At 68.8% G+C, this 56,203-nt stretch carries 59 protein-coding genes, 3 tRNA genes and 4 pseudogenes (2 of these 66 cut by a window edge); 39 read left to right on the top strand and 27 right to left on the bottom strand.

What is annotated here, in order from left to right:
* A protein-coding gene (locus AC07F0_RS04180) for an LLM class flavin-dependent oxidoreductase (RefSeq protein ID WP_478973941.1) crosses the window boundary here: on the top strand, window positions 1-1,169 show its 3' portion. Its footprint begins 31 nt before the window's first position; 1,169 of the gene's 1,200 nt are visible here — the last part of the coding sequence; the start codon falls outside the window, past its left edge; the stop codon is at window positions 1,167-1,169.
* A 2-nt stretch (window positions 1,170-1,171) separates the two neighbouring features.
* Window positions 1,172-1,354, top strand: coding sequence for a hypothetical protein (locus AC07F0_RS04175; protein ID WP_478973938.1), 183 nt, complete (start codon window positions 1,172-1,174; stop codon window positions 1,352-1,354).
* Here the strand turns inward: AC07F0_RS04175 and AC07F0_RS04170 are convergent.
* Window positions 1,341-1,817: pseudogene (locus AC07F0_RS04170) on the bottom strand (hypothetical protein); the annotation flags it as partial. The gene AC07F0_RS04175 and the pseudogene AC07F0_RS04170 sit on opposite strands and share 14 nt — an antisense overlap.
* Window positions 1,818-1,847: 30 nt before the next feature.
* Here AC07F0_RS04170 and AC07F0_RS04165 point away from each other — a divergent pair.
* Window positions 1,848-2,441, top strand: a complete 594-nt coding sequence (locus AC07F0_RS04165) for a TetR/AcrR family transcriptional regulator (protein ID WP_478973935.1) — start codon at window positions 1,848-1,850, stop codon at window positions 2,439-2,441.
* A 14-nt stretch (window positions 2,442-2,455) separates the two neighbouring features.
* Here the strand turns inward: AC07F0_RS04165 and AC07F0_RS04160 are convergent.
* Window positions 2,456-3,854, bottom strand: a pseudogene (locus AC07F0_RS04160) (2-isopropylmalate synthase); the annotation flags it as partial.
* A gap of 178 nt (window positions 3,855-4,032) precedes the next feature.
* Here AC07F0_RS04160 and AC07F0_RS04155 point away from each other — a divergent pair.
* The 4 genes from AC07F0_RS04155 to AC07F0_RS04140 are packed head-to-tail and all read left to right on the top strand — an operon-like array spanning window position 4,033 to window position 5,362.
* Window positions 4,033-4,665: a ScbR family autoregulator-binding transcription factor gene (locus tag AC07F0_RS04155; protein WP_478973932.1), complete on the top strand. Its 633-nt coding sequence runs from the start codon at window positions 4,033-4,035 to the stop codon at window positions 4,663-4,665.
* Window positions 4,662-4,847, top strand: coding sequence for an SDR family oxidoreductase (locus tag AC07F0_RS04150; protein ID WP_478973929.1), 186 nt, complete (start codon window positions 4,662-4,664; stop codon window positions 4,845-4,847). Before AC07F0_RS04155 ends, AC07F0_RS04150 begins: the two co-directional genes overlap by 4 nt.
* A gap of 12 nt (window positions 4,848-4,859) precedes the next feature.
* Window positions 4,860-5,168 carry an NAD-dependent epimerase/dehydratase family protein gene (locus AC07F0_RS04145; protein ID WP_478974945.1) on the top strand — a complete coding sequence of 103 codons (309 nt, stop codon included), beginning with the start codon at window positions 4,860-4,862 and terminating at the stop codon, window positions 5,166-5,168.
* Window positions 5,169-5,203: 35 nt separating this feature from the next.
* Window positions 5,204-5,362, top strand: coding sequence for a hypothetical protein (locus tag AC07F0_RS04140; RefSeq protein WP_478973926.1), 159 nt, complete (start codon window positions 5,204-5,206; stop codon window positions 5,360-5,362).
* 207 nt (window positions 5,363-5,569) lie between these two features.
* Here AC07F0_RS04140 and AC07F0_RS04135 read toward each other — a convergent pair.
* A tRNA-Leu gene (locus AC07F0_RS04135) sits at window positions 5,570-5,656 on the bottom strand.
* A gap of 474 nt (window positions 5,657-6,130) precedes the next feature.
* On the opposite strand from AC07F0_RS04135, the gene AC07F0_RS04130 reads away from it, so the two are divergent.
* From AC07F0_RS04130 to pknB, 6 genes are all read left to right on the top strand, one after another.
* On the top strand, window positions 6,131-6,991 hold the full coding sequence (locus AC07F0_RS04130; RefSeq protein WP_478973924.1) for an FhaA domain-containing protein: 861 nt from the start codon (window positions 6,131-6,133) through the stop codon (window positions 6,989-6,991).
* A 10-nt stretch (window positions 6,992-7,001) separates the two neighbouring features.
* Window positions 7,002-7,511, top strand: coding sequence for an FHA domain-containing protein FhaB/FipA (locus AC07F0_RS04125; RefSeq protein WP_020273104.1), 510 nt, complete (start codon window positions 7,002-7,004; stop codon window positions 7,509-7,511).
* Window positions 7,512-7,643: 132 nt separating this feature from the next.
* Window positions 7,644-9,194 (top strand): Stp1/IreP family PP2C-type Ser/Thr phosphatase, encoded by a 1,551-nt coding sequence (locus tag AC07F0_RS04120; protein ID WP_478973921.1) that lies wholly within the window; start codon window positions 7,644-7,646, stop codon window positions 9,192-9,194.
* A 27-nt stretch (window positions 9,195-9,221) separates the two neighbouring features.
* The gene (locus AC07F0_RS04115; RefSeq protein ID WP_478973918.1) at window positions 9,222-10,679 is read left to right on the top strand and encodes an FtsW/RodA/SpoVE family cell cycle protein; all 1,458 of its coding nucleotides are present in this window, start codon (window positions 9,222-9,224) and stop codon (window positions 10,677-10,679) included.
* Window positions 10,676-12,151: a peptidoglycan D,D-transpeptidase FtsI family protein gene (locus AC07F0_RS04110; RefSeq protein ID WP_478973916.1), complete on the top strand. Its 1,476-nt coding sequence runs from the start codon at window positions 10,676-10,678 to the stop codon at window positions 12,149-12,151. Before AC07F0_RS04115 ends, AC07F0_RS04110 begins: the two co-directional genes overlap by 4 nt.
* 168 nt (window positions 12,152-12,319) lie before the next feature.
* A complete protein-coding gene (gene pknB / locus AC07F0_RS04105; RefSeq protein ID WP_478973914.1) occupies window positions 12,320-14,347 on the top strand; it encodes a Stk1 family PASTA domain-containing Ser/Thr kinase in 2,028 nt (675 codons plus the stop codon).
* A 95-nt stretch (window positions 14,348-14,442) separates the two neighbouring features.
* Here pknB and AC07F0_RS04100 read toward each other — a convergent pair whose 3' ends face one another.
* Genes AC07F0_RS04100 through AC07F0_RS04075 form a run of 6 tightly spaced genes read right to left on the bottom strand, consistent with a single transcriptional unit; the run spans window position 14,443 to window position 18,710 of the window.
* On the bottom strand, window positions 14,443-15,198 hold the full coding sequence (locus AC07F0_RS04100; RefSeq protein WP_478973912.1) for a class E sortase: 756 nt from the start codon (window positions 15,196-15,198) through the stop codon (window positions 14,443-14,445).
* A gap of 13 nt (window positions 15,199-15,211) precedes the next feature.
* Window positions 15,212-16,363: a class E sortase gene (locus AC07F0_RS04095; protein ID WP_478973910.1), complete on the bottom strand. Its 1,152-nt coding sequence runs from the start codon at window positions 16,361-16,363 to the stop codon at window positions 15,212-15,214.
* The gene (locus AC07F0_RS04090; protein ID WP_010032593.1) at window positions 16,360-16,998 is read right to left on the bottom strand and encodes an aminodeoxychorismate/anthranilate synthase component II; all 639 of its coding nucleotides are present in this window, start codon (window positions 16,996-16,998) and stop codon (window positions 16,360-16,362) included. The genes AC07F0_RS04095 and AC07F0_RS04090 overlap by 4 nt, the downstream gene beginning before the upstream one ends.
* Entirely contained in the window at window positions 16,995-17,192 is a 198-nt protein-coding gene (locus AC07F0_RS04085; protein WP_307176295.1) for a hypothetical protein, read from the bottom strand. Before AC07F0_RS04085 ends, AC07F0_RS04090 begins: the two co-directional genes overlap by 4 nt.
* 17 nt (window positions 17,193-17,209) lie before the next feature.
* Window positions 17,210-17,905 (bottom strand): class E sortase, encoded by a 696-nt coding sequence (locus AC07F0_RS04080; RefSeq protein WP_478973907.1) that lies wholly within the window; start codon window positions 17,903-17,905, stop codon window positions 17,210-17,212.
* 22 nt (window positions 17,906-17,927) lie between these two features.
* Entirely contained in the window at window positions 17,928-18,710 is a 783-nt protein-coding gene (locus AC07F0_RS04075; protein WP_478973904.1) for a DUF881 domain-containing protein, read from the bottom strand.
* Window positions 18,711-18,849: 139 nt separating this feature from the next.
* Here AC07F0_RS04075 and crgA point away from each other — a divergent pair, with 139 nt between their 5' ends.
* Window positions 18,850-19,104, top strand: a complete 255-nt coding sequence (gene crgA, locus AC07F0_RS04070) for a cell division protein CrgA (protein ID WP_010032600.1) — start codon at window positions 18,850-18,852, stop codon at window positions 19,102-19,104.
* A 257-nt stretch (window positions 19,105-19,361) separates the two neighbouring features.
* On the opposite strand, the gene AC07F0_RS04065 is transcribed toward crgA, so the two are convergent.
* Both AC07F0_RS04065 and AC07F0_RS04060 read right to left on the bottom strand, forming a co-directional pair.
* The gene (locus tag AC07F0_RS04065; RefSeq protein WP_478973901.1) at window positions 19,362-20,252 is read right to left on the bottom strand and encodes a rhomboid family intramembrane serine protease; all 891 of its coding nucleotides are present in this window, start codon (window positions 20,250-20,252) and stop codon (window positions 19,362-19,364) included.
* Window positions 20,253-20,351: 99 nt separating this feature from the next.
* Window positions 20,352-20,879, bottom strand: a complete 528-nt coding sequence (locus AC07F0_RS04060; RefSeq protein ID WP_478973899.1) for a peptidylprolyl isomerase — start codon at window positions 20,877-20,879, stop codon at window positions 20,352-20,354.
* 385 nt (window positions 20,880-21,264) lie between these two features.
* Between AC07F0_RS04060 and AC07F0_RS04055 the strand changes: the two genes are divergently transcribed.
* Window positions 21,265-21,966: a DUF5324 family protein gene (locus AC07F0_RS04055; RefSeq protein WP_478973896.1), complete on the top strand. Its 702-nt coding sequence runs from the start codon at window positions 21,265-21,267 to the stop codon at window positions 21,964-21,966.
* Between the two features lie 144 nt (window positions 21,967-22,110).
* On the opposite strand, the gene AC07F0_RS04050 is transcribed toward AC07F0_RS04055, so the two are convergent.
* Window positions 22,111-22,183: transfer RNA gene (locus AC07F0_RS04050), tRNA-Ala, on the bottom strand.
* Window positions 22,184-22,366: 183 nt separating this feature from the next.
* Here AC07F0_RS04050 and AC07F0_RS04045 point away from each other — a divergent pair.
* Complete coding sequence (locus AC07F0_RS04045) at window positions 22,367-22,915, top strand: helix-turn-helix domain-containing protein (protein WP_243380052.1); 549 nt, start codon at window positions 22,367-22,369, stop codon at window positions 22,913-22,915.
* Between the two features lie 253 nt (window positions 22,916-23,168).
* Window positions 23,169-24,725, top strand: coding sequence for a serine/threonine-protein kinase (locus AC07F0_RS04040; RefSeq protein ID WP_478973893.1), 1,557 nt, complete (start codon window positions 23,169-23,171; stop codon window positions 24,723-24,725).
* 21 nt (window positions 24,726-24,746) lie between these two features.
* Here AC07F0_RS04040 and AC07F0_RS04035 read toward each other — a convergent pair whose 3' ends face one another.
* Both AC07F0_RS04035 and AC07F0_RS04030 read right to left on the bottom strand, forming a co-directional pair.
* The gene (locus AC07F0_RS04035; protein ID WP_478973891.1) at window positions 24,747-26,042 is read right to left on the bottom strand and encodes a hypothetical protein; all 1,296 of its coding nucleotides are present in this window, start codon (window positions 26,040-26,042) and stop codon (window positions 24,747-24,749) included.
* Between the two features lie 254 nt (window positions 26,043-26,296).
* Entirely contained in the window at window positions 26,297-26,425 is a 129-nt protein-coding gene (locus tag AC07F0_RS04030) for a DLW-39 family protein (protein WP_003999697.1), read from the bottom strand.
* Window positions 26,426-26,763: 338 nt separating this feature from the next.
* Between AC07F0_RS04030 and AC07F0_RS04025 the strand changes: the two genes are divergently transcribed.
* Window positions 26,764-27,141, top strand: a complete 378-nt coding sequence (locus tag AC07F0_RS04025; RefSeq protein ID WP_478973888.1) for a DUF6344 domain-containing protein — start codon at window positions 26,764-26,766, stop codon at window positions 27,139-27,141.
* 75 nt (window positions 27,142-27,216) lie between these two features.
* Here AC07F0_RS04025 and AC07F0_RS04020 read toward each other — a convergent pair whose 3' ends face one another.
* The 3 genes from AC07F0_RS04020 to AC07F0_RS04010 form a co-directional block, all read right to left on the bottom strand.
* Window positions 27,217-28,128, bottom strand: a complete 912-nt coding sequence (locus AC07F0_RS04020) for a hypothetical protein (RefSeq protein ID WP_478973885.1) — start codon at window positions 28,126-28,128, stop codon at window positions 27,217-27,219.
* A gap of 344 nt (window positions 28,129-28,472) precedes the next feature.
* Entirely contained in the window at window positions 28,473-29,141 is a 669-nt protein-coding gene (locus tag AC07F0_RS04015) for a hypothetical protein (RefSeq protein WP_478973882.1), read from the bottom strand.
* A 519-nt stretch (window positions 29,142-29,660) separates the two neighbouring features.
* Complete coding sequence (locus AC07F0_RS04010) at window positions 29,661-30,398, bottom strand: GntR family transcriptional regulator (RefSeq protein WP_478973880.1); 738 nt, start codon at window positions 30,396-30,398, stop codon at window positions 29,661-29,663.
* A 223-nt stretch (window positions 30,399-30,621) separates the two neighbouring features.
* On the opposite strand from AC07F0_RS04010, the gene AC07F0_RS04005 reads away from it, so the two are divergent.
* From AC07F0_RS04005 to AC07F0_RS03940, 14 genes are all read left to right on the top strand, one after another.
* Window positions 30,622-30,951, top strand: coding sequence for an SCO3933 family regulatory protein (locus AC07F0_RS04005; protein ID WP_193505173.1), 330 nt, complete (start codon window positions 30,622-30,624; stop codon window positions 30,949-30,951).
* Window positions 30,952-30,953: 2 nt separating this feature from the next.
* The gene (locus AC07F0_RS04000; RefSeq protein WP_478973877.1) at window positions 30,954-32,294 is read left to right on the top strand and encodes an FtsK/SpoIIIE domain-containing protein; all 1,341 of its coding nucleotides are present in this window, start codon (window positions 30,954-30,956) and stop codon (window positions 32,292-32,294) included.
* A gap of 79 nt (window positions 32,295-32,373) precedes the next feature.
* Complete coding sequence (locus tag AC07F0_RS03995) at window positions 32,374-32,592, top strand: hypothetical protein (RefSeq protein ID WP_478973875.1); 219 nt, start codon at window positions 32,374-32,376, stop codon at window positions 32,590-32,592.
* Between the two features lie 5 nt (window positions 32,593-32,597).
* Window positions 32,598-32,780: a hypothetical protein gene (locus AC07F0_RS03990; protein WP_478973872.1), complete on the top strand. Its 183-nt coding sequence runs from the start codon at window positions 32,598-32,600 to the stop codon at window positions 32,778-32,780.
* Between the two features lie 18 nt (window positions 32,781-32,798).
* Complete coding sequence (locus AC07F0_RS03985) at window positions 32,799-33,467, top strand: DUF2637 domain-containing protein (protein ID WP_478973870.1); 669 nt, start codon at window positions 32,799-32,801, stop codon at window positions 33,465-33,467.
* Window positions 33,468-33,487: 20 nt separating this feature from the next.
* On the top strand, window positions 33,488-33,676 hold the full coding sequence (locus AC07F0_RS03980) for a mobile element transfer protein (RefSeq protein ID WP_193505178.1): 189 nt from the start codon (window positions 33,488-33,490) through the stop codon (window positions 33,674-33,676).
* Between the two features lie 14 nt (window positions 33,677-33,690).
* Window positions 33,691-33,846: a hypothetical protein gene (locus AC07F0_RS03975; protein ID WP_086083352.1), complete on the top strand. Its 156-nt coding sequence runs from the start codon at window positions 33,691-33,693 to the stop codon at window positions 33,844-33,846.
* A 15-nt stretch (window positions 33,847-33,861) separates the two neighbouring features.
* Window positions 33,862-34,173, top strand: coding sequence for a SpdD protein (locus tag AC07F0_RS03970; protein WP_478973867.1), 312 nt, complete (start codon window positions 33,862-33,864; stop codon window positions 34,171-34,173).
* A gap of 94 nt (window positions 34,174-34,267) precedes the next feature.
* Window positions 34,268-34,447, top strand: coding sequence for a hypothetical protein (locus tag AC07F0_RS03965; protein WP_478973865.1), 180 nt, complete (start codon window positions 34,268-34,270; stop codon window positions 34,445-34,447).
* 5 nt (window positions 34,448-34,452) lie between these two features.
* Complete coding sequence (locus AC07F0_RS03960) at window positions 34,453-34,623, top strand: hypothetical protein (protein WP_478973863.1); 171 nt, start codon at window positions 34,453-34,455, stop codon at window positions 34,621-34,623.
* Entirely contained in the window at window positions 34,620-35,318 is a 699-nt protein-coding gene (locus AC07F0_RS03955; protein ID WP_478973860.1) for a DNA methylase, read from the top strand. The genes AC07F0_RS03960 and AC07F0_RS03955 overlap by 4 nt, the downstream gene beginning before the upstream one ends.
* The gene (repSA, locus tag AC07F0_RS03950) at window positions 35,315-36,706 is read left to right on the top strand and encodes a replication initiator protein RepSA (RefSeq protein WP_478973857.1); all 1,392 of its coding nucleotides are present in this window, start codon (window positions 35,315-35,317) and stop codon (window positions 36,704-36,706) included. Before AC07F0_RS03955 ends, repSA begins: the two co-directional genes overlap by 4 nt.
* Window positions 36,703-36,891, top strand: coding sequence for a helix-turn-helix domain-containing protein (locus AC07F0_RS03945; RefSeq protein WP_030898216.1), 189 nt, complete (start codon window positions 36,703-36,705; stop codon window positions 36,889-36,891). The genes repSA and AC07F0_RS03945 overlap by 4 nt, the downstream gene beginning before the upstream one ends.
* Window positions 36,891-38,048, top strand: a complete 1,158-nt coding sequence (locus tag AC07F0_RS03940; RefSeq protein ID WP_478973854.1) for a tyrosine-type recombinase/integrase — start codon at window positions 36,891-36,893, stop codon at window positions 38,046-38,048. Before AC07F0_RS03945 ends, AC07F0_RS03940 begins: the two co-directional genes overlap by 1 nt.
* A gap of 55 nt (window positions 38,049-38,103) precedes the next feature.
* Here AC07F0_RS03940 and AC07F0_RS03935 read toward each other — a convergent pair.
* The 10 genes and pseudogenes from AC07F0_RS03935 to dnaA (AC07F0_RS03890) form a co-directional block, all read right to left on the bottom strand.
* A tRNA-Ile gene (locus AC07F0_RS03935) sits at window positions 38,104-38,180 on the bottom strand.
* Between the two features lie 110 nt (window positions 38,181-38,290).
* A complete protein-coding gene (locus tag AC07F0_RS03930) occupies window positions 38,291-39,106 on the bottom strand; it encodes a DUF3566 domain-containing protein (protein WP_478973851.1) in 816 nt (271 codons plus the stop codon).
* 18 nt (window positions 39,107-39,124) lie between these two features.
* The gene (gene gyrA, locus AC07F0_RS03925) at window positions 39,125-41,719 is read right to left on the bottom strand and encodes a DNA gyrase subunit A (protein WP_478973848.1); all 2,595 of its coding nucleotides are present in this window, start codon (window positions 41,717-41,719) and stop codon (window positions 39,125-39,127) included.
* Window positions 41,720-41,761: 42 nt separating this feature from the next.
* Window positions 41,762-43,834 (bottom strand): DNA topoisomerase (ATP-hydrolyzing) subunit B, encoded by a 2,073-nt coding sequence (gyrB, locus tag AC07F0_RS03920; protein ID WP_436727371.1) that lies wholly within the window; start codon window positions 43,832-43,834, stop codon window positions 41,762-41,764.
* A 464-nt stretch (window positions 43,835-44,298) separates the two neighbouring features.
* Complete coding sequence (locus tag AC07F0_RS03915; protein ID WP_478973845.1) at window positions 44,299-44,889, bottom strand: DciA family protein; 591 nt, start codon at window positions 44,887-44,889, stop codon at window positions 44,299-44,301.
* On the bottom strand, window positions 44,886-46,007 hold the full coding sequence (recF, locus tag AC07F0_RS03910) for a DNA replication/repair protein RecF (RefSeq protein ID WP_478973842.1): 1,122 nt from the start codon (window positions 46,005-46,007) through the stop codon (window positions 44,886-44,888). The genes AC07F0_RS03915 and recF overlap by 4 nt, the downstream gene beginning before the upstream one ends.
* Window positions 46,008-46,038: 31 nt before the next feature.
* Window positions 46,039-46,914 (bottom strand): phosphogluconate dehydrogenase (NAD(+)-dependent, decarboxylating), encoded by an 876-nt coding sequence (gene gnd, locus AC07F0_RS03905; protein ID WP_478973839.1) that lies wholly within the window; start codon window positions 46,912-46,914, stop codon window positions 46,039-46,041.
* A gap of 163 nt (window positions 46,915-47,077) precedes the next feature.
* Window positions 47,078-48,208: a DNA polymerase III subunit beta gene (gene dnaN, locus AC07F0_RS03900; RefSeq protein ID WP_478973837.1), complete on the bottom strand. Its 1,131-nt coding sequence runs from the start codon at window positions 48,206-48,208 to the stop codon at window positions 47,078-47,080.
* 947 nt (window positions 48,209-49,155) lie between these two features.
* Window positions 49,156-50,502: pseudogene (dnaA, locus tag AC07F0_RS03895) on the bottom strand (chromosomal replication initiator protein DnaA); the annotation flags it as partial.
* Between the two features lie 140 nt (window positions 50,503-50,642).
* Window positions 50,643-51,249, bottom strand: a pseudogene (dnaA, locus tag AC07F0_RS03890) (chromosomal replication initiator protein DnaA); the annotation flags it as partial.
* 374 nt (window positions 51,250-51,623) lie between these two features.
* Between dnaA (AC07F0_RS03890) and rpmH the strand changes: the two are divergent.
* From rpmH to AC07F0_RS03855, 7 genes are all read left to right on the top strand, one after another.
* Window positions 51,624-51,761 carry a 50S ribosomal protein L34 gene (rpmH, locus tag AC07F0_RS03885; RefSeq protein WP_003956500.1) on the top strand — a complete coding sequence of 46 codons (138 nt, stop codon included), beginning with the start codon at window positions 51,624-51,626 and terminating at the stop codon, window positions 51,759-51,761.
* 21 nt (window positions 51,762-51,782) lie between these two features.
* Complete coding sequence (rnpA, locus tag AC07F0_RS03880) at window positions 51,783-52,154, top strand: ribonuclease P protein component (protein ID WP_436728670.1); 372 nt, start codon at window positions 51,783-51,785, stop codon at window positions 52,152-52,154.
* Window positions 52,151-52,525 (top strand): membrane protein insertion efficiency factor YidD, encoded by a 375-nt coding sequence (yidD, locus tag AC07F0_RS03875; protein WP_356928059.1) that lies wholly within the window; start codon window positions 52,151-52,153, stop codon window positions 52,523-52,525. The genes rnpA and yidD overlap by 4 nt, the downstream gene beginning before the upstream one ends.
* Window positions 52,526-52,528: 3 nt before the next feature.
* A complete protein-coding gene (gene yidC, locus AC07F0_RS03870) occupies window positions 52,529-53,803 on the top strand; it encodes a membrane protein insertase YidC (protein WP_436728669.1) in 1,275 nt (424 codons plus the stop codon).
* A gap of 15 nt (window positions 53,804-53,818) precedes the next feature.
* On the top strand, window positions 53,819-54,331 hold the full coding sequence (locus AC07F0_RS03865; protein ID WP_436728668.1) for a Jag family protein: 513 nt from the start codon (window positions 53,819-53,821) through the stop codon (window positions 54,329-54,331).
* A gap of 126 nt (window positions 54,332-54,457) precedes the next feature.
* Complete coding sequence (rsmG, locus tag AC07F0_RS03860) at window positions 54,458-55,174, top strand: 16S rRNA (guanine(527)-N(7))-methyltransferase RsmG (protein ID WP_059414784.1); 717 nt, start codon at window positions 54,458-54,460, stop codon at window positions 55,172-55,174.
* Between the two features lie 302 nt (window positions 55,175-55,476).
* Window positions 55,477-56,203, top strand: the 5' portion of a protein-coding gene (locus AC07F0_RS03855) for a ParA family protein (RefSeq protein WP_078945117.1). Its footprint extends 350 nt past the window's final position; only the first 727 of its 1,077 coding nucleotides appear in the window; it begins with the start codon at window positions 55,477-55,479; its stop codon lies off the right edge, out of view.

The raw sequence follows: 56,203 nt of genomic DNA, 5'->3' as shown, positions 1-56,203 counted from the left end.
GCGCGTTCATCTCGCCACTGCACCCGCCGGGCGAGGCCCCCGACCTGCAGATGTGGCGCGATCTCGACCTGATCTCCTGGCTCGACGACCTCGGCCTCGACGAGGTCTGGGTCGGGGAGCACCACTCCGGAGGGTGGGGCACCATCAGTTCGCCGGAGGTCTTCCTGGCTGCGGCGGCCGAACGCACGCGTCGCATACGGCTGTGGGGACCGGGGTGGTGCGCGGCCGTCGTCGTGGGGCACGGGCAAGCACGCGGCGCCGGCCTGCCATACCACCACCCGTTCCACGCGGCGTCCCGCATCGTGCAGCTCGACCACATGACCCGCGGACGGGTCATGTTCGGTGTCGGTTCGGGGTCGTCCCCCGCGGACGCCCACATGATCGGAGTCGAGGCGGTCGACACCCGCCGTATGACCGCCGAGGCGCTTGAGGTCATCCGGCACCTGCTGGCCGGGGAGACGGTGACCCGCTCCACCGACTGGTTCACGCTTCGCGACGCACGGCTGCACCTGATGCCGTACTCGCGGGATCTGGAAGTGGCCATATCCAGCGCCTCGTCGCCGGTCAGCATGCGCCTCGCCGGACGGTACGGGCTCAGCCCCCTGTCGTTCGGCGCGCCGGTGCCCGGTGCGCCCCCGATCGACCTGGCGGCCCAGTGGGCGCACGCCGAGACGTCCGCGGCGCAGGCCGGCAGCGCCATGCGCCGCAGCGACTGGCGGATCGTCCTGCCGGTGCATGTGGCCGAGACCACCAAGCAGGCGTACGCCGACGTCCGCGAGGGCTTCCAGCGTTTCGCCTACGGGTACTTCCGGGACACCTTGGGGCTGCCCGTCGACTTCCCCGGAGTCCCCGCCGGCGAGGAGATCGCGGCGATGGTCGAGTCCGGCGCCGCGATCGCCGGATCGGTCGACGACTGCGTCGAGGCCGTGGAGCGGCTGGTGGAGCGGACCGGCGGTTTCGGCAGGCTGCTCGTCGCCGTGAACGACCGGGCATCGCGCGAGCGGACCAGGCACCGTTTCGAGCTCCTCGCGCGCTATGTGGCCCCTCACTTCGACGAGCGGCTGGACGGTCCGCGGCGGTCCAGCCGGTGGGTTCAGGAGAACCGTTCCGCCTTCGTGGGCAAGGCCGTCGCGGCCTTCCAGCAGGCGACGTCCGGATCCGGGATATGAGCATGGGTGCGACACGTACGGCGTCCCCTGTCCCGTCCCCTCCGGCGGAGGTCCCGGCACCGGCCGCCACCGCCGCGGTGGAACAGGGGCCCAGGGGCACCACGGCCGATGCGGGCGGCCCCTCCGGACTGGACTCGCTGACCGGGCTGCGGTGGTGGGCGGCACTCCTGGTGGAGTCCGGGTGAACAGGAACATCTCGCGCAGACCGTCGGCGTCGACGGTCCGGTCGGCGTCCGGGTGGGCGAGCAGGGCCTTGGGCTCCGAGCCGAACAGGACGCCGTCGGCGGCCGGCCGGTAGAACAGCGGCTTGACCCCGGCACGGTCCCGGACCAGGAGCAGCCGTTCCGACCGGGAGTCCCAGATCGCGAAGGCGAGCATCCCGTCGAGCTTCTCGACGCACGCCTCGCCCCACTCCAGGTAGGCGCGCAGCACCACCTCGATGTCGCTCCGGGTCGTCCAGGTGTGCCCTCGACCGGTGAGGAGTTCGCGCAGTTCCCGGTAGTTGTAGACCTCCCCGCTGTACGTGATGACGACCCCGCCGTCGGGGAGCGGCGCGGACATGGGCTGCCGCCCGTCGTCGAGACCTGGACCTGAAAGTCCGGCCGCCCTGGCCGCCCTCGCGATGCACGACTTCCGTTGCTTATTCATCGACTGTCGTGCATCGCCTATGCTGGTTCCATGCCGAACAAGCCGACCGCGACCGCCGAGCGCATGGACCCCCGTGTCCGGCGCACCCGTGCACTCCTGCGTTCCGCGGCGCTGGAACTCGCCGCGGAACGCGACGTGGAATCGCTGACCATCGCCGACATCGCCGAACGGGCGACGGTGAACCGCGCGACGGTCTATCTGCACTATCGCGACCGTGACGCCCTCCTCCTCGACGCGATGGAGGAGGAGGTCGGCCGACTGGCGCGCGCGGCGGCGCAGTGCCCGCTGACCAGGGCGGCGGGACGTGCCCCTAAGGAACTGGTGGACCTGTTCCGCCACGTCGAGGCGAACGACACGCTCTACCAGCGGATGCTGGGCCCGAGCGGCGCCGCCCGCTTCATCAACCGGCTCCGCGAGCTGCTGGCGCACGAGGTGGCCGTACAGCTGAGCGGGCCGGACGCCGATGCCCCGGCGGCCGACCCGTCACTCGAACTTCGCGCGCACTATCTGGCGGGGGCCTTCGTCGGGGTGTTCACGCACTGGGTGTCGATGCCCGACAGGCCGTCGGCCGCTCAGGCGGCCAGGGAGGTCTGGGCGCTGTTGCGCGGGGCCTCCCGCACATAGCGGGTGGCGCCACGACGGCAGGCCCGGTTGACGGCCGACACGACTGCCCCGAAGGACGCCCGGACGGCGTCCTCGTCGATGCCGACGCCCCACAGGACCTCGCCATCGATGGCGCACTCGACGTAGGAGGCGGCCTGCGCGGAGGCGCCCTCACTCATCGTGTGCTCCTGGTAGTCCAGCAGATGCGCGTCGATGCCGATGGACTGCAGGGCGTCGAAGAAGGCGGAGATCGGACCGTTGCCGGTGCCGGCCAGAGTCGTCTCCTCGCCGTCGACGACGGCCTGCACGGTGAGCGTGTCGACGCCGTCGGTGCCGGTCGTGGTCCGACCGGTTGAGCCGGACGCGGCCCCAGGGGTTGTCGGGGTTGGGCAGGTACTCGTCCTGGAAGACCGACCAGATGTCGACGCCTGTGACCTCGTCGCCCTCGGCGTCCGTCTTCGCCTGGATGATCTTCGAGAACTCGATCTGCATCCGGCGCGGCAGGTCCAGCTTGTGGTCGTTCTTCAGGACGTACGCGATACCGCCCTTGCCGGACTGCGAGTTGACCCGGATGACCGCCTCGTAGGAGCGGCCCACGTCCTTCGGGTCCATCGGCAGGTACGGCACCGCCCACTCGATGGCGTCCACCGTCACACCCTTGGCGGCTGCCTCGGCCTCCATCGCGTCGAAGCCCTTCTTGATGGCGTCCTGGTGGGAGCCGGAGAACGGCGTGTAGACCAGGTCGCCCACGTACGGGTGGCGCGGGTGGACCTCCATCTGGTTGCAGTACTCCCACGTGCGACGGATCTCGTCGATGCTGGAGAAGTCGATCTGCGGGTCGACGCCCTGGGAGAAGAGGTTCATGCCCAGGGTGACCAGGTCGACGTTGCCGGTGCGCTCGCCCTGCCCGAACAGGCAGCCCTCGACACGGTCGGCGCCGGCCATCAGGGCCAGCTCGGCGGCGGCGACGGCCGTGCCGCGGTCGTTGTGCGGGTGGATCGACAGGCAGACGTGCTCGCGGCGGGAGAGGTTGCGGCCCATCCACTCGAAGCGGTCCGCGTGGGTCGAGGGGGTCGAACGCTCCACCGTGGCGGGCAGGTTGAGGATGATCTCGCGGCCCGGGCCGGGCTACCAGACATCCATGACCGCCTCGCAGACCTCCAGCGCGAAGTCCAGCTCGGTGTCGGTGAAGATCTCCGGCGAGTACTGGTAGCCGAACTCCGTCTCAGGGCCCAGCAGCTTCTCCGCGTACTCCATCACCAGCCGCGTGCCGTCCACCGCGATCTGCTTGATGTCGTCCTTGGAACCGCGGAACACCACCCGGCGAAAGACCGGCGCGGTGGCGTTGTACAGATGCACGGTCGCCCGCCTGGCGCCCTTCAGGGACTCCACCGTGCGTTCGATCAGGTCCTCACGGGCCTGCGTCAGCACGGACTATGCCCGTGCGGCGCTCGAGGCCGGTTGCAGCGGCCTCGCCGTCGGACGGCGCATCTTCCAGCACCCCGACCCCCGCAGGGCAGTCCAGGAGCTGGCGGCCGTCCTGGACGCCAATAAGATAGAGGTTGTTCTTTTTGTTTGTCGAGGGATCACGGGTGACGCGGGAGGCCGGCCAGTGGCAAGACCAATGCAGGAACGAGCCCAGCGGACCCGGGAGTTGCTACTGCGCGCCGCTGCCGAAGTGTTCGACGAGCTGGGTTACGCGGGCACCAGCATCAGCAAGATCCTCCAGCGCGCGGGGGTCACAGCGGGGGCGATGTACTTCCACTTCGGCTCCAAGGAGGAGCTGGCCCGCGCGGTGATCCTGGAACAGGCCGCCGACGTACGGTTCCCGGACGAAGGGGACGGTCTGCAACGCCTTGTGAACATGACCCAGCACCTGGCCGTCGAGATGCAGCGCAACACCCTGCTGCGCGCCGGAGTGCGACTCGCCGTGGAGCAGAGCGGCGCCGGATTCCAGGACTACGCCATCTACGAGTGGTGGACCGAGCAGTTCCGCCAGCGCCTGTTGCGCGCCCGCGAGCTGGGTGAACTGCTGCCCGGCGTCGATGAGGCGGAATTCGCCCAGCAGTTGGTGGCCGGCTACACGGGCGCCCAGCTCATGTCCCAGATCTCCTCGGGCCACACCGACCTCCCGCGGCGGATCACCACCCTGTGGCGCTACCTGCTCCCTGCCATCGCCCCGGACGACGTGCTCCGACGGCTCGACCTCTCGCCCGGACAGCGGACGCCGGAGACCGTCGCGTGACCACGACGGCCTTCGGCGGTGTGCGCCCGGTGCGCGTGGTACTGACCGGCGCGACCGGTTTCGTCGGGGCGGCCGTACCGCGCAGACTGCTGGACCGGAACGGGCCGGACGGGGAAGTCGTCGTCCACGCCCTGGTCCGTGCCGTGCCACCGGACACGGCCGAGCGTCCCGGCGTCCGCTGACAGACCGCGGACATCACCGATCCCCGTTCCCTCGACGGCGTCGCCCGGGGCGCGGATGTCCTGATCCACCTCGCGTCGCGCGTGACCGGCGACGAGGCGGCGTGCACGGCGGTCAACACGTGGGGCACGCAGTCGCTGATGGCCGAGGCCCGCCGCTTCGGCGTCCGGCGGGTCGTCCATCTGTCGACCGCCGCGGTCTACGGCCCCGGACCGCACCGGGGCATCGACTCGACGAGATCACTCCGGCCCCCGTCTCCCCGGCCAGCCGCAGCAGACTCGCGGCGGAGGAGGCCGCCCTGGCCGCCGGGGCCGTCGTCCTGAGGCCAGGGCTCGTGCTGGGGACAGGTGATCGTTGGGTGGTACCGGCCCTGGCCGAACTGCTCGACCGCGTCCCGGCCCGCTGGGACGGTGGCCGCGGGCTGCTTTCCCTGGTCGACGTGGATGATCTGGCGCGGCTGATCGTCGCCGTCGCGTGCGGGCCGGCGGAGGTGCCGCCCGGGATACATCAGCGCTGAGACCTTCCTCACACAGGGCAAGCCCCGAGAGCTGCTCAAGCAAGATCCACACACGAACGCGGACCGCCGACGGCTCTGAGCCACCGACGGCCCGCTTCGCCGTGCCCAGAGACGGACATCACACCGCAGAAACAGGAAGGGGCGGCATCGCCATCGCGATGCCGCCCCTTCCGTCGGTGCAGCTAGAGCACTTTCGTCGGTGCTCCGTGGTGCGCGAGGGGGGAGTTGAACCCCCACGCCCTTGCGGGCACTGGAACCTGAATCCAGCGCGTCTGCCTATTCCGCCACCCGCGCATTGGGTGTGTCGTGGGCTCCTGCCCCGGGGGGCCCGGCGCCTTCCGACACCCAGAACATTAGCACGCGGGACGGGGTGGATTCACATCCGTTCTTCCGCAGGCAGACCCGCCTCCGAACCTTCGGTGCCCTGGCCACGTATCAACGCGTGACGCTTCACGTATCAACCTCGTACCGGTACCCCCTGTCTCCCCAGGAGGCGGTCGGGGTCCACAGCCGGGTGCGGGACACTGGTCTTCAGCCGCCTCTACGATCCTTGTCAGGAGTACGCGAGAGCGGTTGCGCGGCAGCCGTACCACCGGAGGAGTTCGAAGGAGAGCTCCACAGGGAACTTCGTCATCCGTCGACATCCGTCGGCCGTGCTGACAGGGGGAACCAGCCGATCGAGCGGCGCGTGGATACGATCAGTAAGCAGTACCAGGCAAGCGGCCCGCAGGGCAGTACACAGGACGGCAGCGACGGAGGAGGTGCCCCATGGGAGTCCTGAAGAAGTTCGAGCAGCGTCTCGAAGGTCTGGTCAACGGCACCTTCGCCAAGGTGTTCAAGTCCGAGGTCCAGCCCGTGGAGATCGCCGGCGCGCTCCAGCGCGAGTGCGACAACAACGCCACCATCTGGAACCGCGACCGGACGGTCGTGCCCAACGACTTCATCGTGGAGCTGAGCACGCCGGACTTCGAGCGGCTCAGCCCCTACTCCGGCCAGCTCGGCGACGAGCTCGCCGGCATGGTGCGTGACTACGCCAAGCAGCAGCGCTACACCTTCATGGGCCCGATCAAGGTGCACCTGGAGAAGGCGGAGGACCTGGACACCGGCCTGTACCGGGTGCGCAGCCGTACGCTCGCCTCCTCCAGCAGCCAGGCCCCGTCAGGCGCCGCCGCGCCCGCCGCCCCGCCCGCCGGCCGCCCCGGTGGTTACGGCTACCCGCCTGCCGCCGCGCCCGCGGGCGCCCCGCCCATGCCGGCCGCGCCGCCGCCCGGCGGCCGCCCCGGCGGGTACGGCTACCCGCCGGCCGCGAGCACCCAGCGGCCCCCGGCCGCCCCGGCCGCCGGCGGACGCACGCGCCACTGGATCGAGATCAACGGCACACGCCATCAGATCTCCCGCCCGACGCTGGTGCTGGGCCGCAGCACCGACGCCGACGTGCGGATCGACGACCCCGGCGTCTCCCGCCGGCACTGCGAGATCCGGACCGGAACGCCCTCGACGATCCAGGATCTCGGATCCACCAACGGCATCGTGGTGGACGGGCAGCACACCACCCGCGCTACGCTCCGCGACGGCTCGCGGATCGTCGTGGGCAGTACCACCATCATTTACCGGCAAGCCGAAGGGTGAAGCGGGGGCAATGTCAGAGCTGACCCTCACGGTCATGCGGCTGGGTTTCCTGGCCGTACTGTGGCTGTTCGTGATCGTGGCCGTGCAGGTCATCCGGAGCGACCTGTTCGGTACGCGCGTCACCCAGCGCGGATCGCGCCGGGAGGCCGGCCGGCAGCAGCAGGCCGCCCGCCAGGCCCCGCCGCAGCAGCGCCAGCAGTCCGGCGGCGGCCGGCGCGGCCGGAACGCTCCCACCAAGCTCGTCGTGACCGAGGGCACCCTCACGGGCACGACGGTCGCGCTCCAGGGCCAGACCATCACCCTGGGCCGGGCGCACGACTCGACGATCGTGCTGGACGACGACTACGCCTCCAGCCGCCATGCCAGGATCTACCCGGACCGCGACGGCCAGTGGATCGTCGAGGACCTCGGCTCCACCAACGGCACCTACCTGGACCGGAACCGGCTGACGACTCCCACACCGATTGCGCTGGGCGCGCCGATCCGCATCGGCAAGACCGTCATCGAGCTGCGGAAGTAGTACGACAATGAGCGAGCGGAGCGAGCACGCAGCGGCGGGCCCCACCCCGGGCCCCGGCGCGCTCCCGACCGGAGGGTGGGCAGTGTGGCTCGACACGACCGGCTGTACCCGGAGCCGACAGGCGAGGTGCGCATGAGTCTGTCACTGCGCTTCGCCGCCGGATCGCACAAGGGGATGATCCGGGAGGGCAACGAGGACTCCGGATACGCCGGCCCGCGCCTGCTCGCCATCGCCGACGGCATGGGCGGCGCCGCCGCGGGCGAGGTCGCCTCCTCCGAGGCCATCTCCACGATCGTCGCGCTCGACGACGACGTCCCCGGCTCCGACATCCTCACCTCGCTCGGCACGGCCGTACAGCGCGCCAACGACCAGCTGCGCTCGATGGTCGAGGAGGACCCCCAGCTGGAGGGCATGGGGACGACCCTCACCGCCCTGCTCTGGACCGGCCAGCGCCTCGGCCTGGTGCACGTCGGCGACTCGCGCGCGTACCTCCTGCGCGACGGCGTCCTGACGCAGATCACGCAGGACCACACCTGGGTGCAGCGCCTGGTCGACGAGGGCCGCATCACCGAGGAAGAGGCCACGACCCACCCGCAGCGCTCCCTCCTGATGCGCGCGCTCGGCAGCGGCGACCACGTCGAACCGGACCTGTCCATCCGCGAGGTCCGCGCCGGCGACCGCTACCTGATCTGCTCCGACGGCCTGTCCGGCGTGGTGTCCCACCAGACCCTGGAGGACACCCTCGCCAGCTACCAGGGCCCCCAGGAGACCGTCCAGAACCTGATCGAGCTGGCACTGCGCGGCGGCGGCCCGGACAACATCACCGTCATCGTCGCCGATGTCCTCGACCTCGACACCGGCGACACCCTCGCCGGGCAGCTGTCCGACACCCCGGTCGTGGTCGGCGCCGTCGCCGAGAACCAGCACCAGCTGCACGACAACGGCATCATGCAGACCCCCGCCGGCCGCGCCTCCGGGCTCGGCCGCCAGGGACACAGCCAGGGCGGCGGCGAGTTCGGCCCGCCCGGCTCCGGCGACACCACCGGCTACATCCCGGCGGCCGGCCTGGACTACGGCGACGACGACTTCGTCAAGCCGCGCAGGAAGGGCCGCTGGCTGAAGAGATCCTTCTACGGCGCCCTCGCGCTGGCCGTCCTCGGCGGCGGCCTGTACGGCGGCTGGCGCTGGACGCAGACGCAGTACTACGTCGGGGCCGAGGACGAACACGTCGCGCTGTACCGGGGGATCAGCCAGGACCTGGCGTGGGTGTCGCTGTCGAAGGTCGCGAAGGACCACCCCGAGATCGAACTCAAGTACCTGCCGCCCTACCAGCAGAAGCTGGTCAAGGCGACCATCGCCGAGGGCGGGCTGAAGAACGCCCAGGCGAAGATCCAGGAACTGTCGGTACAGGCCTCCGCGTGCAAGAAGCAGGCGCAGCGGCGCGAAGCCGAGAGCGAGAACAACGCCAAGACCGGCGAAGGCGAGGCCGGGGGCACCACGGGAACCACTCCCGCCTCCTTCACGTCCAAGGCCACACCGACGCCGAACCCGTCGAACCCGTCGGGCTCGCCGTCGACGCCTGAGAAGTCCCCGAACCCGTCCACGACCGCACCTACTCCCAGCCCCGGCCCCAGCCTCTCGGAGGAAGAGCAGAAGGTCGTCTCGCTGTGCGGTAAGCAGTAGGCAAGCCGTGAGAGGCCCTGTTACACGATGAGCGGTACGAACACATCGCACTCGCCGCAGCACCACACGTCCACGATCGGCGCGATCGGCGCACCGAGCAGACGCAACACCGAGCTGGCACTGCTGGTGTTCGCCGTCGTCATCCCGGTGTTCGCCTACGCCAACGTCGGCCTGGCCATCAACGACTCGGTACCGCCGGGCCTGTTGAGCTACGGCCTGGGGCTCGGGCTGCTCGCGGGCGTCGGCCATCTCGTCGTACGGAAGTTCGCGCCGTACGCGGACCCGCTGATGCTGCCGCTGGCGACGTTGCTGAACGGGATCGGTCTGGTCGTCATCTGGCGGCTGGACCAGTCGAAGAAGCTCCAGGCGAGTAGGACGTTCGTCGAGGCGGCTCCCCGTCAGCTGCTGTACTCCGCCATGGGCGTCGCCCTGCTGGTGGCCGTGCTGATCTTCCTCAAGGACCACCGCGTCCTGCAGCGCTACACCTACATCTCCATGGCCGGCGCATTGTTCCTGCTGGTCCTGCCGCTCGTGCCCGGACTCGGGGCGGACGTCTACGGCGCCAAGATCTGGATCAAGATCCCCGGCCTCGGTACGCTCCAGCCCGGCGAGTTCGCGAAGATCGCCCTCGCGGTCTTCTTCGCCGGCTACCTCATGGTCAAGAGAGACGCCCTGGCCCTGGCCAGCCGCCGCTTCATGGGCCTGTACCTGCCGCGCGGTCGCGACCTCGGTCCGATCCTCGTCGTCTGGGTGATCTCGATCCTCGTCCTGGTCTTCGAGACCGACCTCGGAACGTCGCTGCTGTTCTTCGGAATGTTCGTCATCATGCTGTACGTCGCCACCGAGCGGACCAGCTGGATCGTCTTCGGTCTGCTGATGTCCGCGGTCGGCGCCGTCGGTGTGGCGAGCTTCGAACCGCACATCCAGACGCGTGTGCAGGCCTGGCTCGACCCGATGCGCGAGTTCGAACTCTCCCGCGCCGGCGTCCAGGACGGTGTCGTCCACTCCGAGCAGGCCATGCAGGCCCTGTGGGCCTTCGGCTCCGGCGGCACGCTCGGCACCGGCCTCGGTCAGGGCAACTCCGACCTCATCGGCTTCGCCGCCAACTCCGACTTCATCCTCGCCACCTTCGGCGAGGAGCTGGGCCTGGCGGGCGTCATGGCGATCCTGCTGCTCTACGGCCTGATCATCGAGAGGGGCGTTCGGACCGCGCTCGCGGCCCGCGACCCGTTCGGCAAGCTGCTGGCCATCGGCCTGTCCGGCGCCTTCGGCCTCCAGGTCTTCGTCGTGGCCGGCGGTGTCATGGGCCTCATCCCGCTGACCGGTATGACGCTGCCGTTCGTGGCCTACGGCGGTTCCTCCGTGATCGCCAACTGGGCTTTGATCGGCATCCTGCTGCGCATCAGCGACACCGCCCGCCGCCCGGCTCCTGCTCCCGCCGGTAACCCCGACGCCGAGATGACTCAGGTGGTCCGCCCGTCATGAACAAGCCCCTGCGCCGAATCGCGATCTTCTGCGGCCTGCTCGTCCTTGCCCTGCTGATCCGCGACAACTGGATCCAGTACGTCAAGGCCGACGAGCTGAGGACCGACACCAAGAACCGCCGCGTCTCGATCGAGCGTTACGCCTCGCCGCGCGGCGACATCATCGTCGGCGGCGACCCCATCACCGGGCACGCGACGACCACGTCGGGCGACTTCAAGTACAAGCGCACCTACAAGGACGGGCCCATGTGGGCGCCCGTCACCGGCTTCGTCTCGCAGGCCTTCGGCGCCAACCAGCTGGAGAACCTCGAGGACGGCATCCTCACCGGCAACGACGACCGGCTCTTCTTCCGCAACACGCTCGACATGCTGACGGGCAAGAAGAAGGAGGGCGGCAACGTCGTCACGACGCTCAACGCCGCCGCGCAGAAGGCCGCATACAACGGCCTGGAGAAGCAGGGCGGCAAGGGCGCGGTCGTGGCGCTGGAGCCGTCCACCGGCAAGATCCTGGCGCTGGCGTCCTTCCCGTCGTACGACCCCTCGTCGATCGCCGGCAACAGTTCCAAGGACGCCGAGGCCTGGAAGAAGCTGGACAAGAAGAACAACCCGGACGACCCGATGCTCAACCGGGCCCTGCGTGAGACGTACCCGCCCGGCTCCACCTTCAAGGTCCTCACCGCGGCCGCCGCCCTGGAGGACGGGCTGTACACGGAAGCGGACCAGCAGACCAAGACGCCGCTGCCGTGGACCATGCCGGGTACCACGACGGAGCTGAAGAACGAGGGCAACATCCCCTGCAAGAACGCGACGCTGCGGGTGGCGCTCCAGTACTCCTGCAACACCGTCTTCGGCAAGATCGGCGCCGACCTCGGCAACGAGAAGATGCTGGCTGCGGCCAAGAAGTTCGGCTTCACCGAGGAGCAGTTCACCCCGGTCCGCTCCAGCGCGTCGGTGTTCTCCGACAACATGAACCCCTCGCAGACCGCGCTGTCCTCCATCGGCCAGTTCAACACCGCGGCCACCCCGCTGCAGATGGCCATGGTCGCCTCGGCCGTCGCCAACAACGGCACCCTGATGAAGCCGTACATGGTCGACGAACTCCAGGCCCCGAACGTCGACACCATCGAGAAGACCGAGCCGGAGGAGCTGAGCAAGCCGATGTCGGCCGAGAACGCCCAGATCCTCCAGTCGATGATGGAGACCGTGGTCGAGAAGGGCACGGGCTCGAACGCCAAGATCCCCGGCGTCAAGGTGGGCGGCAAGACCGGTACCGCCCAGCACGGTGTCGACAACAGCGAGAACCCCTACGCCTGGTTCATCTCGTACGCCAAGGGCGACGACGGCAGCTCGCCGGTCGCCGTGGCGGTCGTGATCGAGGACGACAACGCCGTCCGTGACGACATCTCCGGCGGCGGCCTCGCGGCGCCGATCGCGAGGAACGTGATGGAGGCGGTCATCAAGAGCAAGCAGTGACTCCGCTCACGTCTGCTTCACAACGGTGCACGTTGCGATACCGGTCCTGTATCGGCTGACGGGCTCGGCCAGGTCACACAATGCGAGCCGGGTACGGTAGGCCCGGACGGCAGCCTCCGACCGTACAAGCTTCCGGTCGGGACCGACGGAGAGGGCTGGTAGGTAGCTATGGAAGAGCCGCGTCGCCTCGGCGGCCGGTACGAACTGGGCCAGGTGCTCGGGCGTGGTGGCATGGCGGAGGTCTACCTCGCGCATGACACCCGCCTCGGCCGCACCGTGGCGGTGAAGACGCTGCGCGCGGATCTCGCGCGTGACCCTTCCTTCCAGGCCCGGTTCCGCCGGGAGGCCCAGTCGGCCGCCTCGCTCAACCATCCCGCGATCGTCGCGGTCTACGACACGGGCGAGGACTACATCGACAACGTGTCGATCCCGTACATCGTCATGGAGTACGTAGACGGCTCGACACTCCGCGAACTGCTGCACAGCGGCCGCAAACTCCTGCCCGAGCGTGCCATGGAAATGACCATCGGCATCCTGCAGGGCCTGGAGTACGCCCACCGCAACGGCATCGTCCACCGCGACATCAAGCCGGCGAACGTCATGCTGACGCGCAACGGCCAGGTCAAGGTGATGGACTTCGGCATCGCCCGCGCCATGGGCGACTCCGGCATGACGATGACGCAGACGGCGGCCGTCATCGGCACCGCCCAGTACCTCTCGCCGGAGCAGGCGAAGGGCGAGCAGGTCGACGCGAGGTCGGACCTCTACTCCACCGGCTGTCTGCTGTACGAGCTCCTGACGGTGCGGCCTCCCTTCGTCGGCGACTCCCCGGTCGCCGTCGCGTACCAGCACGTACGCGAAGAGGCCCAGGCCCCGTCGGTCTTCGACCCCGAGATCACGCCCGAGATGGACGCGATCGTCCTCAAGGCACTGGTCAAGGACCCCGACTACCGCTACCAGTCGGCCGACGAGATGCGCGCCGACATCGAGGCCTGCCTCGACGGCCAGCCGGTCGCGGCCACGGCCGCGATGGGCTCGGTGGGCTACGGCGGCTACCCCGACGACCAGCCGACGACGGCCCTGCGCGCGGACTCCGGCGCGGGCGCCACGTCGATGCTGCCCCCGATGAACCCGGACGACGACGGCTACGGCTACGACGACCGCCCGGACCGGCGCCGCCAGCAGCAGCGCAAGTCCAACACCTCGACGATCCTGCTGGTCGTGGCGGGCATCCTCGTGCTGGTCGGAGCGATCCTGATCGGGCGGTGGGCGTTCAGCGGCAACGGAGGGGTGGGTGACGACACCATCGCCGCGCCCAACTTCGTCGGTGAGACGCAGGAGAACGCCCGGAAGCTGGCCGACAACGCCGACCTGAAACTGACCTTCTCCAAGAAGCCCTGCGAAAAGCAGATCAAGGGCAACATCTGCTCGCAGGACCCGAAGGCCGAAGCAGAGGTCCAGAAGGGCGACACCATCGCCCTGGTGGTGTCGACCGGGGCGCCGAAGGTGACGGTCCCGGACGTGACCGGTCTGACCTACGAGAAGGCCGAGGCCATGCTCGAGGGCAAGGGCTTCCAGGTCGATCAGAAGACGGAGGAGTCCGACCGCACCCCCGGCGTGGTCATCGAGCAGGACCCCAAGGGTGACACGGACCAGGAGAAGGGCTCCACGATCACCCTCACCGTCGCCAAGGAGGCGGAGAAGTCCACCGTCCCGGACGTCCTCGGCCAGAGCTGCGACCAGGCCAAGGCGCAGATGCAGGCCAGCAACCTGGTCGGCAACTGCACCGAGGTGGAGACGGACGACGACAACCAGGTCGGCAAGGTCATCCAGACCACGCCGCAGGCCGGCACGTCGGTCGACCCGAACTCGTCGGTCAACATCCAGATCGGCAAGAAGAAGGAAAAGCAGAAGACGCGCGTGCCCCAGGTCGTCGGCCAGAACGTCGGCCAGGCCAAGCAGATCCTCGCGGCGGCCGGCTTCACCAACATCCAGTTCGCGGGCGGCAGCGACCAGAGCGACACCGCCATCGTCGCCGCCCAGGACCCGCAGGGTAACCAGGAGGTCGACGACCCGGCGGCGACGACGATCACTCTCCAGACCGTCGGCATCGGCAACAACGGCGGCAACAACAACGGCGGCGGCGGCGGCAACGGCGGCATCTTCGGCGGCATCACCGGCCGCGAGGAGGACTGACCGCCGGGGTCGCACCCGAGTGACGCCAGAGCCCCGGCACCCTTCACAGGGTGCCGGGGCTCTGCCGTGCGGTGGCGTCGCCAGTCCGCAGTGCGCTAGGAGCGCAGTTCCTTCGGCGGTGTCCGGTCCGCGTTCACCTTCTCCACCCGCTCCAGCTCGCCCCACACGATGTACCGGTACGTGCTCGTGTATACCGGCGTGCAGGTCGTCAGCGTGATGTAGTGGCCCGGCTTCTTCTTGCCGGACTCCTTCGGGACCTGTGAGAGGACCTTCACGTTGTACTTCGAGGTCTCGGGAAGGATGTCGTAGACCTTGTAGACGTACCACTTGTCCTTCGTCTCGAAGACGATCGGGTCGCCCATCTTGATCTTGTCGATGTTGTGGAACTTGGCACCGTGCCCGTCCCGGTGGGCCGCGAGGGAGAAGTTGCCCTTCTTGCCCGACATCGGCAGGACCGCCTTGACGGGCTCGGTGTAGTACCCGGCGACACCGTCGTTGAGGATCTTGTTCGTCGTGCCCTTCTCGACCAGGACCTCGCCGTTCGCCATCGCCGGCACGTGAAGGAACCCGATGCCGTTCTTCGTGTCCAGCGCACCGGGGCCGCCCCGGCCGTGAGCCCAGTCGTCACGGACCTTGTCCGCCTGCTTCCCGGCCGCACGGTCGGCGACCACGTTCGTCCACCAGAGCGAGTAGGCGACGAACAGGCCCAGCACCAGGCCCGCGGTGATGAGGAGTTCCCCGAAGACGCTCACCGCCATGGCGATCGGGCCGGGACGGCGCCGGGCCGCGGACGGCCGGGACGCCTGCGCGCCGGTGTGCTCTTCGTGCTCCGTGTCGGTGGTCGCTGCCACTGGTCATCTGCCCTTAACTGACGAGCGCATCCGGCTTGCCCTTGCTGCGCGGCCGTTCCTCGACCATCTTGCCCCAGACGATCATCCGGTACTTGCTGGTGAACTCCGGCGTGCACGTGGTCAGCGTGATGTAACGGCCGGGCTCGGTGAACCCCGACCCCGGGGGGACGGGGTTCAGAACGCTCGTGTTGCTGGGCGCCGTGACCGGCAGGATCGACGCCATCTTGTAGACGTAGTACTTGTCCTGCGTCTCCACGACGATCGGATCGCCCTTGGTGAGCCTGTTGATGTACCGGAACGGTTCTCCATGGGTGTTGCGGTGGCCCGCGAGCCCGAAGTTCCCGGTCTTGTCACCGGGCATCGCCGTCTTCAGCGCGCCCTCGGCGTAGTGGCCGACCATGCCCCGGTCGAGCACGCCCTTGCTGCTCGTGCCCTCGGCGATCGGCACCACCACGTCCAGCTTCGGGATGTGCAGGATGGCGAAGCCCTGCCCGGGCTCGAAGACTCCCGGGTTGCGCTTGCCGTTCGCCCAGTCGTCCTGGAGGCTGCTGGCCTCCTTGCCGGCCTGCGCGTGCGCCCGCACGTTCGTCCACCACAGCTGGTACGTGACGAACAGCAGCATCAGCACACCGGTGGTGATGAACACCTCACCTATCGCCCGGCTGGCCACCACCGCCGGGCCCGGCTTGCGCGCCCGCGCCTGCCGCCGCGCCTCGACCCGCGACAGCGGCGCCCGCCGCTCCTCTCGCGCCGAGCCCTGGACCGATTCCTGCGCCGCGCGGCCCTCCGCAGCGCCGCCATGGCGCCCGTGACGGCGCTTGGCGGCCTTCCTGCGGGCCGCACGGCCGCCGTGGGCGGGTCCGCCGTGCCGTGTCACGGAAGAGCCCACAGCGGCGGATACGGGGTCACCGGCCGCGGCCGGTGGCGGATCCGGTATCCGCAGCGCCACCGTCTCCTCGTCGGCCGGAGGCAGATACGGCTCGTCCGGGACGGGCTCGTACGACGCCGGGTACGGCTCAGGCGAGGACGGCTGCGCCTGCGGTTCCGGCCGCGGAGAAGCCCCGTACGCCCCTCCACCCGACCAGTCCTCGAACGCACCCGCCACCCCGTACGACTGCTGCCCGTACGAGGTGTCGGACTCGCGCTCGGGGCGCAGCGCCGTCACGCCGTGGCCCTGCCCACCACCGGGGCGAGCCCGGCCGACCTCGCCACCGCGCCCTGGTCGCCGCACTCCACCAGCCAGTTGGCGAGCATCCGGTGCCCGTGCTCGGTCAGCACCGACTCGGGGTGGAACTGCACGCCCTCGACCGGCAGTTCGCGGTGCCTCAGACCCATGACGATCCCGTCGTGCGTCCGGGCCGTGACCTCCAGCTCGGCCGGGACCGTCGCGGGCTCGGCGGCCAGCGAGTGGTAGCGCGTCGCCGTGAAGGGCGAGGGCAGGCCGGCGAAGACACCCCGGCTGGTGTGCTCGACCAGCGAGGTCTTGCCGTGCAGCAGCTCGGGCGCGCGGTCCACGACCCCGCCGTACGCCACCTGCATCGACTGCATGCCGAGGCAGACACCGAAGACCGGGACGCCCGTGGCGGCACAGTGCCGGACCATGTCGACACAGACGCCCGCCTCCTCCGGCGTGCCGGGACCCGGGGAGAGCAGAACACCGTCGAAGCCGTCCTGGGCGTGCGCCGTCGACACCTCGTCGTTGCGCAGGACCTCGCACTCGGCGCCCAGCTGGTACAGGTACTGGACCAGGTTGAAGACAAAGCTGTCGTAGTTGTCGACGACGAGAATGCGCGCGCTCACTGGTTGTCCACCGTCACATCGTTGAAGGGCAGCAGCGGTTCCGCCCACGGGAAGACGTACTGGAAGAGGACGTAGACCACGGCCACGACCAGGACGAGTGAGATCAGCGCCTTCACCCACGTGTTCCCCGGCAGATGCCGCCAGATCCAGCCGTACATGCCGTCCCTTCCGTCGTACCACGGCACCAGACCCACGCCGTACAACCACCAGACTAACGGCGCAACGCCTCAGGTTTCCCTGCCTCCACAGGCTGTGTGGAGTCCAGGTGCGCCCAGACGATCAGCCGATGACTGTGTCCCCACTCCGGTTCGCACGTGGTCAGCGTCAGATAGCGGCCTGAACGCGTGTACCCGGATGTACGTGGGACAGGGTCGATCACCTCGATGTCGGAGGGCACTGTTTTGTACGGGCCTTTGTCGATCCGATACGTGAACCAGGTCGCGCCGTCGGTCAGCACCACGGCGTCACCCCGCCTCAGCTGGGGAAAGTCCTTGAAGGGGTCACCGTGGGTGCGCCGATGGCCGGCGACCGCGAAGTTCCCCTTCTGACCGAGCCCAGCGGTCTGCGCGTAGTGGCCCAGGCCCTTCTTCAGGGTGCCGGTGGCCGTGCCTTCGAGCACCGGCTTGTTCCACGTGAAACCAAGACGCGGGATGTACATGATCGCGAAAGGCCTGCCCTCGGCGTAGGGCGCGGGTTTCGGCGGGCCCGCGGTGTTCGCGGTGGAGGAGCCGGCCGCCGCGGGAGGCGCGCTCGACTTCGCCCACTGCTCCTGGAGCAGTTCGATCTGGTCGTCCATGACATCGTCGGCCCGCACGCCGGTCCAGAACAGCACGTAGACCACGAAAAGCACGATCAGGCTGCCGACGGTGATGCACAGTTCGCTGACGGTCCTGACGATCACACGCACCGGCGGCTCCCCCGGCCAGGCTCTACTCCTCCATGGGCTTCGCGTAGTGCAGATCCACTGTGCCCGAGTAGCCGGGAAGAGTCACCGGCCCGTTCTCCTCCACTTTCCAGCCGAGCCCGTAGACGTTGACGTAGACCATGTAGTTCTGGATCGCCGGGGACGCCGCGAGCGCCTTCTGGAGCTTGTCCGGGTCGCCGACCGCCGTGATCTTGTACGGCGGTGAGTAGACGCGGCCCTGGAGGATCAGGGTGTTGCCCACGCAGCGCACCGCGCTGGTGGAGATCAGCCGTTGGTCCATGACCTTGATGCCCTTGGCCCCGCCCTGCCACAGCGCGTTCACCACGGCCTGGAGGTCCTGCTGGTGGATGACCAGGTAGTCGGGCTGCGGCTCGGGGTAGCCGGGCAGCTTGGCGGTGGCGTCCGGCGGGGCGTCGTTGAGCGTGACCGTGAGCGACTCGCCCGTGAGCTTCTGCGTGCCCGCGCGCCTCTCCAGGGCGGTGAGCTTGTCGTCCTCCGCCTTGGTGCTGCCGTCGTCGCGCTCGGCGAGCGCCTCTATCTCCTGGCGCAGGGTCCCGTTGGTCTCGTCCAGTTCGCCGTTCTCCCGGCTGCGCTCCTGGATGAGGTCGGACAGCTTCAGCAGCGAGGTGTCCGTGCGGATGTTGGTGCCCTTGGCGGTGTCGAAGCTGGTGAAGAAAATGAGTCCCGCGAGAGCGAAGACGGCCGCCGTGAGGATCCGCACGGGCCGGAAACGGCGCGCGCGCTCAGGGGTGGATCCCGTCCCGGGGGAGTCGGCAGAATTGCTCAACGTACCCTTATCTCCTTCGGCGCCACGGAAGCACTACGCTAACGGACGCCCGGGGGAGCACTCAGAGTCCCCTCACGCTGCCCCGAGACCGACCCAGTTACCTGCGCGGCCACGCAGCGCATCGACAGGAGAGACCCTCGTGCCGAAGTCACGTATCCGCAAGAAGGCCGACTACACGCCGCCGCCCGCGAAGCAGGCGACCGCGATCAAGCTGAACAGCCGTGCCTGGGTCGCGCCCGTCATGTTGGCCATGTTCCTCATCGGCCTGGCCTGGATCGTCGTCTTCTACGTCACCGACGGGTCGCTGCCCATCGACTCGCTGGGCAACTGGAACATCGTGGTCGGCTTCGGCTTCATCGCTGCCGGATTCGGTGTCTCGACCCAGTGGAAGTAGCGGTCACCGGCAGGTGAACGCAGCTCTGCCCAGGGTTGTTCACTGAGTTATCCACAGCGGTTTTCCACAGGTGGAAAAGAAACGACGATCTGTGGATAACTCGTTGAGTGTTGACGCCAGTATGACGGAAGTACCGCAACTCGAAAACTTGTTCGCCCCCTGCCTGACCTGCGGAAACGCGGGTCAGTGTCAGGGGGCACAGGTGTTCCCGCACCCTATGCACAAGATCCGCCACCCGCTGTGGACAACGCTGGCGCTCAGCTGAGCTGGGCCGTCCTCAACAGGGTCAACAGGATGACCACGGCGAGGACCAGCGCACACGTGCCGTACTGGATCAGGGCACGTCGCTCGCGCGGGGCGTGGACCATGGCGTATCCGACGACGACACCGGCGACGAGGCCGCCGATGTGGGCCTGCCAGGAGATGTTGAAGCCCGGGCTGAAGGTGAAGATCAGGTTGATCACGAGCAGCGCGATGATGGGCCGCATGTCGTAATTACGCCGGCGCATCAGCACGGCCGTGGCGCCGAACAGGCCGAAGATCGCGCCGGAGGCGCCCAGCGTCGCCGTGTTCGGCGAGGCCAGCAGATAGGCCAGGGTGCTGCCCGCGAGTCCGGAGATGAAGTAGAGCGCGAGATAGCGCACACGGCCGAGAGCCGCTTCGAGTGGGCCGCCGAGCCACCAGAGGCTGAGCATGTTGAACGCGATGTGCCAGATCTCCTGGTGCGTGAACATCGACGTCACCATGCGGTACCACTCGCCTCCCGCCACGCCTTGTGTGGGCGTGAAGGGCGCGGGCGGCCAGGCGCCGACCAGGGCGAGGTCGGTCGCGAGAGACTCCTGGGCCTGGATGGCGATGAAGACGGCCAGGTTGATCCCGATGAGGATCTTGGTCAACAGGCGGGGGTCGGCGTGGAGGGTGCCGCCGGCGATCGTCCGGGGCATGGCGGCCGTGGGCGCGTGACCGGTGCCGGAGCCGCTGCGGACGCACTCGGGGCACTGGAAGCCGACGGAGGCGTTGACCATGCACTCGGGGCAGATCGGGCGCTCACAGCGGGTGCAGCGGATGCCCGTCTCGCGATCCGGGTGGCGGTAGCACATGGGGACGCTGTGGGCGTCCTGCGGGCTGCCCGCAGCCTGGTCGTCCATGGGATCCCCTTGGTCGTGATGAGAAAAGCCCGCCCCGCTCATCTTTACGGACGAGCGGGGCGATTGGTTCCCTGCGAGGGCTTCGGCACTCGGCGGGTCTCAGCGGTTCTCGATGACGACCGACTCGATGACCACGTCGTTGACCGGGCGGTCGGTGCGCGGGTTCGTCTGGGTCGTGGCGATGGTGTCCACGACCTTCTGGCTGGCCGCGTCGGTGACCTCGCCGAAGATGGTGTGCTTGCGGTTCAGCCACGCCGTCGGGGAGACGGTGATGAAGAACTGAGAGCCGTTGGTGCCCGGGCCGGCGTTGGCCATCGCCAGCAGGTAGGGCTTGTCGAAGCGCAGGTCCGGGTGGAACTCGTCCTCGAACTGGTAGCCGGGGCCGCCGGTGCCGTTGCCCAGCGGGTCACCGCCCTGGATCATGAAGCCACTGATCACCCGGTGGAAGACCGTGCCGTCGTAGAGCCTGTCCGTGGTCTTCTGCCCCGTCTGCGGGTGGGTCCACTCCCGCTCGCCCTGGGCGAGCTCGACGAAGTTCTTGACCGTCTTGGGGGCGTGGTTCGGCAGAAGCCGGACTTCGATATCGCCGTGGTTGGTCTTCAGGGTGGCGTAGAGCTGCTCAGCCACGATCTGCCTTCCGTTGTCTTTCTGTGACTCCCTGATCCTCGCATGAACGGGGCTCCGCGTCGCCCGGCCTCGGTTCATGGGAGGCGAACCGGGTCGGCCGCTCGCGGAAAACCAGTCGAGTAGTCCCGGGGCGGGGGCGCGCGGCGGCGATCCGTGGCATTGTCGACGACAAGCTCCTGTTGAACCCTATTCATCCGCTATTGCAGGTGATCGGCTCCCGATCAGTGTTCGGTCCGCTCTTGATCGGTTCTCGACCGGAGGTGGCCCGGAGCCGGCTCCCGTGACCCGGATGCCCGCCCGCGCATGCCTGGCGGTGCGCCGGGAGGCATGATCCGTAAAAGGGTGGAAAGTCGAAATACCGTACGCCACCGAGGAGGAGGAACCCGTGACCCGCATCGACAGCGTGCGCGCCGCGACAGGTTCGGCGAAGGACAGCGTGCTGCACGCCGCGGAAGTGGTGGCGCCCTACGCCGACACGGCCAAGGACAGGGCCGCGCACTACGCACACGAGGCACGCGTACGGCTAGCGCCCAAGGTGACGCAGGCCGCCGGGCAGGCGCGCGTCCAGTACGGCGCCTATGTGCAGCCGTATCTGGAGCAGGCCCGCACGCATGTGCCGCCGAAGGTCGACCAGGCCGCCCACGAGGCCGCCGTCCGCACGCGCAAGGCCGCCCGGCAGGCGGCGGAGTACTCCAGGCCGAGGCTCGAGCAGGCGATGGCCGCGGCCGTGCCCGTCACGAGCGAGGCCGCTGCCCGGAGCGTGGCCGCGATGGCCGCGTTGCGCGGGCAGGTCTCGTCGAAGGAGGTCCAGAAGCTGATCCGCAGGCAGGAACGGCGGGCGAAGGCCGGCCGGGCCATGAAGACGCTGGTCGTTCTGGGCGCCCTCGCGGGCGGTGCCTTCGCGGCCTGGAAATGGTGGGACAAGCAGGCCAACCCGGACTGGCTGGTGGAGCCGCCCGCCGCGACGGAGGTTCCCGAGTCGGGCCGTCTGTCCTCCGTGGACGGCAGTGGCGAGTCCGTTCTGGACCCGGAGGTCGAGGCGAAGCAGGCCGAGGACGAGGCCTCCAAGCCCGACGACCGTCCCTGACGGCCGCCGGATCCAACAGCACGGCGGGGCGGGAGACTTGAGGCTCGGACATCAGAGCCCGGGAGTCTCCCGCCCCGCCGTGCTGTTTCACGTGAAACAAAAGCCCCCCAAACCACGTTTTCGCAGTTCGGAGGGCTCTGAGAGTGGAGCCTAGGGGAGTCGAACCCCTGACATCTGCCATGCAAAGACAGCGCTCTACCAACTGAGCTAAGGCCCCGGAAGAGGAACGTCCGTCCGGAGAAAATCTTGTCCCGGCGGGCGTCGGAGACCAGAGTACCGGGTCACCCCCATGATTCCGCAAAAGGATTGGGGGTCCCCGTCGCCGACCACTCTCCGTAAGATGCTCGGCGTGGTTCGCTACCGCGAACCGCCGTACTTGGGGAAGCGATGGGGAGACGCAATGGACGCCGCACAGCAGGAAGCCACCGCAAGAGCGCGGGAACTGCAGCGGAACTGGTACGGGGAGCCGCTGGGGGCGCTCTTCCGTAGGCTCATCGACGATCTTGGTCTCAACCAGGCTCGTCTCGCGGGGGTTCTGGGACTGTCCGCACCTATGTTGTCGCAGCTCATGAGCGGCCAGCGGGCGAAGATCGGCAACCCCGCCGTGGTGCAGCGGGTGCAGCTGCTCCAGGACCTGGCGGGGCAGGTCGCGGACGGCAGCGTGAGCGCGGCCGAGGCCACGGAGCGCATGGAGGAGATCAAGAAGTCACAGGGGGGTTCGGTGCTCAGCAACACCACGCAGACGACGAGCAGTTCAGGGGCGCCCACGGTCAAGCGGGTCGTCCGGGAGATCCAGTCGCTGCTGCGCTCGGTCGCGGCGGCGGGTGACATCATCGACGCCGCGGAGACGCTCGCCCCGACCCACCCGGAGCTGGCCGAGTTCCTCCGGGTGTACGGCGCCGGCCGCACGTCGGACGCGGTCGCGCACTACCAGTCCCACCAGAACTGATCCCGTCACCCGGCCGCCGAAGGGGGTTCGGCACCGGGCTTCGGGTGAGGTGACGGGGGCTGCGTCACGGTACGGGCGGACACGAGGGGGCGTGTTTCGTACGGGGGACCGTTCGACGCGAGGGGGATGTGTATCGCTCATCGGGGGATTCATTGGGGGGGCGCAGGGAGCCGTTTCGCCCGTCGGGGAGTCGTCATGCTCGTCGAGGGGGAAGCAAGGGGGGAGACCACAGGGGGAGGAGCGACGTACAGCCATGGGTGAGGTGTTCGCCGGCCGGTACGAACTGGTCGATCCGATCGGGCGCGGAGGGGTCGGCGCCGTCTGGCGTGCCTGGGACCACCGCCGCCGCCGCTATGTGGCCGCCAAGGTCCTGCTCCAGAGCGACGCGCACTCGCTGCTGCGCTTCGTCCGAGAACAGGCACTGCGGATCGACCACCCCCATGTGCTCGCCCCGACCAGCTGGGCCGCCGACGACGACAAGGTCCTGTTCACCATGGACCTGGTCGCGGGCGGCTCACTGGTCCACCTCGTCGGGGACTACGGGCCTCTGCCGCCGGCCTTCGTCTGCACGCTGCTCGACCAGCTGCTGGCGGGCCTGGCCGCGGTCCACGCGGAGGACGTCGTGCACCGCGACGTCAAACCCGCCAACATCCTGCTGGAAGCCACCGGCACGGGCCGGCCGCGGCTGCGGCTGTCCGACTTCGGCATCGCGATGCGGCTGGGCGAGCCCCGCCTGACCGAGACCAACCTCGTGGTGGGGACGCCCGGTTATCTCGCACCCGAGCAGATGATGGGCGCGGAGCCGGACTTCCCCGCCGACCTGTTCGCCGTAGGCCTGGTCGCGCTGTATCTGCTGGAGGGCGCCAAGCCGGACAGCAAGGCGCTCATCCAGTACTTCGCCGAGCACGGGACTCCCGGTGCGCCCAAGGGCATCCCGGAGCCGCTGTGGCAGGTGGTGGCCATGCTGCTCCAGCCGGACCCGCAGGCCCGGTTCCGTACGGCCACGGGAGCGCGCAAGGCGCTCGCCGCCGCCGCGGAGCTCCTCCCCGAGCCCGGCCCGGACGACGAACTGATCGAGATCTTCGACCAACTCGGCCCGCTGCCCCCGGGTTTCGCGCCGGACGGCCCGCTGGAGAGAGCGCGGGGTCTGCCTCCGAGAGAGGGCGAACCGGCCGGCCCGGCCACGAACGAGGAACGGTACCGTCCGGCTCACGAGCAACACTCCCGTCAGGAGACCCCGGCCCCCTCGGGAACGGGCGCGTCGGCGTCGCGGCAAGGCCCGGCCGCACCGGCCGTACAGCCCGGCCCCGGCCAGGACACCGCCCCGCCGGCCACTCCCTCTCAGCCGCCCTCCATGTCGGACACCGGCAGCTTCCACCTGCCGCCGCCGCAGGCCACGGGCACCAGCTCCCCCACGCCGGGTCATGACGCACAGGCACAGGCGCGAACAGAAGCACAGGCACAGGCCTCACACCAGCAGGCCCTCTACTCCCCCTATGACCCCACACACCCCTTGTCCCCGTCGCAGCCGGTGCCTCCTGCGTACCCGCACCACGCGGCCTATCCCAGCCAGCCGCTGCCCCCGGCGACACAGCAACCCACCCACACCTCCACAGCCCCGTACACCGCGCAGACCCCGACTCCGCAAGCCCCACCGTCGGGACCAGGGACTCCACCCGGCCAGGGCACTTCACGGCACCGGGCACACCGCCCCCGCCGCCCCGGCCCGCCGGCCAAGGTGGCGGTCCCCCTCCTGCTCCTCGCCCTTGCCTGCTACGCCGTAGGGTTCTGGGCCCTGACCCGCATCTGAACCCTCGCGGACATCAGGCGCTCACCCGGCGCTCCTCCGCCGAGCCACCGCGGCCCACACCCCGAGCCCCACCAGGAGCGCGCTCCCGGTGCCGATGCCGCCGACGGCGACGACCCGTAGCGTGGTGTCATCGCCCCCGGCCACGCCCTCGGCCGCAGCCTCCCGGTCCTCGTCAGAGACCTCGAAGACGCCCTGCGGCTCGGACTCCCCCACGTAGTCGGGCCCGCCGCCCGGCTGACCGCTCACCCGGACCCGCAGGGTCATCGGGAACGGCCCGTCCCCGAAGCTGTCGGCGACGCTCTCCGCGAGGTGCGCGACAAGGTAGTAGGAGCCGGCGAAGCGCATCGCACCGACCTTGTTGATGACGGCGTAGCGGTTGGCGTGGTCGACCGGCGGCAGGGGAGGAAGGCTGCCGGACTTCTGGCCGCCGTTGTAGCCGACGCCCACGTCGGCTACGGGGCCGCGCGCCGGGTTGTACAGGGCCAGGTCCAGCGCGTCGGACGTGTAGCCGGTGCCGTCGGAGGCCGTGCTGCCCAGCTCGGCGGTGACGTGGAGCTGCTGGCCCCAGTCGACCGGCACCTCGTAGAAGAGCGTCTGGCCGGGCCGGATGTCATCCCGCCAGACTCCCTGGTCCAGCGGGGTCGCCCCGGCGAACCCCGCACCGCCCCGGCGGTCCTCGGCTTCCTCCTGGAGCGGCTGGGGCGAGGCGGAATTCCACACCTCGGGTGCGCTGGTCGGCCCGGTCTTCTCCGTCCGGGGCTCCGTCATGGCGACGAGTTCCAGGTCCCAGGCGTCGGGCGAGGAGCCCTCGCCCTTCGGGTCGGCGCGCTCGACGGACACGTAGTAGTTCCCGGCCTCCCGGCACAGCGGCTTCGTGGGCGAGATCTCGCGCCGGCCCCACGCCGCGATCGGGTGCGGGCTGCGGGCGGCGCCGAAATTCGCGGTGTCGCTGGAGCAGGGGGTGCCGTCGTCGTCCTGCACGGACACCTTGAGCCCGTCGATGACGGAGACGGTGCTGCCGGGGGAGGGGACGGCGGTGACGGAGACGTACGCGTTCGACGTGGCGTCCAGCTGGAGGCGGTAGCTGACCTTGCCGCTGCTCGGGAGGGAGCTCTTGTAGGTCGTGCCGGGTGTCAGCGACACGGCGTCGGCGGTGCTCCTCGCCCCCTTGATGCTCCGGGCGCCATCGGCGAAGGCGTACGGGCTCGGCGACTGCGCCGTAGCGGACTCCCCGGCGGCGGCCAGGGCGGCCTGGCCGGGCACCACGGCAGCCGTCGTGCCCAGCACCACCGCCACGGCGCCCAGGCGCACGACCACCGGCGGACGCCGACCGCGACTACCACGCCGCACACCCGCTCGCCCCCACGCCGCACGCCCCCAAGCCGTACGACACCGTCCCCTCACACGCCACCCCTCACGTCACCGGACCGCAGAACCGCCGTGATTCCCCGCATCGAGGAACCGTGGCCCATCCTGCCCCGCCGCCGCGTCCACCGCCCCGCCGTCCGCCCAAACACACGAAACCCCGACCGCGAGGCGGCCGGGGTGTGCTCGCTTTGGGATGTCGTGACTCACGAACCCGTGGGCACGGAGTCAGTCGCCTCCGTCCACAGATCCTGCTCGGCGCGATCCGCCTGGATCTGGCGGTACACGAGGAGCCCGCCGATGGCGGCCAGTGCGACCAGGAGAAGCTTCTTCACCGCGCGACCTCGTCTTTCCTTGACGTAGGGGACCTCTGGCGCCCGACTATACACACCGACCGATACCGATCGGTGACCTGAGTCGGCCCTCAACTCCCGCCGGGGGAACCGCCATAGAAGCGGAGTCCACCGATCCGGCCGGAGAGTGATCACACGCCGACGGTTCGGTTACTTCGACCGCTTTTCTCCTCCTTCCTCAGCTTTTCTCCCCTCTTGCGTCCATCCGGGTGGTGTTCATCTGAACATCGACGCGCCACGGGCGTCGGTCCACCACTTCTCGCCCCCCATACACATCATGAGGAAAGTACGCAAATCGCCCAACCCGAAAGTGAGGGGTTATGGCCCGGAACAAGGTCATGAAGCTGTGGACCGCCATCGTCACCGCCTTCCTCGCGCTGTGCACGGCGCTCGGATTCGTCACCACGACCGCCGCGGCGGCGGTACCGCAGGCCGAGCAGAAGCGCAACAGCGCGCTCATCCCGCAGCAGCGGACGGCACCGGCGGCGGCCGCCCCCTGGTCCTTGTCCTACGCCAAGGCCCTGCCCCCCACGATGAAGCAGCGCATCCACGCAGAGGCCCACGGAAAGTCCCCCAGCTGCCGCCACCGCCCGCTCGCGGACACGACGGCGGCACCCACCTCCGACTGCAGCGACGACGACACCGACGCCGACGGTGACGGCGACCCGGCGGACCATCTCACTCCGCTGCAGCGCTGAGATCACCGGAACCTCCGGCGACGCGCGTACAGGCCCGGTGGCTCCGAGGAGCCACCGGGCCTTCTTCAACGGCGATCAGCCCTTGGAGAGCGTGATCTGTGACTCCTGCTGTCCGGTGTCGACCGTCACCGGGTAGTCCCGGTCATCCGCCCGGGCCCTGCTGCGCATCGTCGCGGTACCGGGCTGGAACGAGGTGCCGGGCTCCTGGCTGGTCAGGCTGACCGACCACGGGACGGGCGCACCCGGGGTGCAGGCCACGGTCGTCTGGTAGGAAGCGCCCGGTGTCCCCTTCTTCTGGATCTGGAAGACCTGGCCGGCGAGCGAGACGCTCGCGGGCTTGTTGCACGTCACGGTGCCGCCTACGGTGATCCGCCCCCCGGGGACCTGCACCGTGCCCTCGGGATCGAGGGTCATCCCCATGGCGAGTTCGGCCGGGGGTTCGGGCATGACCGCGTGCACCGCACCGCGCAGAGGCACCGTCGAGCCGTTGCAGTACTGCTCGAAGGTGACATCGAGCTCGCTGACGTAGCCGTAGGGGCCGAAGGCGATGTGCTCGATGGTGAAGGAACCGGAGTTGGTGTTGCACCCCTTCTCGGTCCCGTTGTCGATCCCGCTGAACACCAGTTCCGGATCCTCCGGCTGTGCGTCGGGCCACTGCTTCGCCCCGGTGTACGTCGTGCCCTCGGTCAGCCTCTGGCCATCAGGGGCGGCGACGATGAGACGCCACAGCGTGCCCTGCTCCGCGTCGACGGCGACGGTGAGGCTGTTCCCGTCCGTGCTGCCCTGGACGTCGAACATCTGGACGGCTCCGGCCGCGTACGCGTAGGACTGACCGCCGGATATGGGCTCACCCGCGTCACCGCTGAAGCTCAGCGTTCCCGACGCCGCGCCGTAGGCCTGCGCGGTGCCCGCCAGCGGCGCGACCGCGAGCGCGACGGCCAACGCCGCGACGACACCCACCGTCCGGGCCAGGACGCGTCTGGGCATGGTGCTTCTTGTCAAGGTTCCCCCCAAGGGAATGACTCCGGGAGGCCGACCGGCCTCACTGAAGAAGCGCCGGAGCGTCAACAGGCGTCACAGCGGCCTCAGAAGCCCCTGAGCTGGCTGCTGGCTGGTAGTCAGCCGTAGACGTCAAAGACCCCCGGCCCAAGTGGGCCGGGGGTCTTTTCGCTGGTGGGGCTAACAGGATTTGAACCTGTGGCCTCATCCTTATCAGGTCGATCACGGTGTCCCTGGTAGCTGGAGGAGTCCCAGTCTGACGGCCATGTGATGGTCGCCCCGGACCGCTCTCGTTCAGCTCCGTTCGTCGCTGTTGGTGTCAGCCGTTGGTGTCAGACACCAGCGGGGGGCTTGACAGGTTGCTGCCGCTCGGCCTTCTGAACAATGCGGCTGGCCAGGTCCATGAAGTTCGTGATTGAGGGCGCTTCAACGATCAGCAGTCTGTCCGCTCGGCTGCTGCCGTTTGCGAAGCCGCACCCGCTTTCGCGTACCAGGGGAGTGATCCAATGGACAGTGGGGCGCTCGGCAGCGAAGAAGACCACTGGTCGGTCTGACCACGAATGATCGGAGTAGTGGCTACGGCAGCTCGCTGCGGTGAAGCATCCGACAGACGTCAGGGCGTATGACAGCCCTGCCACGCCGAGTTCGAGAGCGTCAAGGGGCGACCCATCTTCGGCATTTTCACCAACGACTCGAACAAGCTCGCTATCCGGGTGTTGTGCAGCGTAGCCGGCTGGCAGGTAATCGAGTTCCCCTACCTCCACTGCCTTGGCAAGGGCTTCAAACTCAGCCTCAGTTCGGCTTGCCTGATCTACGAGGTTGACAAGGCCTTTCTCCTCTTCGATCATGCCAACCGCTTCCTCAAGGCTCACCTCCCCGATGGTCCAGACTCCGCGGAAGAAGCCGTAGCCCTCTTCGTCTACGTCCTCTTCATCGGGCAAGCCCATGGCCAAGTTCGCGGGAAACGTGGGGTCGACGTCGATGTCGACGGTGGGGATCAAGGGCAGCTCCTACCTTGTCGGGCAGCCAGACACACCGTACTTTCCCCACCTCCATCAACCACAGACCTTCCTAGCTCCCATCCCGTCCGCCGTCGACCCACACGCATGTGGAGCGGGCGTGGTTCATGGCGTCCAGGTGGAGCGCGCCACTGTACGAACGACCTGGACGCCATGGGCCGCGTCTGCTCGGCTTCGCCTGGGTCGACGGTGGGCGGGATGGGAGCTCCCCGCGCACGCCACTACGGACCCGCGGGCGGAAACGGCGCCCCCTCCATCCCGGTGCCGGCCGATCCCCCGCCGGAGGCATTGCCTTGACCTTGGGCCGCTCTATGCGGTGATCGACTCATGGCCACCGGCCCTATCCACATGTGGGTGCGCGTCGGCGCAGCGTGCGCGGAGCGGGCCGAAGGCAGGAGCGCAGCGCGCAGCGGAGCCGGGAAGCGCGCCCGGCGGAGCGGAGCGCAGCCGGGGCTTGATGAGGTAGAGAAACCTGTAACAGCTCCGCCGCCGTCGTTCAGCTCAGTCGAGTGCGTACTCAGCGGAAAGTTCTCGCCCAGCACCAAGGAAGTCCTGGGCGTACTCCGTGGGCTCGCCATGCTGGTCCCAGTAATGGTTGGTCATCGTGAGGGCTTGCGCCCCCGTCTCGGCGCCGAGCACCTCGGCGATGTCTTCAGGCACCGGGCACATGGCCACCACGTCGCGCCGTCGGACCGCGCGTCGACCTGTCCGCTCCTCGATCAAGCCGAATGTCATCTTGGGAAGGGGACCCAACTCGATAAGTTCTGGGGCGGCTTCGGCCATCTCGCCAGCGAGCCACGAGGTGGATACTGCCACCACCCCATCCTCGTCCCGGTAGACCCGCCGTCGCTGAACGACCTGCGCCCCCTCGTCGAGCTTCAGCGCCTCTGCGACATGTGCAGGCGCCACAACCAATTCGGCACTCAGGATCTCGACGTGTTCGCCGGGGCGAAACCCACTGCCTGTCGCCCGCAGCATCTGAAGGCGATCCGGGCCGCTCGTCAACTTCCTACCTAGGTCGACGAACGTGCCTTGCGAGGACGACCGCACGTAGCCCTCTTCCTGAAGCTGCTTCACCGCTTTCGCCGCCGTAGCCGTGGCCACCCCCCATTCACGTGCGATGTCGGCGATGGACGGCAGCTTGGATTCCTGCGGAAGCTCCCCCTCCTTGATCTTCAAGCGGAAGTGATCCGCGATCTGCACGAACGGGGGCGCCGCGCGTTGCACCTTCGGCGTCATGTCTTCTCTCCTCCTCTCCTGCGTGCTAGTTCCCGATCTCATCGCGTTCTAGCTCGCATCCTCATGTTATGTCGACCACCCCAACTAGTCCCGGGGGATCTCGGACGACCTGGAGCGATGGACACTTGACAGGCGCGTACTAGTACGCGCATGCTGGACGCAAGCTAGTACGCAAACGGGGCCTGCGAGCTAGCACGCTTCGCCTAGTGGAAGAGAGGCTGAAATGCCGTCGTTCAAGATCGACACCTCGACCGCCATCGTGTTCGTGGCGACCGCGCCGGAGCCGAAGATGGCCAACAAGAAGACCGGTGAGCGGGCCGTGGACCGGGACACCGGTGCGGGTCTGTCCACGGTGGGTCTGCTGGTCTCGGATGAGGGAGAGGGGAACCTGTACCAGGTGACCATCCCCGAGACCGGCTACCCGGAGGGTCTCCAGCCGGGTATGCCGGTCAAGGTCATCGGGCTCAAGGCCCGTGACTGGGAGAACGAGTTCAACGGTCAGAAGCGCCACGGGATCTCGTTCCGCGCGGTCGCGATCACCCCGGCGGCCTGACCATGACCGACCTGACGATGTGGCTGGAGGCCACGGGAGCCTTAGCGGGTGCCGGCGGTCTCAGCTACGCGAAGGTACGCGCCCCGCGTGTGTACTGGTCGCTGGTCGGGATGCCGGTCACCTGGGGTCGCTTCGCCCTCTCGTACCGCTCGACGATGGACGTGTGTGGGCTGACGGTGCATCCGTCGGGTCTGCGGGCGTTCATGACCCGCAGTGTCGCCCGCCGTGAGGTGCAGCCGGTCCCGCCGAAGATCCGCCGGGTGCGCGCCACGTCGACCGGGCTGCGGGTGACCCTGCGGCTTCCCGCCGGCTTGGAGCCCGCCGACGTGATGGCTTCCTCGGAGCGGCTTCGGCATGCCTGGGGCGTCCACTCGGTGACCGTGGTCGAGACGAAGCCCGGCTTCGTGGAACTGCGGATGACGGGCTATGACGTGCTGCGCCGGGTGCGGATGCCGCGCAAGGCCCGCCCGCATGACATGGCCGTGCCGGTCGCGGTGCGGGAGGACGGGACCGCGTTCGAGCGGGACTACCGCAAGGCCCCGATGGCGCTCACGCTCGGCGCGAACCACTCGGGGAAGTCCATGTATCAGCGCAACCTGATCAAGGGGCTGGCGCAACTGCCGGTGGCCCTGGTCGGCATCGACTGCAAGCGCGGTGTGGAACAGTCCGCCTTCGCGCCCCGGCTGTCGGCGCTGGTCACTACCCCTGACGATGCCGCCTCACTGCTCGGCGTGCTGGTCGCGGAGATGGAAGACCGGTTCGACCTGCTGAGCCGTCACGGCGTCTCGGACCTGTGGGAACTGCCCGACGAGGTGCGGCCGGTGCCGGTGGTCGTCCTGGTCGACGAGGTGGCGGAACTGTTCCTGATCTCCTCCAAGAAGGATGAGGAGCGTCGGGAGCGGATCGTCACCGCGTTGATCCGGCTCGCGCAGATGGCTCGTGCCATCGGTGTCCATCTGGAGATCTGCGGGCAGCGCTTCGGCTCCGACCTGGGCAAGGGTGCCACCATGCTCCGTGCTCAGCTCACCGGCCGTGTGGTGCACCGCGTCAACGACAAGCAGACCGCCGAGATGGGCCTTGCGGACGTGGCTCCGGACGCTGTTCCGGCCGCGAGTCTGATCCCCATGAACCGCCCCGGAACCGCGGTCGCGGCAGACCCCTCCGGGGGCTGGTCGAAGATCCGCACCCCGGAAACCTCGCGGGACGAAGTGGTCGCCGTCTGCCGGGAGTTCGCCCACCTGGTCCCGGACCTGCCGTTCCTCGAACCCTTCCGCCCCCGGGTGCCCGCTGAGGCTCCCGCGGCTGGTCCGTCGCTGGTCAAGCCCCGCCCGGTCACCGAGTAACACCCCGCTCCACCACGGTCGGCGCGACCGCATCGCGCCAGGTCCCTACCCCCGCCATGCCTGAAACCGGGAGGACCCGATGCCTCGCAAGCACTGGGACGACTACGACCCGACCGAACGGGACGACGCCAAACGACTCGGCGCCCTGTTCGAGACTCTGATCAACCACCTGCGCAACCACCCCGAGCGGGACGACTTCGTCATCACTTTGGCCGGCGCGTTGCACGCCGAGTTCGCCGATCGCGCGGCCGGTGTCTACCCGCCCGCCGGGCACAGCTACCCCCGGCTGGAGGCGTGATCGCCGTGGCCACCACCGGGAAGCACATCCGCCGCCTGGCGCCCGAACCCACGAAGTGCCCCGACTGCGACGGCAAGGGCGAGATCGGCGAAACCGTCCGCGTCGGCGCCCGCAAGGGCCGCCCCACCGACGACCAGCAAGCCGCCCTGTGCCTGACCTGCCTCGGCACCGGCCAGGCCCCCGACTGACGCGAAGGGAGGTGCCCCATGTCCCGCTCGATCCGCCCGGATGCCGTACTCGTCCAGGCCGTCATCGCCGGCGCACTGTCCTTCGCCCACCTGCACGACCTGGCCGAAGCCGTCGGCCAGACCGGCTGGAAGGCCTGGGCCTACCCGGTCAGCGTCGACCTGCTCCTTGTCGCCGCCTGGCGCCGACTGCGCACGGCCCGCCGCGACCGCTCCGCCTGGACCTGGTTCGTCATCGCCCTGACCGCCTCACTCGGCGCGAACATCGCCACCGCCGGACTCCTCGACCTGGACCACGTGCCCGCCTGGCTGCGCATCCTCGTCGCCGGCTGGCCCGCCCTGGCCTTCCTCGGCGGAACCCTCCTGGTCCACACACCGACCGACCCGCCCGCTCCTGCTGCACAGGCTGTGGACGAACCGACGGCGCCGGAAGTCGAGATGCACCGCACCGACGAACCCGCCCCCGACCCGGACCCCGCCGCGAACCTGCCGGAGCTGACCCCCGCCCCGCCACAGCCCGCGCCCAGCGCCCCTGCTGTACCGGCTGCGCTGCTCGACCATGCCCGGAAGATCGCCGACGCCCACAGGGCCTCCACCGGCTCACCGATGCCCGCTGAGGCCCTGTCCGCCCGGCTCCAACTGCCCGCACCGACGACCGATGCCATCGCCGCTGAACTCCAACTCACCTGACCAGGAAGGAGAAACCGACCGTGCCCGCCTACCGCCGCTTCCGCAACGTGATCCGCATCGGCCCGGTGCAGGTCGCCACGTCTTACGACGGCCGTGGCCGTGACAAGCACACCGCCGCCTGCACCGCCCCGGGCTGCGGCTTCGCCGCCGACTACGACACTCGCGCCGGCGCCGAACTCGCCGCCCGCACCCACCGCTGCAAGGCCTGAGAGGAGATCTCGCCATGGACGTACCGCTCTGGCTCGCCCTGCTCGTCGTCGGATGGCTCGGCGTCAAGCTCGCCCGCCCGCCGTGGTGGCTGGTCGCCGTGCTCCTGGTGGGCGGCTACCTCGTCGCCGGCAGCTTCCTCGCCCCCGCCCTCGGCACCGTCCTCAAGTAGAAGGGAACCGCCGTCGTGTTCACACCGAAGTACCCGCCCCAAGACACCGCACCGCCCGCCACGGCCGCCGCCCCGACCGTCCACACCCCGGCGCCCGTCCAGTCGACGCCAGCCCCGGTCCCGGTCGCCCCGGCCTCGAACCGCCCGACGGTCCAGCTCACCCCGGGCAGCGCCCTCGCTCTCGCCGCCGGCGGCGGAGCCGTGGTCCTCGTCGTCGGCGCGGTCCTGGTCTCCATGCTCCTCGCGGTCGCCATCACCGGCGTCTCCATCGCCGTGGTCGCGGTCGTCCTCCGCTCGATCGTCAGGGACTTCAACAACCACCGCTGAACGGCCCCCGGAGCGGCCTCGGTCGCCAAACTTCCGCCGCTCCGGGCGCCTGCACCCCTTCCAGACCCAACGGACCCGAAAGGGAAGCCCCATCATGCCCCAGCACGCCCAGAACACGCCCGTCTGCCGCGACTGCGACGGCTTCGCCACCGCCGCCATCACCACCGGCACCCGCCACGCCGACGGCACCCGCGCCACCCTCCGTGTCGACTGCCCGACCTGCCAGGGCACCGGCCGCATTCTCCCCGCCGCTCTCGCGCGGGTTGGGAGGTGACCGCCGTGGCTCTCCTCGACTGGCGCTCGCCCGAGCACTTCGACCACAGCGGCGACAAGCCCTGCGTGATCTGCACCAAGCCCACCCCGCTGCGCTCCGACCGTGGCAAGCCCGTCCACAAGGTGTGCGCAGAGGAGTGGATCGACGCCCACACCCGCACGGAGGAAGACCAGTGACCGCCACACGGCCACGCGTCCTCGACCTGTTCTCCTGCGCCGGCGGGGCCGCCATGGGATACCACCTTGCCGGGTTCGCGGTCGACGGCTGCGACATCGCCGACCGCCCCCGCTACCCCTTCCCCTGCCACCGAGGGGACGCACTGGAGTACCTCGCCCACCTGATCACCACCGGCGACATCGAGCGCTACACCCTCGTGCACGCCTCCCCGCCCTGCCAGGCCGGATGCGCCCTCACCGTGGGCACCAACCAGTCCCAGGGCTGGGGCGGCACGCACACCGACCTCGTCGCACCCACCCGCGAACTGCTCGACGCCACCGGCCTGCCGTACGTCATGGAACAGCCGAACGGCCGTGCGGAGATCCGCAAAGACCTCTCGCTCTGCGGCGAGATGTTCGGCCTGGGAGTGCTGCGCCACCGCAACTTCGAACTCGGCCGCTGGGACACCGCGCAGCCGGCCCACCCCAAGCACCGGGGCTACGTGCGCGGCCACCGCCACGGCGTCCACCGCGACGGCCCCTACGTCGCCGCCTACGGCAACGGCGGAGGCAAGGCCACCGTGCCCGAGATGCAGCAGGCCATGGGCATCACCTGGACCGACGTCCGCGAGGAACTCACCGAAGCCATCCCGCCCGCCTTCACCAAGTGGATCGGCACCGCCTTCCTGACCGCCCGGCAGGAGGTGTTCGCGTGACCGACACCGCCACCATGGCGGGCCTGGACCCGACCACCCTCGCCGACGTGCTGAGGGTGGCCGGGTCCCCCGGCTTCGACCGCATCCAAGAACAGATCCACCGCACCGGGGGCTGCTCCGACCCCATCCACCTGCAAGGCTCCACCGTCACCCGCGACGCCACCACGGGGCAGGTGCTGCACTCGTACTCGACGGACACCGAACCCGGAGGCCGGCTCCGCGTCGCCTGCGGCAACCGCCGAGCCTCCCGCTGCCCGGCCTGCGCCTGGACCTACGCCGGCGACACCTACCACCTCATCCGCGCCGGACTCGTCGGCGATCCCGACAAGGGCACGCCGCACACCATCCGCCACCACCCGCGGGTCTTCGCCACCCTGACCCCGCCCTCGTTTGGGCCGGTCCACAACCGTCTCGGGAACCGGCCCTGCCGCTGCGGTACCCGCCACGGCGAGGACGCACCCGAGCTGGGCACCCCCCTCGACGCCGCGACGTACGACTACGCCGGCGCCGTGCTGTGGAACAACCACGCCTCCGACCTGTGGCGCTACTTCACGATCTACCTGCGCCGCGAGATCGCCAAGCGGGCCGGGCTCACACAGAAGGACGCCAAGGAACAGTCACGGGTCTCCTTCGGCAAGGTCGCCGAGTACCAGAAGCGCGGGGCCGTGCACTTCCACGCCGTGATCCGCTTCGACGGCCCCGACGGGCCAGACGACCCGCCGCCGGCCTGGGCCACCCTCGACCTGCTCACCGACTCCATTCATGCCGCCGCTGCCCGCGTCACGGTCGACGTACCCGCCGCCGGAGACCAGCCCGCCCGCGCCCTGCACTGGGGCAAACAGGTCGACGTACGCCCCATCCGGGCCTTCGGCGACGGCGAGGAGATCACCGAACAGGCCGTCGCCTCCTACGTCGCCAAGTACGCCACCAAGGCAGCCGAGACCACCGGCACCGTCGACCGCCGCATCGGCAACAAGGAAGCCCTGATCCTGCTCGACGTGCCCGACCACCCCCGCCGGCTGATCGAAGCCTGCCTCGACCTGCACCCGCTCTACCCGGACCGCAAGCTGCGCGACTGGGCGCACATGCTCGGCTTCCGCGGCCACTTCTCCACCAAGTCCCGCCGCTACTCCACCACCCTCGGCGCCCTGCGCCAGACCCGCGCCGACTACCGCGCAGCCCAACAACGCGAAGCCCTCGGCCTGCCCGACCCCAACGACGAGGAGGCAACCACCCTGACCCTCGCCCACTGGTCCTACGCCGGCCACGGCCACACCCCCGGCGAATCCTGGCTCGCCGCCAACATCCGCCGCGACATCCAACACAACCGCGAGATCGCACGCGAGGAGCTACCCGCCCTGCTCGACCTGGAAGGAGCTGAAGCATGACCACCGCCGCCCCCGAGCTGCTCACCGTGCCCGAGGTCATGGCACGGCTCAAGGTGGGCCGGACCAAGGTCTACGACCTGATCCGTACGCACCGCCTCGTGTCCATCAAGGTCGACGGGTGCCGGCGTATCCCGGCTCATGCGCTCGGCGACTTCATCGCAAGCCAGATCGGGGAGGCTGCCTGATGGCCAAGCGTCGGCCCAATGGTGGCGGCACGATCACCAAGCGGTCTGATGGCCGTCACCAGGGCGCCGCGTATGTGACGGACACCGACGGCAACCGTGTCCGCAAGTACGTCTACGGTCGGACTTGGGACGAAGCCAACGAGAAGCTCGGCAAGCTCCAGGACCAGGAGCGCAACGGCATCCCGGTGCCTTCTCGGTCCTGGACGCTCGGCGAGTGGTTGGCCTACTGGCTGAAGCACATCGTTGAGCCGGAACGCGAGCACAACACGTACGTGAAGTACGAGTCCAAGGTCAGGCTGTACCTGCTGCCTCACCTCGGCAAGAAGCCGCTGGTCAAGCTCACCCCGGCACAGATCCGGGCCTTCATGGCGGTCCTGGCCCGGGAGAAGGTCGGCGCTTCGGCCCGCTTCGAGGTCCTCCGCGTCCTCCGCAACGCCCTCAACCGGGCCATGCGCGAGGAGCTAGTCACGCGCAACGTCGCCCTCCTGGTCGACATGCCCAAGGTCACCAAGGACAGGGGGACCGCATGGAACGCCCGGGAGGCCATCGCCTTCCTGCGGTCGGTCCGCGCTCACCGCCTCTACGCGGCCTGCGTCCTCGTCCTGGTCCTCGGGCTCCGCCGCAGCGAGGTGCTCGGGCTGCGCTGGCAGGACATCGACTTCGAGGCCGGCCACTTCACCCCGGTCAAGCAGGTGCAGCGGGTCAAGGGCGTGGGCCTGGTCCTCAAGGACCTCAAGACGGAGTCCTCACAGGCCGTGCTCCCGCTTCCCGAGTTCTGCGCCCGGGCCCTGGAGGAGCGGCGCGAGCTGCAAGCCCTGGAACGGAAGATCGCCGGTGAGCACTGGTCCCAGGAGCCGGACCATGACCTGATCTTCTCCTCCGAGCACGGCGGCATGATCGACCCGGTGGGCTTCTCCCGCACCTTTGATCGGCTCGTCAAGCGGGCTGGCGTCCGCCGCATCACGGTCCGCCTCGCCCGGCACACCTGCGGGACCCTGCTCGCCTTCCTGAAGGTGCACCCCAAGGTCGCTCAGGCGATCCTCCGGCACAGCCAGATCAGCATGACCATGGATGTCTACACGCACGTCGTCGGCGACAGTGAGCGCAAAGCGGTGGGCATGCTCGCCGAGCTTCTGGAAGATCCACTCATCGGCTGATGTCAGCCGTAGATGTCAAGAACCCCCAGCCGTTGAGACTGGGGGTTCTTTTCGCTGGTGGGGCTAACAGGATTTGAACCTGTGGCCTCATCCTTATCAGGGATGCGCTCTAACCAACTGAGCTATAGCCCCGCCGCGCTCTGCGGGGGTGTGCCCCGCGCGCTGACTCCTGAAGATTAGCGCACGACATGGGCAGTCCCAAAATCGGTTGTCGGGACACCGACATCCGCCGCCGGGGGGAGCTACTCGTCCTCGGCGAGCGTCAGCTCCACACCGCCCACGAAGCCCGCGGACAGGTTGTAGATGAACGCGCCGAGCGTCGCGAGGGCCGTCGCCAGGACGACGTCGATGACCGCGATGACCGACGTGAACAACAGGACGTTGGGCAGCGACAGGAAGGCCTGGAGGTCGAAGCCGTTCGACTCGTTGGAGCCGGTCGCCTCCGAGATCGTGCCGCCGACCGTGGAGAAGACGCCCATCGCGTCCATCACCATCCACAGCACGGCGGCCGCCACGATCGTGCAGATTCCGAGAGCGATGGAGAGCAGGAAGCTGACCTTCATCACCGACCACGGGTCTGCCTTGGCCACCCGCAGGCGGGCCTTGCGGACACGCGGCGTGGTGCGCGCACCGGTGCGCGGACGCCGTACGGCAGCGGCGGTGGCACCGGCTCCGGCACCGGCCGCCGCCGGCTGCGCCGGGTAGGCCTGCGGCGGGTGGTACGGCCCCGCCTGCTGCTGTGCCGGCCGTTCCCCGGGCAAGGGGGAGGCCGTCTGCGCGGCGCCCTTGTCCTGCGCGGCCGGCTCGGGCTGCCGCTGGGCGCCGGATGCGGACGGGCCCGCTCCAGCGGTGTGCTGCTGGGTCTGCGGACCTCTGGCGTCCGTCACAGTTCCCCCCTGTGATTCATGCCTGTCAGGCGAGTCCTTGGTCGGGGACCTGATCGCCTTCAGGTTGGTCGTGTGCGGATCCGCCGCACGCGCGGCGGAGCCACGGCCGCCGTCGTCCGTATCCGTACCCTTCGGGGTACCGGTCGGTCCGGCGCCCGTGGCTCCGCTCACGCTGACTCACTCCTCGTGCTACTCGGCCGAGGGCGCCTCACCCTCGTCCGTGCCGGTGGTCGCGGCACCTTCGGCGGTCTCGTCGACGACCACGTCGCCGTCGACTTCCTCCGCCTCGCGCCCCGCCTCGGCGTTGCGTGCGATGCCGACGACGGCATCGCGCTTGCCCAGATTGATCAGTTGGACGCCCATGGTGTCACGGCCGGTTTCCCTGATCTCGTTGACTCGCGTACGAATCACACCGCCGCCCAGCGTGATGGCGAGGATCTCGTCGGTCTCCTCGACCACCAGCGCGCCGACGAGAGATCCACGGTCCTCCACGATCTTGGCGGCCTTGATGCCGAGGCCGCCGCGACCCTGGACGCGGTACTCGTCGACGTTGGTCCGCTTCGCGTACCCGCCGTCGGTGGCAGTGAACACGAACGTACCGGGTCGAACAACATTCATCGAGAGCAGCTCGTCGCCCTCGCGGAAGCTCATGCCCTTGACACCCGAGGTGGCACGGCCCATGGGGCGCAGGGTTTCGTCCGAGGCGGTGAACCTGATCGACTGTGCCTTCTTGCTGATCAGAAGCAGATCGTCGTCGGACGAGACGAGTTCGGCTCCGATCAGTTCGTCGTCCGAACCGTCCTCCATCGACCGGAGGTTGATCGCGATCACACCGCCGGAACGCGGCGAATCGTAATCCTTCAGAGGCGTCTTCTTCACAAGTCCGGCCTTGGTGGCGAGAACGAGGTACGGAACCGCCTCGTAGTCGCGGATAGCCAGGATCTCGGCGATCGCCTCGTCGGGCTGGAAGGCGAGCAGGTTCGCGACGTGCTGACCGCGCGCGTCCCGGCCGGCGTCGGGCAGCTCATAGCCCTTGACGCGGTAGACACGGCCCTTGTTCGTGAAGAACAGCAGCCAGTGGTGCGTCGTGGACACGAAGAAGTGGTCGACGATGTCGTCTTCCTTGAGCTTCGTGCCGCGCACGCCCTTGCCACCGCGCTTCTGGGCGCGGTAGTCGTCGGTCTTCGTGCGCTTGATGTAGCCGCCCCGGGTGACCGTGACGACGATGTCCTCCTCGGCGATCAGGTCCTCGATGGACATGTCGCCCTCGTACGGGATCAGCTTGGTCTTGCGGTCGTCGCCGTACTTCTCGACGATCGCGGCCAGTTCGGCGCTGACGATGCCCCGCTGACGGACCGGAGAGGCCAGGATCTCGTTGTACTCGGTGATCTTCGCCTGGAGCTCGTCGTGCTCCTGGACGATCTTCTGGCGCTCCAGGGCGGCCAGTCGGCGCAGCTGCATCTCGAGGATGGCGTTGGCCTGGATCTCGTCGATCTCCAGGAGGCTCATCAGGCCCCCGCGCGCGATCTCGACGGTGTCACTGCGCCGGATCAGCGCGATGACCTCGTCGATGGCGTCCAGGGCCTTCAGCAGGCCGCGCAGGATGTGCGCCCGCTCCTCGGCCTTGCGCAGGCGGAACTTCGTACGGCGGACGATGACCTCGATCTGGTGCGCCACCCAGTGGCGGATGAACGCGTCGAGCGAGAGCGTGCGCGGCACGCCGTCCACCAGCGCCAGCATGTTGGCGCCGAAGTTCGTCTGCAGATCCGTGTGCTTGTAGAGGTTGTTGAGGACGACCTTGGCGACCGCGTCCCTCTTGAGCACGATGACGAGCCGCTGGCCCGTGCGGGACGACGTCTCGTCGCGGACGTCAGCGATGCCGCCGATCTTGCCGTCCTTGACCAGGTCGGCAATCTTCTGGGCGAGGTTGTCCGGGTTGACCTGGTACGGCAGTTCCGTGACCACCAGGCACTGGCGGTTCTGGATCTCCTCGACCTCGACGACCGCCCGCATGGTGATGGAGCCGCGACCGGTGCGGTACGCCTCCTCGATGCCCCGGCGGCCGACGACGAGCGCGCCGGTCGGGAAGTCCGGGCCCTTGATGCGCTCGATGAGCGCGTCCAGGAGCTCCTCGTGGGACGCCTCGGGGTTCTCCAGGTACCACTGGGCGCCGGCGGCGACCTCGCGCAAGTTGTGCGGCGGGATGTTGGTCGCCATGCCGACCGCGATGCCGGCCGAGCCGTTGATCAGCAGGTTCGGGAAGCGGGCCGGCAGGACGGTCGGTTCCTGGGAGCGGCCGTCGTAGTTGTCCGTGAAGTCGACGGTCTCCTCGTCGATGTCACGGACCATCTCCATCGACAGCGGCGCCATCTTGCACTCGGTGTACCGCATCGCCGCCGCCGGGTCGTTGCCCGGGGAGCCGAAGTTGCCGTTGGAGTCGACGAGCGGCATGCGCATCGACCACGACTGGGCGAGACGCACCAGCGCGTCGTAGATGGAGGAGTCGCCGTGCGGGTGGTAGTTGCCCATGACGTCGCCGACGACGCGGGCGCACTTGTAGAAGCCGCGCTCGGGGCGGTAACCGCCGTCGTACATGGCGTACAGCACGCGGCGATGGACGGGCTTGAGGCCGTCGCGGACGTCCGGCAGCGCACGCGAGACGATGACGGACATCGCGTAGTCGAGATACGAGCGCTGCATCTCCGTCTCGAGCCCGACGGGCTCGACGCGCATGGCCAGGGCGTCACCCTCGGGCGTCGTCACGGGAGTGTTCTCGTCGGTCATTGCTGGTGAAGGTCCTTCCTGGTGCGGTCAGCTGAGACCGACTCAGATGTCGAGGAAGCGGACGTCCTTGGCGTTGCGCTGGATGAACGCGCGGCGAGCCTCGACGTCCTCACCCATGAGGACCGAGAACAGGTCGTCGGCCTGGGCGGCGTCGTCGAGGGTGACCTGGCCGAGGACGCGGTGCTCCTGGTCCATGGTCGTGATGCGCAGCTCCTCGGCGTTCATCTCGCCGAGACCCTTGAAGCGCTGCACCGAGTCGTCACGGATGCGCTTGCCGGCCTGGCGGCCCATCTCGATCAGGGCGTCGCGCTCGCGGTCGGAGTACGCGTACTCGAAGTCGTCCTTGCCCCACTTGATCTTGTAGAGCGGCGGACGGGAGAGGTACACGTGCCCGGCCTCGACCAGGGGCCGCATGAAGCGGAACAGGAAGGTCAGCAGCAGGGTGTTGATGTGCTGGCCGTCGACGTCGGCGTCCGCCATCAGGATGATCTTGTGGTAGCGGAGCCTCTCGATGTCGAAGTCCTCGTGCACACCGGTGCCGAACGCGGAGATCATCGCCTGGATCTCCTGGTTCTGCAGGATCCGGTCGATGCGCGCCTTCTCGACGTTGAGGATCTTGCCGCGGATCGGGAGGATCGCCTGGTACTGCGGGTTGCGGCCGGACTTGGCCGAGCCGCCGGCGGAGTCACCCTCGACGATGAAGATCTCGCACTTGGTCGGGTCGTTCGACTGGCAGTCGGAGAGCTTGCCCGGCAGGGACGCCGTCTCCAGCAGGCCCTTACGACGGGTCAGGTCGCGGGCCTTGCGGGCCGCCACGCGCGCGGTGGCCGCCGCGATGCCCTTGCGGATGATGTCCGCGGCCTCGTTCGGGTTGCGGTCCAGCCAGTCGTTCAGGTGCTCGTAGACGACCCTCTGGACGAAGGTCTTGACCTCGGTGTTGCCCAGCTTCGTCTTCGTCTGGCCCTCGAACTGGGGCTCGCCCAGCTTGACCGAGATGATCGCGGTCAGACCCTCGCGGATGTCGTCACCGGTGAGGTTGTCGTCCTTCTCGCGCAGCAGCCGCTTGTCGCGCGCGTACTTGTTGATCAGCGAGGTCAGCGCGGCCCGGAAGCCCTCTTCGTGCGTACCGCCCTCGTGGGTGTGGATGATGTTGGCGAAGGAGTACACGCCCTCCGTGTAGCCGCTGTTCCACTGCATGGCGACCTCGAGGGACAGCTGCCTGTCCTTGTCCTCGGCGTCCAGGTCGATGACGGTGGGGTGAACCGCTTCACCCTTGCGGGAGTTGAGGTACTTCACGAAGTCGACGATGCCGCCCTCGTAGTGGTACTTGACCGCCTTGACATCGGCGGTCTCGTCCGCACCCGCCTCGTCCGCCCCGGAGGTGGCCTTCGCGGACTCACGCTCGTCGGTCAGGTTGATGCGCAGGCCCTTGTTGAGGAACGCCATCTCCTGGAAGCGCCGCGAGAGGGTCTCGAAGGAGTAGTCCGTGGTCTCGAAGATGTCCGGATCGGCCCAGAAGGTGACCGAGGTGCCGGTCTCCTCGGTGGCCTCGTGCTTGGCGAGCGGCGCCGTGGGGACGCCCATCTTGTAGTCCTGCGTCCAGCGGTGGCCATCGGTCTTGACCTCGACGGCGACCTTCGAGGACAGCGCGTTCACGACGGAGACACCCACGCCGTGCAGACCGCCGGAGACCGCGTAGCCGCCACCGCCGAACTTGCCGCCCGCGTGCAGCACGGTCAGCACGACCTCGAGGGCCGGCTTGCCCTCGGAGGCGACGATGCCCACCGGGATGCCACGGCCGTTGTCGACGACCCGGACACCGCCGTCGGCGAGGATCGTCACGTCGATGGTGTCCGCGTGGCCGGCCAGCGCCTCGTCGACCGAGTTGTCGACGACCTCGTACACGAGGTGGTGCAGTCCTCGCTCACCGGTCGAGCCGATGTACATGCCGGGTCGCTTGCGGACTGCGTCCAGACCCTCGAGGACGGTGATGGCACTGGCGTCGTACGACGCCGTTACGGAGGCCTCGGCGACTCCGGCCGGGGCCTCGGTGGACGGGATGTTCTCGTTGGGGTTGCCGGAATCGGCCACGAAGCGCCCTTTCTGGCACAGCACGAGCCGGGCTCGTCGGCGGGTTGCCGGAGCGGCTGCGGCATGTTGCGTTGGTAAGCCTTGATCAGCGTTGCTCAGCTTTTCCCGGACGGTCCCCACGATTGGGGCGGGATTGCTTCCAGTCTACCGGTAGCACTGACACTGATGGGGGTTTGCCGGTACCTGAGTCCGCATGTGCCGCCCTCGACGGGTCTTGTCCGACTCCCGATATACGGATGGGGGCTCCAAGAGGCTCACGGAGGCACTCAGCGCTTCCGGCCGTCAACCCTTGGCTACTTCGGAGTCAGGTCGCGATTCGCAACCGTGTGCGGTGGTGCGAAGAGAGGGGCACCTGGGCTCCGGACGGGCCGTCGGCGCCCATTTTTGTGATGTCAGTCACTTGCTGTTGATCGGGGGGAAACAGGCGTCGATCGGGCCTTCGCGGGGCCTCGGGCAGCCTCGGTGAGGGGGTCCCGTCAGCCGCACCATCAGCCGTATGTGTCGCCCGGGCCGGTGCTCCCGGGGGCGCGCAACGGGCCGTAGCGGCGGCCTGGCCCGCCGGGGCCCTGCACCTTGATCATCTTCACCGTGCCATGGCCCAGGTCCTCGTTGAGACGCGCCACCAGGGTCGGAGCGAGCAGCCGGAGGTTCGTCGCCCAGGCCGTGGAGTCGCAGCGCACGGACAGGACGTGCTCGTCCTCGTCGTATCTCTCGGGCACGCAGTGCTTGGCCACGTCCTCGCCGACGATCTGCGGCCAGCGGCCCATCACCCCGCCCACCGCGGCCGGGGCCTCCCAGCCGCGCTCGGTGATCAGCCGGTTGATCGCCGAGCCGAGCGCCATGGGGTCGCGGCCGTCGGCGCGCGCGCCGGAACGCAGACCGCCGCGGCGCGCCTGCTTCTTCTGCTGCGCCGCGTCCCCACGCGCGCGTGCGGCTTCCTTGGCGGCACGGAGCGCCACCCTCGCGAGGTCCACGCCGGACGGCTCGGGAGACCGGGGCCCGGGCGTTTTCCCGGACGGGCTCTCCGGTGTGTGCCCCGGTGTGCCGTCGGGTGCGTTCTCCGGTGTGTTCTCCGTCATACGCGCTCCACCGTTCCCTCGGACACGGCGAACCGCACTCCCGACAGCACATGCGGAACGTCGTCGTCGACCGCGGCGGTCACCAGGACCTGCTCGCCGGGCGCCACGAGCTCGGCGAGGCGCTCACGGCGGCGGGTGTCCAACTCGGCGAAGACGTCGTCGAGCACCAGCACCGGCTCGTTGCCCTCGGCTCTGAGCAGGTCGTACGAGGCCAGGCGCAGCGCCAGCGCGTAGGACCAGGACTCGCCGTGGGAGGCGTAGCCCTTGGCGGGCAGCTGGCCGAGCTTGAGCAGCAGGTCGTCCCGGTGCGGGCCGACCAGGGTGACGCCCCGCTCGATCTCCTGCCTGCGGGCCTCGGCGAGCGCGGCCATCAGCTGCTCGAACAGGTCCTCGCGGGTGTGCGCCTCGCCGGGCGCGGACGGCTTGTACTCCAGGGCGACCGGGCCGCCGCCGGGGGCGAGCTGCTCGTACGCCTTGTCGGCGAGCGGCTGCACGGCGGCGATCAGATCCAGACGCTGGGCGAGCAACTCGGCGCCCGCACGCGCGAGATGCTGGTCCCAGATGTCGAGCGTCGACATGTCCATGCTGCGGCCGCCGTGCCGACGGGCGAGCGCGGCCGACTTCAGGAGGGTGTTGCGCTGCCTGAGGACCCGGTCGTAGTCGGAGCGGACTCCGGCCATGCGCGGGGACCGAGCGGTGATCAGCTCGTCGAGGAAGCGGCGCCGCTCACCCGGGTCGCCCTTGACCAGGGCGAGATCCTCGGGGGCGAACAGCACGGTCCGTACGATCCCCAGCACGTCACGCGGCTTGACCTGCGAGGACCGGTTGATACGGGCTCGGTTGGCGCGCCCCGGGTTCAGCTCCAGCTCGACCAGCTGCTGCCGCTCGCCCTGCCGCACCTGGGCCCGGATGATCGCGCGCTCGGCGCCCATGCGGACCAGGGGGGCGTCGGAGGAGACGCGGTGGCTGCCGAGTGTGGCGAGATAGCCGACGGCCTCGACGAGGTTGGTCTTGCCCTGCCCGTTCGGGCCGACGAAGGCCGTCACCCCCGGGTCGAGCGGGACCTCGACCCGGGGATACGAGCGGAAGTCGGCCAGCGACAGATGCGTGACGTGCATGGTCGTTTCGCCGATCTCCCTCGGTGCTCGGTTACTTCTTCTCGACCGCGTGGCCGCCGAACTGGTTCCGCAGCGCCGCGATCATCTTCATCTGGGGCGAGTCCTCCTGACGGGAGGCGAACCGCGCGAACAGCGACGCGGTGATCGCCGGCAGCGGCACCGCGTGGTCGATGGCGGCTTCCACAGTCCAGCGTCCCTCACCGGAGTCCTGTGCATAACCCCGGAGCTTGTCCAGGTGCTCGTCCTCGTCGAGCGCGTTGACCGCGAGGTCCAGCAGCCAGGAGCGTATGACCGTGCCCTCCTGCCAGGAGCGGAAGACCTCCCGGACGTCGGTCACGGAGTCGACCTTCTCCAGCAGCTCCCAGCCCTCGGCATAAGCCTGCATCATCGCGTACTCGATGCCGTTGTGGACCATCTTCGCGAAGTGGCCCGCGCCGACCTTGCCCGCGTGCACCGCGCCGAAGTCGCCCTCCGGCTTCAGGGCGTCGAAGACCGGCTGCACCTTGGCGACGTTCTCCGCGTCGCCGCCGTACATCAGCGCGTAGCCGTTCTCCAGGCCCCAGACGCCGCCGGAGACACCGCAGTCGACGAAGCCGATGCCCTTGGCCGCCAGCTCCTCGGCGTGCTTCTCGTCGTCGGTCCAGCGGGAATTGCCGCCGTCCACGACGACGTCACCGGGCTCCAGCAGTTCGGCGAGCTCGTCGATGGTGGACTGCGTGGGCTCGCCGGCCGGGACCATCACCCACACCACACGCGGGCCGCTGAGCTTGCCCACAAGCTCCGGCAGGCTGTGGACATCGGCGAGGTCCGGGTTGCGGTCGTATCCGAAGACGGTGTGGCCCGCGCGGCGGATCCGCTCGCGCATGTTGCCGCCCATCTTGCCGAGGCCGACGAGACCGAGCTCCATCAGTTGTGTTCCTTAGGTTTGCAGGTGTCCGATGTGGCGTTGCGGCACTTTCGTACCGTGCCGAGCCTAAACCCGGACGCTCGCGCACATCTGTGGGCATACGCGCTCAGTCGTAGCCCTCACCTGCGGGTTTGCCCCCAGCCTGTGGACAACCGGTCGGAACTCAGCCGCTGAGCCGCACCGGCATGATCAGGTACTTGTAGGCCTCGTCCGCCTCGGCGTCCAGTGCCGGCTTGCCGCTGAGCAGCGCGGGCTTCGTGGACGTCGTGAAGGACAGCTGGGCGACCGGGGAGTCGATGGCGCTCAGGCCGTCCAGCAGGAACGTCGGATTGAAGGCGATCGAGATGTCGTCGCCCTCCAGCTGGGCGTCGACCCTTTCCACAGCCTGTGCGTCGTCGCTGGAGCCGGCCTCCAGGATGAGCACGCCCTGCTCGAAGCTGAGGCGCACCGGGGTGTTCCGCTCGGCGACGAGAGCCACACGCTTGACGGCCTCCACGAAGGGGGCGGTCTCGATCACGGCGACGCTGTTGAACTCCGTCGGGAACAGCGTGCGGTACTTCGGGAGGTCGCCCTCCAGCAGGCGGGTCGTCGTACGGCGGCCGGCGCCCTCGAAGCCGATCAGGCCCTCGCCCGAGCCCGACCCGGACAGCGCCAGGGTGACCTGGTCGCCGCTCGTCAGGGCCTTGGCGGTGTCCAGCAGCGTCTTGGCGGGCACCAGGGCGACCGCGGAGGCCTCCGGGTTCTCCGGCTTCCACAGGAACTCACGCACCGCGAAGCGGTAGCGGTCGGTGGACGCCAGCGTGACCGTGTCGCCCTCGATCTCGATGCGGACGCCCGTGAGGACGGGCAGCGTGTCGTCGCGGCCGGCGGCGATCGCCACCTGGGCGGCGGCGGAGGCGAAGACCTCGCCGGGGACCGTGCCCGTCGCGTTCGGCATCTGCGGCAGCGCCGGGTACTCCTCCACAGGCAGTGTGTGGAGGGTGAACCGGGAGGAGCCGCAGACCACGGTCGCCCGTACACCGTCTGTGGAGATCTCCACCGGCCGGTTGGGGAGGGCGCGGCAGATGTCCGCGAGGAGGCGGCCGGAGACGAGCACCGTGCCCTCATCCTCGACCTCGGCCTCCACGGACACGCGCGCCGAGACCTCGTAGTCGAAGCTGGACAGGCTCAGCTGACCGTCCTCGGCCTTCAGCAGCAGGCCGGCGAGGACAGGCGCCGGCGGACGGGCCGGGAGGCTGCGTGCCGCCCAGGCCACTGCCTCCGCGAGTACGTCGCGTTCCACCCGGATCTTCACTGTTGCCGCCTCCTGCTGTTGCCGGCGCTTCTCGCTCTGCCTGGCCCTCGTCGTCTGTGTCGGTGTCGACGGTCCCTGGGATGGGGAGGACACCGGGGACCAGTCTGACGCACCGCACTGACAGTAGTTGCCTCTCGGGGTCAAGTCGTGACGAGGGGCGGTCGGGCGCCGGAGAGCGAGTTGTGCACAGGACCCGCTTCGAAACGAATTCCCAGCTCTCTCTAGTCGGGAGTAGTAGTAGGGCCTGTGGATACCGTGGATAACCACGTTTGCCCAGCTCAGAGCGGAAATTTTGTCCACCGGTCCTGTGGGTGACGGCGGTGGACAACCAGGGGTCTCTGTGGAGAACGGAAAGTTCTGCACACCTCGTGCACAGGGGGAGGCGAGTTCTCCCCAGCGCCGTCCCCAGTTTTACCCAGCTTTCCCACAGCCCAACCCGGCACCTTCGTGTGACGCCTTTCACTCGACCCGGTGAGGAGGCGCGTCGCGTTGCCGAACAGTGGACAGCGATGTGGAGAAGCTGGGGATCGCTGGGGACAACCGGCCTCAACCTGTGGGTTGCCGGTGGACAACTCGATGCACAGCCTGTGGATCCCCGCGTTGTCCACAGCCTGTGGAGATCGTTCGTCCACGAATCCACATGCCACTGAGCTGGTCTGATGGTCCTTCACTCGGGGCCTCTGTGGACACAGTCTGGACAACTTCCCAGTCCCCAGGGTGTGGACGGGAAAAAGTCACCGAATCTGTGGAGAGCGGCCGTAACTCGGCAGGTATTCGAACAACCGGCAGCCGACAGCAGGACGACGGTTGGCTTCGGCGTGACGACGGTCGGCCGCGGCTGGACGACGGCCGGCCGCGGCTGGACGACGGCCGGCCGCCCTCATGCCGAAGGGCGCCCCCGGACAGGTCTTCCGGGGGCGCCCTTCGGCGTCGTACGACCGGCCGTGTCAGCCGTTCTTGATGCGGTTGGTCAGCTCGGTGACCTGGTTGTAGATCGAGCGGCGCTCGGCCATCAGATTGCGGATCTTGCGGTCGGCGTGCATGACCGTCGTGTGGTCGCGGCCGCCGAACAGCGCGCCGATCTTCGGCAGCGACAGGTCCGTGAGCTCACGGCACAGGTACATGGCGATCTGCCGGGCGGTGACGAGGGCGCGGCCGCGCGAGGTGCCGCACAGGTCCTCGACGGTCAGCCCGAAGTAGTCCGCCGTCGCGCCCATGATCGCCGTGGACGTGATCTCGGGCGCGGAGTCCTCGCCGCCGGGGATCAGGTCCTTGAGGACGATCTCCGTCAGGCCGAGGTCGACCGGCTGCCGGTTGAGCGAGGCGAACGCCGTGACCCGGATCAGCGCGCCCTCCAGCTCGCGGATGTTGCGCGAGATCCGGGACGCGATGAACTCCAGCACCTCCGGTGGCGCGTTCAGCTGCTCCTGCACCGCCTTCTTGCGGAGGATCGCGATCCGCGTCTCCAGCTCGGGCGGCTGCACGTCGGTGATCAGACCCCACTCGAAACGGTTCCGCAGCCGGTCCTCCAGCGTCACCAGCTGCTTGGGCGGCCGGTCGGAGGACAGCACGATCTGCTTGTTGGCGTTGTGGAGCGTGTTGAAGGTGTGGAAGAACTCCTCCTGCGTCGACTCCTTGTCCGCCAGGAACTGGATGTCGTCGACGAGCAGGATGTCCATCTCGCGGTAGCGCTTGCGGAAGCTGTCGCCCTTGCCGTCGCGGATGGAGTTGATGAACTCGTTGGTGAACTCCTCCGAGCTCACGTACCGCACCCGCGTGCCCGGGTAGAGGCTGCGCGCGTAGTGCCCGATCGCGTGCAGCAGGTGCGTCTTGCCGAGCCCGGACTCCCCGTAGATGAACAGGGGGTTGTACGCCTTCGCCGGTGCCTCGGCGACGGCGACAGCGGCGGCGTGCGCGAAGCGGTTGGACGCGCCGATGACGAACGTGTCGAAGAGGTACTTCGGGTTCAGGCGCGCGGTGGGCTCTCCGGGGCCGGTCGCCGGAGCGGGCTGCGCGGCCAGCGGGCCGGGCGCACCGGTCGTGGGCAGGTTCGGGCCCACGGGGCCGCCGCGGTGCACGTGGCCGGAGCCGGCGGGCGGGTCCGGCAGCTCCCGGCGGACCGGGTCGCGCTGGTCGTAGTCGGGGCGTGACGTGTCGTAGTCGGAGCGCGGTGCCTCGTAGGAGGGGCGCTCCATGGACTGCGGGCGGTAGTCCTGGGGCGGGGAGCCGTAGGCGTCCTGCGGGGACGAGCCGTACGAGTCCTGTGAACCATGCGATCCATAGGAATCCTGTGACCCATGGGATCCCTGTGAGCCATGGGATCCCTGCGAGCCATGTGATCGCTGTGATCCGTAGGAATCCTGCGACGGTCCGTGGGACCCATACGAATCCTGCGACGAACCAGGCGGACCATGGGATCCGTACGAGTCCTGGGTGCCGTAGGTGTCCTGGTTGGGTGACGCGTACGGGTCACGTTCGGGGAAGCCGAGGCGTTGCTGCTGCCAGCCGTAGTCGTCCTGCGGCGGCCGCGGCCAGGAGCCGGGTTCGGGGCGCTGGTACTCGGACGGGTACGCGGGACGGGCGGAGGGGAGCTGATCTCCGCGCGTAGGCGGGAGCTGGTCGCCTGACGTTCCCGGCAGCTGGTCGGCGCGGTGGCGCCCGTACCCCTCGTAACCGTCGCGGTCCTGGCGCGCGGCCGGAAGCTCGGGCTCCTCGTACCGCGACGGGGGGCGGGCCGGGGGCGCCGTCGCGGCCGGGGGCTCGCCCGCTGAGTCGTCGACGGTGATCGCGATCCGGATCGGCCGGCCGCACTCGCGGCTCAGGGTCTCGCTGACGACGGGCGCCAGGCGGCCCTCGAGTACGCCCTTCGCGAATTCGTTCGGTACGGCGAGCAGGGCCGTGTCCGCGACCAGCGCGAGCGGCTGGCAGCGCCGGATCCAGTGCTCGTCCTTGGACTCGACACCCTGGCCGCGGCCCTCCCCGAGGAGCTGCTCCAATACGCGTGGCCACACTGCGGCAAGATCGGCAGGTACGTCAGCCACAGGGCACGCTCTCTCACAGGTCCCACGAACGTGTGGTTCTGGGACGGCTCGGGATGTAAATCGGGTGGGGCAGGGATAAGGGAACGAATCGGAGTTCCGTCACGGTAGTCAGGGCGGCCACTGCGGTTCAAGTTGTTGTCCCCAGCCTGTGGACAAGTGTCTGCGGGCAGCTGCTGGTTTGACCGGATGGCGTAGCCGCGCGTACCGTAACCAGGTCGAGTTGTCGATGGCTGCTGCCGCCTGCCTCCGATGGGCACAGATCATTTGGGTGATCGGTAAGCGGTGCACTCGGGCGTAACTGCGAGCTACTCGTGGGCGCACGGTGACAGCCAGGACGGCACCCCGCAACTACCAAAATCTTCTGGAGCCCCCGAGTGAGCAAGCGCACCTTCCAGCCGAACAACCGTCGTCGCGCGAAGACCCACGGCTTCCGGCTGCGTATGCGCACCCGTGCCGGCCGCGCGATTCTCGCGTCCCGCCGTAGCAAGGGTCGCGCCCGTCTGTCCGCCTGATCCCGGTCAGGTCATGACGTCGTGCTGCCCACCGAGAACCGGCTGAGGCGGCGCGAGGACTTCGCGACCGCGGTACGGCGAGGACGCCGGGCTGGACGCCCGCACCTCGTCGTCCACCTTCGTAGCGGTGCCACGGACCCGCATGCGCCTGGGGAGAGCGCTCCCCCGACGCGTGCGGGTTTCGTCGTGAGCAAAGCCGTGGGTGGTGCGGTCGTACGCAACAAAGTCAAGCGCAGGCTTCGCCACCTGATGCGCGACCGAATCGCCCAGCTGCCCCCCGGTAGCCTGGTAGTGGTACGAGCGCTGCCCGGTGCGGGCGACGCCGACCATGCACAGCTGGCCCGAGACCTGGACGCCGCCCTCCAGCGGCTGCTGGGAGGGGGCGCGCGATGAAGTACCCGCTGCTTGCTCTGATCAAGCTCTACCAGTGGACGATCAGTCCGCTGCTCGGGCCGGTCTGCAAGTACTACCCGTCGTGCTCCCACTACGGCTTCACGGCCATCGACCGGCACGGTGCCATCAAGGGAACGGCACTCACGGCCTGGCGCATCCTGCGGTGCAACCCGTGGTCGCTGGGTGGTGTGGACCATGTCCCGCCGCGCAAGCGCCCGCGGTGGCACGAAATGCTGCGTAACGCGTGGCGTGCACGCAAGGGCGGGCCCTCCGCCGCCGACCCGGCCATCGAAGGACAGACTTCTCCCACAAGTCCCCCGAGCCCTTCGAGCCCGGCCGCAGAGACACCGTCCCATGCCCAAGGAGCATGATTAGTGGACACGATTGCCAGCCTCTTCAGCTTCATCACCACACCCGTCTCCTGGGTCATCGTCCAGTTCCACTCGGTGTACGGCGCCCTCTTCGGCCCCGACACCGGCTGGGCCTGGGGCCTGTCGATCGTGTCCCTGGTGATCCTGATCCGTATCTGCCTGATCCCGCTCTTCGTGAAGCAGATCAAGGCGACCCGGGCCATGCAGACGCTCCAGCCCGAGATGAAGAAGATCCAGGAGCGCTACAAGAACGACAAGCAGCGTCAGTCCGAAGAGATGATGAAGCTGTACAAGGAGACGGGCACCAACCCGCTCTCCTCGTGCCTTCCCATCCTGGCGCAGTCCCCGTTCTTCTTCGCCCTGTACCACGTGCTCAACAGCATCGCGTCGAACGACACCATCGGCGTGATCAACACCAGCCTTCTGGAGAGCGCGCAGAAGGCGCACATCGTCGGTGCGCCGCTGGCGGTGAAGTTCACCGACAGCGCGTCGAAGGTGGAAGCACTCGGTGCCTCCCTCACCGACGTCCGCGTGGTCACCGCCATCATGATCGTCCTGATGTCGGCGTCGCAGTTCTTCACCCAGCGCCAGCTGATGACGAAGAACGTCGACACCACGGTGAAGACCCCGTTCATGCAGCAGCAGAAGATGCTGATGTACGTCTTCCCCGTCATGTTCGCCGTCTTCGGCATCAACTTCCCGGTCGGTGTCCTCGTCTACTGGCTGACCACCAACGTGTGGACCATGGGCCAGCAGATGTACGTCATCCACAACAACCCGACCCCGGGTTCCAAGGCCCAGGCCGCGTACCTGGAGCGCCTGCACAAGCACGTCACCACGCACGGCAAGGTCAGCCGGCGGCGTGACAAGGTCATCGTGAAGGCGATCGTCGCCAAGGGGCGCGACCGTAACGAGTTCGAGCGCAAGTTCATCAACGGCCTCAGCAAGGCCGGCCTCGCCGCTCAGACCGACGGCACCGTGATCAAGAGCGACACCGCAGCCGCTGTCGAGGCCGAGGATGGTACGCCGACCACCGGCACGCCGAAGCGCCAGCAGCCCAAGCGGCAGACCAAGGCACAGCGCCAGTCCGCTGCCGCCAAGGCGGCCGAGGAGTCCGAGCAGAAGACGTCGCTCACCAAGTCCGACGCGCCCGAGGACGCCAAGCCCGCCACCGCTGCCAAGAAGGGCGGCGCGAAGTCCGGCAGCGGTACCCGCAGCAAGGCCCAGTCCGGACAGCGCAAGGGTCCGCAGCGGCCCAAGTCCCCGTCCAAGAAGTAAGAAGGAGTCCATCCCGTGACGGAAGGCACCACCTCCGCCGCTGCCGAGGGTGCAGACACCCTGACCCGCCTGGAGCAGGAAGGCGAGATCGCGGCGGACTACCTGGAGGGTCTGCTCGACATCGCCGACCTCGACGGCGACATCGACATGGACGTCGAGGCCGACCGTGCCTCTGTCTCGATCATCAGCGACACGGGCAGCCGCGACCTGCAGAAGCTGGTCGGCCGGGACGGTGAGGTGCTGGAGGCGCTCCAGGAGCTCACCCGTCTGGCCGTGCACCGTGAAACCGGTGACCGCAGCCGGCTGATGCTCGACATCGCGGGATACCGCGCCCAGAAGCGCTCCGAGCTGTCGGAGCTGGGCGCCAAGGCCGCGGCCGAGGCCAAGAGCAGCGGTGAGGCCGTGAAGCTGGACCCGATGACGCCGTTCGAGCGCAAGGTCGTGCACGACGCTGTCAAGGCCGCCGGCCTGCGCAGCGAGTCCGAGGGCGAGGAGCCGGAGCGCTTCGTCGTCGTGCTTCCCGCCTGATCGGCCCCTACGTTTTCCGGCCCCGTCTGTTGCGCAGGCGGGGCCGAACTTTGTCAGCCTGATAGTTCTGGTGGTTCTGGTGTCGGCGCGGGTGCGCGCTGACGCGGTACGGAAGGACGGTCCCCCGTGACGGAGGCAGCGGAGCTTCCCCCCGCGCCCGAGCAGGCGCGCGAGGTGTTCGGTGATCGCTTCGCGGATGCGGTGCGGTACGCCGAGCTGCTCGCTGAGGCAGGCGTGCAGCGCGGTCTCATCGGCCCGCGTGAAGTGCCCCGCCTGTGGGAGCGGCACCTGCTGAACTGCGCGGTGCTCTCGGAGGTCGTGCCCGAGGGCGTGACGGTGTGCGATGTCGGCTCGGGCGCCGGCCTCCCCGGGATCCCGCTGGCACTGGTCCGGGAGGACCTGAAGATCACGCTGCTGGAGCCGCTGCTGCGGCGTACCAATTTCCTCTCCGAAGTCGTGGAACTGCTCGGCCTGGATCATGTGACCGTCGTGCGCGGCCGGGCCGAGGAGGTCATGGGCAAGATCCAGCCCGTTCACGTCGTGACAGCCCGAGCCGTCGCGCCCCTCGACCGCCTCGCCACATGGGGTATCCCTCTGCTGCGGCCGTACGGGGAGATGCTCGCTCTCAAGGGCGACGCCGCCGAGGAGGAGCTGAAGAGCGCGTCGGCGGCCCTGAGCAAGCTGGGTGCGGTGGAGACGTCCATCCTGCATGTTGGTGAGGGCGTGGTGGATCCGATGTCCACGGTCGTCCGGGTGGAGGTCGGGGAGAGCCCCGGTGGGGTGCGCTTCGCGGCGAAGCGCGCCAAGGCGGCTCGCACGGGGCGGGCCCGCCGACGCCGCTGACCCTGCGGGAGACGATGAACCCGTCCGACGACGCTGATCCGTCTTGAGGGCGAGACGTACTCCACACAAGCTGCCAAACGTACGCAAGCCGGAGTGTCGCGGCAGTTCGGCCACGGCGGCTGTGCATCGTGTTTCACGTGAAACGTCGCTCACTGCTGCACGGCATCATCAGTCGTGGCCGCGCTGCGGCCGAACCCCGCGACCGTAAGCCTCTCGGGTCACTCGATGAGGGAACTGAGTTGTCCACAGAGGTGGATTTCTCCACAGAACGGAAGGCCTCACTGGTTCACGACCCCGAAGGCATGGGAGGCTCTGTTCATTGCGAGCCTGAAGTCGAGGAGAGTGAATCCTTGCGGTCCGACGCCAACATCGCGGGACCGATGACCGATCCGGTCCCCGGTCCCCGTACCGAGTCGATGGGGGCGGATGTTTCACGTGAAACACCGCCTCCGATGGACGACACTCCCATCGGTCGTGCTGCCCAACTGGCGGTGGAGGCTCTAGGCCGCGCCGGCGAGGGCCTGCCACGGCCCGAGCAGACCCGAATCATGGTGGTCGCCAACCAGAAGGGCGGTGTGGGCAAGACGACGACGACCGTCAACCTTGCCGCGTCGCTGGCCCTGCATGGTGGCCGAGTGCTGGTGGTCGACCTCGACCCACAGGGCAATGCGTCCACCGCGCTGGGCATCGACCATCACGCCGAAGTCCCGTCCATCTACGACGTGTTGGTGGAGAGTAAACCGCTCTCAGAGGTCGTCCAGCCGGTGCCAGATGTCGAGGGTCTCTTCTGTGCCCCTGCCACGATCGATCTCGCCGGTGCGGAGATCGAGCTGGTGTCCCTGGTGGCACGAGAGAGCCGGCTGCAGCGTGCCATCCAGGCGTACGAACAGCCGCTGGACTACATCCTCATCGACTGTCCGCCCTCGCTCGGCCTCCTGACGGTCAATGCGTTGGTGGCGGGCCAGGAGGTTCTGATCCCGATCCAGTGCGAGTACTACGCGCTGGAAGGCCTGGGTCAGTTGTTGCGGA

The organism is Streptomyces sp. NPDC045955, assembly GCF_056430805.1.
Note: the sequence above shows the minus strand (reverse complement) of the source record. Positions and strands in the feature narration are given on the sequence as shown.

Bases quoted from the DNA above. Each gene is read 5' to 3' on its own strand.
- AC07F0_RS04000 (WP_478973877.1), top strand. From the start codon at position 30,954: ATGACCGACCTGACGATGTGGCTGGAGGCCACGGGAGCCTTAGCGGGT.
- recF (WP_478973842.1), bottom strand. From the start codon at position 46,007: ATGCACGTCACGCATCTGTCGCTGGCCGACTTCCGCTCGTATCCCCGG.
- AC07F0_RS04045 (WP_243380052.1), top strand. From the start codon at position 22,367: ATGGACGCCGCACAGCAGGAAGCCACCGCAAGAGCGCGGGAACTGCAG.
- AC07F0_RS04005 (WP_193505173.1), top strand. From the start codon at position 30,622: ATGCCGTCGTTCAAGATCGACACCTCGACCGCCATCGTGTTCGTGGCG.
- AC07F0_RS03985 (WP_478973870.1), top strand. From the start codon at position 32,799: ATGTCCCGCTCGATCCGCCCGGATGCCGTACTCGTCCAGGCCGTCATC.
- AC07F0_RS04125 (WP_020273104.1), top strand. From the start codon at position 7,002: ATGTCAGAGCTGACCCTCACGGTCATGCGGCTGGGTTTCCTGGCCGTA.
- AC07F0_RS04025 (WP_478973888.1), top strand. From the start codon at position 26,764: ATGGCCCGGAACAAGGTCATGAAGCTGTGGACCGCCATCGTCACCGCC.
- AC07F0_RS04115 (WP_478973918.1), top strand. From the start codon at position 9,222: ATGAGCGGTACGAACACATCGCACTCGCCGCAGCACCACACGTCCACG.
- AC07F0_RS03975 (WP_086083352.1), top strand. From the start codon at position 33,691: ATGGACGTACCGCTCTGGCTCGCCCTGCTCGTCGTCGGATGGCTCGGC.
- AC07F0_RS04175 (WP_478973938.1), top strand. From the start codon at position 1,172: ATGGGTGCGACACGTACGGCGTCCCCTGTCCCGTCCCCTCCGGCGGAG.
- AC07F0_RS04065 (WP_478973901.1), bottom strand. From the start codon at position 20,252: ATGGACGACCAGGCTGCGGGCAGCCCGCAGGACGCCCACAGCGTCCCC.
- AC07F0_RS03945 (WP_030898216.1), top strand. From the start codon at position 36,703: ATGACCACCGCCGCCCCCGAGCTGCTCACCGTGCCCGAGGTCATGGCA.
- AC07F0_RS04040 (WP_478973893.1), top strand. From the start codon at position 23,169: ATGGGTGAGGTGTTCGCCGGCCGGTACGAACTGGTCGATCCGATCGGG.
- AC07F0_RS04020 (WP_478973885.1), bottom strand. From the start codon at position 28,128: ATGCCCAGACGCGTCCTGGCCCGGACGGTGGGTGTCGTCGCGGCGTTG.
- yidD (WP_356928059.1), top strand. From the start codon at position 52,151: ATGAAGTACCCGCTGCTTGCTCTGATCAAGCTCTACCAGTGGACGATC.
- gyrA (WP_478973848.1), bottom strand. From the start codon at position 41,719: ATGACCGACGAGAACACTCCCGTGACGACGCCCGAGGGTGACGCCCTG.
- AC07F0_RS03995 (WP_478973875.1), top strand. From the start codon at position 32,374: ATGCCTCGCAAGCACTGGGACGACTACGACCCGACCGAACGGGACGAC.
- AC07F0_RS04010 (WP_478973880.1), bottom strand. From the start codon at position 30,398: ATGACGCCGAAGGTGCAACGCGCGGCGCCCCCGTTCGTGCAGATCGCG.
- AC07F0_RS04110 (WP_478973916.1), top strand. From the start codon at position 10,676: ATGAACAAGCCCCTGCGCCGAATCGCGATCTTCTGCGGCCTGCTCGTC.
- pknB (WP_478973914.1), top strand. From the start codon at position 12,320: ATGGAAGAGCCGCGTCGCCTCGGCGGCCGGTACGAACTGGGCCAGGTG.
- AC07F0_RS03915 (WP_478973845.1), bottom strand. From the start codon at position 44,889: ATGACGGAGAACACACCGGAGAACGCACCCGACGGCACACCGGGGCAC.
- AC07F0_RS03940 (WP_478973854.1), top strand. From the start codon at position 36,891: ATGGCCAAGCGTCGGCCCAATGGTGGCGGCACGATCACCAAGCGGTCT.
- AC07F0_RS03965 (WP_478973865.1), top strand. From the start codon at position 34,268: ATGCCCCAGCACGCCCAGAACACGCCCGTCTGCCGCGACTGCGACGGC.
- AC07F0_RS04120 (WP_478973921.1), top strand. From the start codon at position 7,644: ATGAGTCTGTCACTGCGCTTCGCCGCCGGATCGCACAAGGGGATGATC.
- AC07F0_RS04130 (WP_478973924.1), top strand. From the start codon at position 6,131: ATGGGAGTCCTGAAGAAGTTCGAGCAGCGTCTCGAAGGTCTGGTCAAC.
- gnd (WP_478973839.1), bottom strand. From the start codon at position 46,914: ATGGAGCTCGGTCTCGTCGGCCTCGGCAAGATGGGCGGCAACATGCGC.
- AC07F0_RS04165 (WP_478973935.1), top strand. From the start codon at position 1,848: ATGCCGAACAAGCCGACCGCGACCGCCGAGCGCATGGACCCCCGTGTC.